Raw genomic sequence first — 57,112 nt, forward strand, 5'->3', positions numbered from 1 at the left:
GGCCTTGCTGGTGGCGTAGTTGGTCTGGCCGAAGTTACCGGCCACGCCGCTCACGGACGACAGGCAGACGATGCGTCCGTCCTGTTTCACCAATCCTTGTTCCAGCAGCTGCGCGTCGACCGCCATCACGGCCGCCAGGTTGATCTGCATGACCAGCTCCCACTGCGGTTGCGTCATGTTGGCCAGCGTCCTGTCGCGCGTGATGCCGGCGTTGTGGACCACGATGTCGATGCCGCCGAAACGCTCGGCCAGGAAGCCGGCCAGCTGGCGGGGCGCCGCTTCCGACGCGATATCCATCGCCAGCGGCACGCCATTGAACGCGGCGCACACGCGCCGTAGTTCTTCTTCTGCCGCCGGGACGTCCAGTGCCACCACGGTGGCGCCTTCCTGCGCCAGCCGTTCGGCCGTGGCCAGTCCGATGCCACGGGCCGCGCCCGTTACCAGCGCCACCTTGCCAGCCAGCGCCTTGCTGAACGGCGCGGACTCCGGTGCCGTCACCTGCGCCGCCACATGCAATACCTGGCCCGTCACATAGGTCGAAGGCACGCCGCAGAAGAAGCGCAGCGGTCCCGCCAGCCGGTCCAGTGCGGCGCGCTCCGCATAAAGCTGGTTGACGGTGATGCCTTTCGGGCCCAGCTCCTTGGCCAGGCTGCGCACAAACCCCTCCATGCCGCGGCTGACGGCCAGCGCGGCCGGCGTGGCGCAATCGGCGGGGCTGGCCGCCACCAGCAGCACCCGGCCGTTGCGTGCAATGCGGCGCATGATGGGGTGGAAGGCGTCGTACAGCGCGCGGTAGTCGGCGGGCGCCGCGCAGCCGGTGGCATCCATCACGACGATGTCGGCGCGCACCGTGCTGTCGGGCGGCAGCTGGTCGGCGTGGCTGGCGCCGGCGTCGGCCAGGGCACGCTGCAGGGCGTCGGCCGCGTAGCCGCCGGGGCTGCGGCACAGCAGCACCTGCTTGCCGTCGAACGGACGCGGTGCGTAGCCGCCGTCGGCCCGCGCCAGCGTGACGGGATCGGGCACGCCCAGCGCCTTGACCAGGCGCGAGGTGAGAGGATTGCGGTGTAACTTGATCAGCATGTCGGCCATACGGTTCCCTGTTCGTTCGGTAGCGCCGCCATGATATCGCCACGGCGATAGACGCCGGGCTCTATTTCTTTTCTTCCCCAATTTGATTTTACGGCGATTCCCTACGGCCATTGTGGTTGATCATTCGTTAAATCTGATTGATAATGCGAGTCATTCTCATTTGCATTAAGGAAGAAATCATGTCGCGCCATGCCTCCGCCGCCGGTCCTGTTGTACTCGCCGTCCAGCCCTGCCTGTCCACCATCGCCCACGCCGCCCGGCTGCTTGCCGGCGCCGCGTGCGCCTCGGTGCTGCTGGCCCCTGTGGCCGCGCGTGCGGACGACGACATGCCGATGCAGCAGGTGACGATCACGGGCACGGCCGAATCGGGCTACGGCGCCAGCCACAGCACCACGGCCACCAAGACCGACACGGCGCTGCGCGACACGCCGCAAGCGATCACGGTAGTGACCAAGGAACTGATCCGCGACCAGGCCATGCAATCGATGGCCGACGTGATCCGCTACGTGCCGGGCGTGGTGACGGCGCAGGGCGAGGGCAACCGCGACACGGCCGTCTTCCGCGGCAACAGTTCGACGGGCGACTTCTTCATCGACGGCATGCGCGACGACGTGCAGTACTACCGCGACTTCTACAATATCGACAGCGTTGAAGCGCTGAAAGGCGCGAACGCCATGATCTTCGGCCGTGGCGGTTCGGGCGGCGTGATCAACCGCGTCAGCAAGCAGCCCGAGTGGAATTACCTGCGCGAAGCCTCGCTCACGCTGGGTTCCTGGGCCAACCGCCGCCTGACGGCCGATGTGGGCCAGGTGGTCAACGACAGCGTGGCCGTGCGCGTCAACGGCCTGTACGAGAAATCGGGCAGCTTCCGCGACGGCGTGAGCGTCGAACGTTCCGGCATCAACCCCACGGTGGGCATCCGGGCCGGCGCCAACACCAGCGTAGTGCTGGGCTACGAGCATTTTGACGACGACCGCACGGCTGACCGCGGCATCCCGTCCTACCAGGGCAAGCCGTTCGACACCGACCCGTCCACCTTCTTTGGCAACGCGAAGCTGAGCCGCGCCAAGGCCAGCGTGGATGCCTTCACGGCCGTGATCGAGCACGACCTGGGCCACGGCGCCACGCTGCGCAACCGCACCCGTTACGCCGACTACGACAAGTTCTACCAGAATGTCTTTCCCGGCGCCGTCAACGCGGCCGGCACCAGCGTGGACATCAAGGGCTACAACAACGCCACCGCGCGCCGCAACCTGTTCAACCAGACCGACCTCACGTTCGACGTGCGCACGGGCGCGCTGCTGCACAAGCTGGCCACCGGCGTGGAGCTGGGCCGCCAGGTGACGGACAACTACCGCAACACCGCCTACTTCCCAACCGTGGGCGCGAACGCCACCTCGATCACCGTGCCCACGTCCGATCCGGTCATGACGGCGCCCGTCACGTTCCGGCAGGCGGCCTCGGATGCCGACAACCACGGCACCTCGACGGTCGTCTCCGTGTACGTCCAGGACCAGTTGCAGTTGTCGCCGCAATGGCAGGCCATCGCCGGGCTGCGCTACGACCGCTTCAAGGTCGACTTCCTGAACCACCGCAACAACACCACCATCAGCGTGACCGACACGCCGGTCTCGCCGCGCGCGGGGCTGGTGTACAAGCCGGTGGAAGCCGTATCGATCTACGGCAGCTACAGCCTGGCCTACCTGCCGCGCGCCGGCGACCAGTTGGCGTCGCTCACGCCGACCAACGCGGCCTTCGATCCGGAGCAGTTCAAGAACCTGGAACTGGGCGTGAAGTGGGACGTGCTGCCCAAGCTGGCCGCCACGCTGGCCATCTACCGGCTGGACCGCAAGAACGTGGTGGTGGCCGATCCCAGCGACCCGACCAAGTCGGTGCTGGCCGACGGCCAGCGCAGCAAGGGTGTGGAGCTGGGCCTGAGCGGCAATGTGGGGAAGAACTGGAGTGTGATGGGCGGCTACGCCTACCAGGATGCCAAGCTGACGGCCGACGTGGCCGCGACCGGGCCTTACGCGGGCGCCGTGCTGGCGCAGGTGCCCAAGCACAGCGCCTCGCTGTGGAACCGCTACGATGTCAGTGACGCGCTGGGCGCCGCGCTGGGCATCATCTACCGCAGCAGCATCTACCCGTCCACGGCCAACAACGTGGTGCTGCCCGGCTTCACCCGCTTCGACGGCGCGCTGTACTACACCGTCAACCGCAAGCTGCAGGTGCAGCTCAACGTCGAGAACCTGTTCGACAAAAAATACTACGCGGCGGCCAACAGCAACGACAACATCTCGCCCGGTTCGCCGCGCGCCATCAAGCTGGGGCTGAACGCGAAGTTCTGAACCGCCTCAGACGAGCAGGTTGAAGTCGGCGCGATAGCTGGTGCCTTGCGCGTCGGAACCGGTCACTTCCAGGTACATGGGCACCTGGCCGATGGCCGCGTGCTCCACCGTGTAGGTGCCGCTGGGCAGGGTGGCGCCGGCGCCGTTGAAGCTCAGGCGGAACTGCTCATGGCCGGCGGCCGATGGCTGCTGTTTCACCGCCACCAGTTGCATGGCCACGCCGCGCTGGCTGGCGTACACGTTGAACGACTGGTTGACCAGGCGCGTGAAGGTGGCCGCGCGCAGGGCAGCGGCCGGCGTCAGGCCGGGCGTGGCCAGGGCGGCCAGCGGGGCGGCATGGCCGGCGCCGCTGGCGCCAAGCAGGCCACCGGTGGCCAGGATGAAGGTACGCCGTTCCATAGTGATGTCCTTTACGAAGTGTGGGTGGTGGCGCGTTGCACGGCGGCTTCGGCCTCGTTCTGCGCCGCCTGCCATTCCATCGCGCGGTGCATGCCGCGCAGGTCGACCGGCATGAAACCGAGCCGCTGGTACAGGTGGATGGCCGGATTGTCCATCGCCACCAGCAGGCGCACCGGCAGCGCCGTCGCCGCGCCTTCATCCTGCAGCTCGCGCAGCAGTGCGGCGCCGATGCCGTGGCAGCGATAGGCGGGCAGCAGGCAGATGTCGATCAGGCGGATTTCTTCCGCGCCGCGCGCCACGTACAGCCGGCCCACCGGGACCTCGTCGGCCAGGATCAGGTTGACGTCGGCCTGCGGATACTGGGCCCGGTACCAGCTTTGCTGCGCTTCGAACTGCATGCGCACGATCAGCTGGCGCGTCGTTTCCGAATCGAGCTGGGCCAGGTCGTCGCGGGTGCTGGCGTACAGCTCCTGCAGGAACGGCAGATCGGCCTCGGTGGGCGGACGCAGGGTGATGGCGTGGTCGAGATCCATGGCGGCTTAGCTGCGCGGAGGGAAGATGCCCTGCAGCGCGATGATGAAGTTCACCATCAGGTAGGGCTGCTGGTTGTTGTGCGGCGCATTGCCGCCGGCGGTGCCGACCACGCCGGGCGCCATCGGTTGCAGTGCGACCGGGTCGTGGTAGGGCGGGGTGGGGCAGGTGGTCCTGGCCAGCATGCCATTGTTGGCCGTGCCGGTGGCGGCCGGCGCGCCCGACGCTTGCGGCGCGTGGCCGTGGGCCGGCAGCTCCGCCGTGCTCAGCGTGTGGCTGGCCTCGCCGCCCATTTCGCCCAGCAGGCGTTCGGTCAGTCCCTGGCCCTGGCCCGCGTGCAGCGGGATGCGCTGTTGCAGGTTGGGCAGGGCGAACGTGCTCCGGCCATCACCGCCGTAGGTGGTGCCAAGCAGCGAAAACAGGGCCGTGTTCTGGGCGATGGGCATCAGCTGGCCATTGCACATGGCCCAGCCCGTGGGCGGGAAATTGCCGGCGAACATGCGAATCTCGGCGACGAATGGATCCATGTCGAACTCCTCAGCTTTGGCTCGGGAAAATACCGAACAGCGAAATGATGAAATGCACGCCCAGGTAGGGCGCCATGTTGTTGTGTGGCTGGTTACCGCCGCTGGCGGTCACGGCGCCCGGGTACATGGGCGCGGGCATGCCCGGCGCGACGTACAGCTTGGGCTTGGCGCCGGGGGACGCGGGCACGTACGGCACGCCGCCGGCCACGTCGATGCCGGTGCCGGTGGCTGGCGGCACGGCGCTGCTGGCGCCCACCAGGTGGTTGTGGGCCGGCACCTGGGCCTGTGTCAGTGTGATGGTCTCGCTGCCGCCCTGCTGGCCCATCACATACGTGTTGCCGGCCAGGCTGCCCTGGTGCACGGGCACGCGGCCGCGCAGGTCGGGCAGCGCGAACGTGGACTGGCCATCGCCGCCATAGGTGGTGCCGATCAGCGCGAACAGCGCGTCATTTTCCGAAATGGGCAGGATGGCGCCGTCGCAAAAAGCCCATCCTTGGGGCGCGAAGTTGCCCGCAAACATGCGGATCTCGCCGATAAAAGGGTCAGCCATGGGGTCTCTCCTGGGATGGGCCGTTCAATTGCGCGACGGGAAGATACCCTGCAGCGCGATGATGAAATTGGTGGTGCCGTACGGTTGCATATTGCTGTGCGGCTGGTTGCCGCCGGCCTGGCTCAGCGTGCTCGGGTGCAGCGCGGCGGTGCCATCGGCCGTGTGGTAGATGTTGAGCGCGCCCGCTTCCACCGAGCCGAGCACGCGGCCGGCCGGGTCGGACGAATGGCTCACGGCCGTGGACGCGAGCATGGCGTGGCTGTGGACGGGCATTTCCTGCTGCGTGACCGTATGCTGGGCCTCGCCGCCCCGTTCGCCGACGTTGAAGCCGTGGACGGGCACGCGGCCGCGCATGTCGGGCAGGGCGAAGGTGACGCGGCCGTCGCCGCCGAAGCTCGTGCCCAGGATGCTGAACAGGGCCTGGTTCTGGTTGATCGGCAGCAGCTGGCCATTGCACAGCGCCCAGCCGCGCGGCGCGAAGCCGAAGCTGGTCATTTTTATTTCGCCGAGAAAGGGTTCCGACATTGCGCGCTCCTCGTGGATGGCGGCGCCGCGCGGCGAAAGCCGGCACGGGCCGTGAATGAATGGGGGAAAGCTAAGCCGCGCGCGGGCGCGGCCGGGCTGGCTTAGAACGGTGGCGGACGGCGGAAGCGGCGCGCGGCCATCAGCACCAGGCCGCCCATCAGCATCAGGGCGGTGCCCGGCTCGGGCACGGCCGACATCACCAGCGACACGTTGTCGAGCTGGTTGTAGTCATAGTGGTTGCTGTCGCCAAACTGCAGCAGCGTGTGGGCGCCCGTGGCCGTCAGGTTGCTGACCGTGTAGTGGGTCCAGTCGCCGCTGGTGTTGGTCTGGTGGAATACCGTGTTGGCGCCGAACGTGACCAGCACTTCGTTGCTCAAGGACTGGCCCTGGCCGCCGTCGGCGCTGTTGATGCGCTGCAGGTCGAATTCAAGCGTGTACTTGGCGCCGGCCACGGTGGCGATGTTCTGGCCCAGGTAGCCCAGGCCGGGGTAGGCGCCATCGGCGAACACCGTATTGGCGGGGTTGGACAGCGGCGAGCCGCTCCAGTCGGCGCTGAAATACTGGGCCGAGGTGTCGCCCGATTGCAGCCACATGCTGGTGTCGGCGTTTTCGAAATCGCCGTTGATGACGAGATTGCTGGCCAGCGCGGCGGGCGCGGCCAGGATGAACGCCAGGCTGGCGAGGGCGGAACGGAAGGTCGGCATAGCGGGCACTTTCTGTCGTGAAAAGGTGCGATGACAGCACCCCGATCGCATGCCGCCGCGCCTGGGCGCGGGCGACGATATGGCCGGGACCGTCTGGAGGCACCGATCATACCGTCATTCTCTTATCATTTAAATATTTCTTGTTGTCAACGTGGTATTTCTAGAACAATTGCAAAATTGCATTTGACAAATTGCATCATTTTTGTGACGGCCGGCACCGCCGGCTCCCGGTTGTGTCCGGGCGGCCGGGGCAGGGCGGGCTTTGATGCTCAGGCCGTCAGCTCGGTCAGCGCGGCCACCAGGCGCGCGCATTCGTCGTCGGTGCCGATGGAGATGCGCAGGAACTGGTCGATGCGCGGCTGGCGGAAGTGGCGCACCAGCACGCCCTGCGCGCGCAGGCCGGCGGCCAGTTGCGCGCCGTCGTGGCCCGGGTGGCGGGCGAACACGAAGTTGGTGGACGAGGGCAGCACCTCGAAGCCGAGCGCGGCCAGTTGTTGGGTCAGGCGTTCGCGGGTGGCCATGATGGCGGCGCGCGTCTGCTCGAACCAGGCCCGGTCTTCCAGCGCGGCCACGGCGCCGGCCTGGGCCACCTGGCCCAGCGGGTAGCAATTGAAGCTGTTCTTGACCCGCTCCAGGCCGGCGATCAGGTCCGGATGGCCGGCCGCGAAGCCGACCCGCAGGCCGGCCAGCGAACGCGATTTGGAGAAGGTCTGGACCACCAGCAGGTTGTCGTAACGGTCGAGCAGGGCGATGGCGCTGTCGGCGCCGAAGTCCACGTAGGCCTCATCGATCACCACCACCTGGTCGCGGTGGGCGGCCAGCAGGCGCTCGATCTGGTCCAGGCCGAGCGCGCGGCCGGTGGGCGCGTTGGGGTTGGCCAGGATGATGGCGCCGCACGGCTGGGCGTAGTCGTCCACATCGATCTCGAACTGCGCGTTCAGCGGCACGGCGCGGTAATCGATGCCGTACAGGCTGCAATAGGTGGGGTAGAAGCTGTAGCTGATGTCCGGGCACAGCAGCGGCAGCGCGTGCTTGAGCAGGGCGTGGAAGGTGTGGGCCAGCACTTCGTCGGAACTGTTGCCGACGAAAATATGCTCGCGCGTCAGACCGTGGTGCCGGGCCAGCGCATCCTTGAGCGCAGTGGCGTTCGGGTCCGGGTACAGGCGCAGCTGGTCGCCCACGGCCGCCTGCATGGCGGCCACGGCCTTGGGCGAGGGGCCGTACGGATTTTCATTGGTGTTGAGCTTGACGAGATTGGGCAGTTTGACCTGCTCGCCAGGCGTGTAGGGGGTGAGGCTGTGGACGACGGGACTCCAGAAACGGCTCATGATGGGTTTGGGTAAGTTGGAAGGCGGATAACAGCAAAATCATACAGTATCGCCGCTGTTCCATCCCGGCATAAAAGTTAGCAAAAAAAGTTGTCTTTTTCGTAAATCATCCATTAAAATATCCTCACGGAAACTTTTTGAGGGCCGCGATGGACTTAATTTACAAACACGAAAAGAAGCTGTTCGGCTGGATGCTGGCCATTTCCCTGCTGATCTGGCTCGGCCTCATCGTCGGCACGGTGGGCGTGGCGCTGGTGTATTTGCTGCTGTTCTTCGTCGCCTACTGTTTCGCGCAGTCGGCCCTGATTTCCTACCTGAAGGGCACGGCCGTCAAGATCACCTGGCAACAGTTCCCGGACCTGAAGGAGCGCATCGACCAGTCCTGCCAGCGGTTGGGCCTGGAGCACGTGCCGGACGCCTACCTGTTGCAGATGGGCGGCGTGTTCAACGCCTTCGCCACCCGCTTCCTGGGCACCAATTTCATCGTGCTGTATTCGGACGTGGTCGACGCGCTCGAAGCCAAGCCCGACGCGATTAACTTCTACATCGGCCATGAACTGGGCCACATCAAGCGCAACCACCTGCGCTGGGCGGCGCTGCTGATGCCGGCCTCCATCATCCCGCTGCTGGGCGCGGCCTATGCGCGGGCGCGCGAATACACGTGCGACCGCCACGGCTTCCATGCCTGCGACGATCTCAAGAGCGCGCAACTGGGCCTGGCCGCGCTGGCGGCCGGCGGCAAGCGCTGGCGCCAGATGAACGTGGCCCATTATTCGGCCCAGGCCGAGGAGTCGTCCGGCTTCTGGATGTCGTTCCATGAGCTGGTCAGCGACTATCCGTGGCTGGTCAAGCGCATGGCCGTGATGCGGGCCCTGGCGCAGGGCACGGAAGTGCGGCAGCCGGGCCGCAGCAAGCTGGCCTATGTGCTGGCGCTGTTCATCCCCCGCATGGGCGTGGGCGGCGCGGGCGCCCTCATTTCCGTGGTGGCCGTGGCCGGCGTGCTGGCGGCGGTGGCCATACCTGCCTACCAGGACTACACCGCCAAAGCGCGGCTGGCGCAGGCCGTCGCCGTGGGGCGCGCCGCCAGCGCCAAGGTGGAGGGTTATTTCTACGCCAATGGCAGCGGCCCCACCACGCTGGAGCAGGCCGGCTTCGCGCTGAACGATCCCGGCCATGCGATCCAGGAGGTGCGCGTCGATCCGGGCAATGGCGTGGTGCGGGTGGTCCTGGCCGATGCCACGTTGCGCGGCAAGGCGATCGCGTTCACACCGCACCTCGATGAGAACAAGAAGGTGGCCTGGCATTGCGGCAGCGAGGATATCGCGCCGCAGCTGTTGCCGCCCGGCTGCCGCGGCGACTGAGCCGCGCCCGGCCAAGGGCGGGCGGCGCCCGAACCGCGCCGCCCCGCCTTCCCCTCACGCGATGTCCACCACCAGCTTGCCCTGCGCCGTGCGCGCGGCCGCCGCGCGGTGGGCGTCGTTGACCGTCGCCAGCGTGTAGTGCGCCGCATCGAGCGCGACCTTGATCTTGCCGGCTTCGATCAGGCTGGCCGCCTTGCGCAGGATGGCGCCATGGTGGGCGCGCCCCTGGCCCGACAGCAGCGGCAGCAGGGTGAACACGCCCGAATAGCTGGCGGCGCGGAACGACAGCGGCGCCAGCGCATGCGTGCCCCAGCCCAGGCAGCTGACCACGTGGCCGTGGTACAGGCGGGCCGCGGCGAACGAGGCGTCCAGCGTGGCGCCGCCCACCGTGTCGTAGATGATGTCGAAGCCCTCGCCGCCGGTCAGGCGCTCCACGTATTGCGCCACCGTCTCGGCGCGGTAGTCGATGGCGATCGCGCCGTAGGCTTCGATGGCCTGACGCTGGTCCGCGCTGCCGGTGGCGAACACCTGCGCGCCAAGCGCGTGCGCGATCTGCACCGCGATATGGCCCACGCCGCCGGCGCCGCCATGCACCAGCACGCGCTGGCCGGCATGGAGCCGGGCGCGGTCCACCAGTCCCTCCCATGCCGTGATGAAGACCAGCGGCAGGGCGGCCGCCTCGCGCATGCTGAGGTTGCGCGGCTTGAGGGCCAGCAGGCTGGCGTCGACGGCCGCGTATTCGGCCAGCGAACCCTGGATGCCGCCCACGCCGCCCGTCATGCCGAACACTTCGTCACCGACCTGGAAGCCGTTGACGTCGGCGCCCACGGCCGCCACCACGCCGGCCAGGTCGATCCCCAGCACGGCCGGCGGCACGGTGCGCGCATGGGCCGCCTGGCCGGCGGCGATCTTGAGGTCGAGCGGATTGACGCCGCTGGCCTTGATGCGCACCAGCACCTGGCCGGGGCCGGCCTGCGGGCGCGCGATGTGTTCCAGGGAGAGCGGCTGGCCGTAGGCGTGGAGCACGGCCGCTTGCATCAGGGGGGAGGTGGACATGACAGGTTTCCTTTCCGGTGGTTGGATCGCGTTTGGCGGATCGATACGGCCAGTGTAGGAAAGCCCGGGCGCCGGAAAAACCGGGCGCGCCGCGTTACTGTATTGCGAAACCGTGGATAATCGTCCCCACGATCTTGCGGAAGGAGCAGGGATGGACAGGCTGGAGGCGCTCAAGGTGTTTTGCGCGGTGGTGGAGACGGGCGCCTTCGCGCGGGCGGCGCAGCGGCTGGGCGTGTCGACGTCGTCCGTCACCAACCAGGTGGCGGCGCTGGAAGCCCATTTCCAGGTGCGGCTGCTGAACCGCACCACGCGCAGCATGTCGCTCACGGACGAGGGACGGCGCTGCTACGAGCAGGCGCTGCGGCTGGTGGGCGACATGGGCGAACTGGAAAGCAGCCTGCGCGAATCGGCACAAACGCCCAGCGGCACGCTGCGCGTGGACCTGCCCGGCATCCTGGCGCGTTTGTACCTGGCGCCGGCGCTGCCGCGCTTCCTGGCCGCGTATCCCGACCTGACGCTCAAGGTGACCGCGTCCGACCGCATGATCGACATGACCGAGGAAGGTGTCGATGTGCTGGTCAGGATAGGCACGCCGCAGGACACCGGGCTGGTGGCGAAGACGGTGGGCCGCACCGCCTACGTGACCTGCGCCTCGTCGGACTTCCTGCAACGCCACGGCACGCCGTCCGCGCCCGATGCACTGGCGGACTACGCCTGCCTCAATTTCCTCTCTCCGAAGTCGCGCCAGGTCCGGCCCTGGCTGTTCCAGCGCGACGGCGCCGTGTTCCCGGCCACGCCGGCAGGGCGGGTGGCGATGGACCATGTGGATACCCTGGTCGAAGCCGCGATGGCGGGCGCCGGCATCGTCCAGCATCTGTCCGTGTCCCTGCGCGAGCCGCTGCGCAGCGGCGCGCTGGTGCCGGTGCTGCAGGCATGGCAGGCGCCGGGGCCGGACATCGTTGTCATTTTCCCGCCACGGCATTTGCGGGCGGCCAAGGTCAACGCCTTCGTGGCGTTCGCGGCGCAGCTGTTCGGCTGACCGGCGCCCTGCTTGCCGGTATTGCCCGTATTGCCGGTATTGCCCGCCTGGCTAGCCGCCGGCGCGCTTGGGCTGGTGGCCGAGTTTCTGCAGCGTGGCCATGACCAGCTCGCAGTGATCGCCCTGGATTTCGATCACGCCATCCTTGACGGTGCCGCCGCTGCCGCAGGCGGTGCGCAACTGCTTGCCCAGCGCGGCAAGGGCGGTGGCGTCCAGCGCCACGCCCTTGACCAGCGTGACGCACTTGCCGCCCCGGCCCTTGGTCTGGCGCGACACGCGCACCACGCCGTCGCCCTGCGGCGCGGCCCTGGCGTTGGCCTTGCAGGTGCAGGCGGCCAATGGTTGCCGGCAGTCGGGGCACATGCGGCCGCCGTCGGTGGAATAGACGAGGCCTCCGGTGGAATGAGCTTTCATGATAAGGGCGTCTGGTGTGGATGGACTCTGCCGGCAGGAAAAAGAGCTTCCGGCTGGGAAAGGCCGATAGTATAGGCGCGCCTCAGGCGTCTGGCGTCTTTTTTTGCTGCATGGCCTGGGCGGCCTGGCGATAGGCGCTGGGCGTGACGCCATTGCGTTCGCGGAAGGCGGTGGCGAAATTGCCGGCGCTGTTGAAGCCAATTAACAACGCTATGTCCTGGACATCCATGTCGGACTCACTCAGCAGTTGCTGGCCGCGGCGCAGGCGCTGTTCGCGGATGTAGGCGAACACGGTCATGCCGGTCTGGGCGCGGAACGCCTGCGACAGCTTTTCACGGTAGGTGCCCACGCTGCGCGCGATCTCGGCCAGTCCCGGCACGTCGGCCAGACTGTCGTCGATCAGGCGCTTGGCGGCGGCCACCAGCACGGCATCGGGATCGGTGGGCGGCGCCGGCGTGGCGGCGGTCGGTTCGGCCGCGATGACGGGCGGATTGTTGCGGCGGGCCAGATTCAGGTGGACCTGGATGCGCGCCGCCAGCTCGCCCGGCGAGAACGGCTTGGACACGTAGTCCACGCCGCCGATCGACAAGCCCATGATGCGCTCCTCGTCGGCGCCGGCGCCGCTGAGGAAGATCACGGGGATGTTGTGGGTGGCCGGGTTGGCCTTGAGTAGGCGGCAGGCCGTGTAGCCATCCATATTGGGCATGCGCACGTCCAGCAGGATCAGGTCGGGCTGGTTGGCCAGGGCCAGCTGGTAACCTTGCAGCCCGTTGAAGGCGACCGAGATCCGATAGGGCTGCTCACTGAGCAAGTCCATCAGCATGCGCTGCTCGAACGCGGAGTCATCCACGACGAGTATGTTGCGCATGGGCGGGGCGCTGGTTGGTTGCATGGGTGGCGGTCAGGGTCCTGTCGGGTGTGTGGCTAGCATGTGACGATGTTGCTTATTATGCCTATCTTTCTAAAAAATTTAATAGTTTTCTCCGCTTGCAAACACGCAGTCGCTTGCAGCAAAAGCATGGTTTTTGTGGAAGGCCAATAATGGAACCGTGGCGCGGCACAGCGCAACGCCCAGTCATTCTCACTTGGACCGAACCTGCTACGGAGTCAATTATGAAACATACTGATTTTGGCCGCATGCCTTGCCCTATCGCCCGCAGCCTGGGCAAGGTGGGCGAGTGGTGGAGCATTCTGATCCTGCGCGACGCGTTCTATGGCATGACGCGCTTCGATGAGTTTGAGAAAAGTTTGAAGATCGCCCCCAACATGCTCACGCGCCGCCTGGCCGGGCTGGTGGAAGGCGGCCTGATGGAGCGGCGCCAGTACAGCGCCCGTCCACCGCGCTATGAGTACGTGCTGACCAAGGCGGGACGCGACTTCAAACCGGTGCTGCTGGCTTTTATCGCCTGGGGCAACGACCATCTGGCGCCGGAAGGGGCCAGCCTGCTGGTGGTGAGCCGCGAGACCGGCAAGCCGGCCGACCAGGTGCTGGTGGACGCCAACAGCGGCCTGGCCATCAACGACGAGGACTACATGTTCGCGCCGGGCCCGGCCGCCTCCGAGATGATGCGCTCGCGCCTGATTGAAGTGGGCAAGCACGCCTGACCCCGTCCTGACCCAAGCCGCTGGGACCGCCCTTAGCCGGGCGGTTCCAGCTGGGCGTACACGGCGTCGGCCAGCCTGGCCAGCGCCGCCTTGTCGAGCGCGCCGGACAGGGCGTAACCGTAGCGCCCGTCTATCCAGTAGAACACCCCCACCTTGCCTTCTTGCGCGAACCGGAACGCGGTCGTGCGGTTGTGGCGTTGCTCGGTCGACACGTACAGGGTCAGGCGCCTGCCGCCGGCATTGTCATACATGAATTGTGCGACCGGGCCACTCTGGCCGGGCAGCAAGCGTCCCCCGATCAATTCATAACCGAGTGCACCCAGTTGCGGCGGATGCAACGGCGCGCCCAGCCGCTTGGACAACCACGTGACCAGATGTTGTTGCTGGTCGGCGCCCACTTCCACCGGATGGCGCTGCTCGGGGCTGTAGACGGCGTGCGCCACGGCCGCGCTGCGGGCCAGCGCCTGCTCGTCGGCCGAGGGGGGCACGTCGGCCGAGGCCAGGCGGGCGGGGCCGCTGGCGCTGGCGGCCGAGGGGATGGCTGGCGCTGGTGAGGGCGAGCGCGATGGCAACGGCGACCGCGACGCGTGCTGCGCGCTGGCCAGTTCCTGCGCCGCCGGCGCGGCGCCCGGCGCCACGTCGTGCAGCCACCAGCCGGCCGCGCCACCGGCCAGCGTCAGGGCCAATGTGGCGACATGGCGCCAGGGGCCGTTGGCGGCCACCATGGCGCGCGCGGCGTGCCATAGTTTGCCGTGCGGGAGGGCCGTCAGGGCGGCCGGCACGGCTTCGTCCAGCACCGGGTTGTAGCGCGCGCGCAGGGCTGCGTTTTGCTGGCGGTAGGCCTGCAGCCGGGCTGCCTCGTCCGGATGCAGGGCCAGGTAGGCGTCCACGGCCGCGCGGCGCGCGGCGGGCAGGCAACCATCGACCCACGCTTGCAGTTCGGCTTCGACCACCGGTGCGCTCATTTGATCACTTTCAGGGGGGCGGGCACGGGCTGGCCCAGCATTATCAGGCGCAGCCGTTCACGTCCGCGCGACAGGCGCGACATCACCGTGCCCAGCGGGATGCCCAGCGTGGCCGCCGTTTCCTCGTAACTCAGTTCCTCGACCGCCACCAGCAGCAGTACGGCCCGCTGCTCGGGCGGCAGTTGTTGCAGGGCGGCGTCCATGTCGCGCACGGCCAGCCGGTCCGACGGCTGGGCCGGGTCGGCCGGCTGCGGCACGTCCTCGTCCAGCGGCACGGTGGGCAGGCCGGGCTGGCGCAGGTGGTCCACATGCAGGTTGTGCATGATGGAGAACAGCCAGGCCCGCATGTCGCTGCCACGGCGCCACGTGGCGAGCCGGTCCCAGCCGCGCGCCACCGTGTCCTGCACCAGGTCGTCGGCCTCGGCGCGCTCGCCCAGCAGCGCGCGCGCATAGCGGCGCAGGCGCGGGATGCAGGCTACCAGGCGGGCGCCGTCGTCGTGCATGCGCGGTCAGTCCTTGACCACGTGCCAGATGGTCTTGAAATTGTCGCCGTTGCGCTGGCCCGGTGCATCCTTGCCAAACACGTACAGCGGCTTACCCTTGTAGGCCAGTTGCTTGCTGCCATCATCGCGGGTGACGACGGAGTAGGGCGCGCTGACGCTGGCCGGGGCCGACACGGCCGGCCACAGCTCGGCGCACGGGCCGTTGCAGGCGCTCTTGCCGCTGTCGGCCACATCTTTGTCGAAGGTGTAGACGGTCATGCCTTTGGCGGTGACGAGTACGCCGTCCTTTTTCATCGGCAGGTCGTCGGCCAGGGCGGCGCCCGACAGCAGCAGGGCGGCCACGGCGGCCAGGGTGGAGCGGGTGATGGTGTGCATGATGGCTTCCTTATTGTTGGTGAAGTGTGAGCGGACTTGCACTGACGTATACGAAGCGGCCCTGGCCTTTATTCCGGCCCATGGCAAATATTATTGTAGCCGCCCCGTGGCGCCTTGCCGCTTCCGTTTGCGCGGGCCGCTCCGGCTGCGGCTACAATGTCCGGCTATGCTCGCCATCCTGTCCGTCACCTTTCCCTTTTTCGCGCTGGTGCTGTGCGGCTACCTCGCTGCCCGGCGCACCTTGCTGCCGCTGGCCGCCATCCCCGGCCTGAATGCTTTCGTCCTGTATTTCGCGTTGCCGTGCCTGCTGTTCCGCTTCGGCGCTGGCACGCCCATCGGCCGCCTGCTCGATGGCGGCGTGGCCGGGGTCTACCTGCTGGGCGCGCTGCTGATGGTGGGGCTGACCGTGGCCGTCACGCTGAGCCATCGCATCAACTGGAACGACGCCGCTTTCGGCGCGCTGGTGGCGGCCTTCCCCAACAACGGCTTCATGGGCGTGCCGCTGCTGCTGGCGCTGCTGGGGCCGGCCTCGTCGGGACCGGTAATCGTCACCATCGCCATCGACATGGTGATCACCAGTTCGTTGTGCATCGCGCTGTCGCGCGTGGGCAGCGGCCATGGGCGCGACGCGCTGCGCAACGCCTTGCAGGGCATGCTGCGCAACCCGCTGCCGTGGGCCATCGCGCTGGGGGCGCTGGCGTCGGCCGCCGGGCTGGCCCTGCCCGGACCACTGATGCGCACCGTGGGCCTGCTGGCCGACGCCGCCTCGCCCGTGGCCCTGTTCACCATGGGCGCCGTGCTGGCCCGCTCCCAGATGGGCAGCGCCGCCGTCACCCATTGGCGCGATTACGTGCCGGTCGCGTTCAAGAAGCTGCTGCTGCATCCGCTGCTGATGCTGGGCCTGGGCCTGGGCGCGCGGGCGCTGGGCGTGCCGCTGGAACGGCAGGCGCTGGCCGTGATCGTGCTGGTGGCCTGCCTGCCCAGTGCCAGCAACGTGGCCATCCTGGCCGAGCGCTTCGGGGCCGACACGGGCCGCATCGCGCGCATCATTCTGGTGTCCACGGCGTTGTCGTTCTTGTCATTCTCGGGGGCCGTGGCGCTCGCGCAGCACTGGTTGAAATAATTCTTAGAGTAAATCTTCGTTTCTTTTTGACATGAGAATTGCCTTGCGAATCAATAGCTTGTGGCATGGCCGCCATACGGGGTGTGGCAAGGCGGCGGCATGGTCATCAAACTGTGGAATAATGCTGACGGACGCATACATGCGTTAAAGCAATAACGTCGCGCCACCGGGACCCGGGGCGGGGCATAACAGGTTGAGGGACGGAATTGGTGGACATGTTTGCGCTCGATCATGAGTTGGCGCAATGGGAAGCGGACTTGTCCGGCGCCCAGGGGACGGTGCGGCTGGACTTGTTGTCGCAGCTGGCCTGGCACATGCGCCAGCGCGACCCCGTGCGGGCCGCCGCCTGGTCGGCCGAAGTGGCCGTTGGCCTTGGCCAGTTGCCGGAGGCGCGGCGCGCGCCACTGGCCGCCCGCCTGCAACTGATCGACGCGGAAACCACGTGGCTGCGGGGCCAGCTGGACGGCGCCGAGCGGCTGGCGCGCGCCGCGCTGGCCGCGCTGGAACAGGCGGCCGACCACGCGGGCCAGGCCGACGCGCTGTGGCTACTGGCCTGGATCGCCACCGACCGTGGCGGCTCCGACCAGGCCCGCGCCTGCCTGGAGCAGGCCGCCGCCGCGGCCCGCGCCGGCGCCGACGCCGTGCGCCTGGACGTGATCGAAGCGGCCACCGCTATAACGGCCGTGTTCGCGGACTGGCAAAGCACCAGCGCCCGCTGGGCCGGCCGCTTCGACGTGGCGCTGGACGGCAAGCCGGTGGCCGCCGCCGGCTGGATCAGCGACTACTTCGGCACCTGCGCCTACCAGGCCTGCGATTTCGGGCGCGCCATCGGCCACCTGATGCGGGCCTACGAAGCCACGCTGGCCACCGGCCAGCTACGGCGCGCCATCATCGTCGCCACCAACATCGGCAACGCCTTCACCAGCCTGAACGCGCACGAGGCGGCGCTGGAATGGATGCAGCGCGGCCTGGACCTGGCGCGGCCCACGGGCTGGCCCATGAGCGTGGGCCTGTGCCTGATGCAGACCGGCGAAACGCTGCGCCACCTGGGCCAGCGCGAGGCGGCCCAGCATCTGCTGCGCGAAGCCTTGCACACGCTGGCGCCGCTGTCCGGTTCGCGCGCCTATGCCGTGGCGCTTGAATACCAGGGCGACCTGGCGCTGGACCTGGGCAATTACCCGGCCGCGCTGGAGAGCTTCAGCCGGCTGGCCGAGCGCGGCGACGCGCTGTGCCAGTCCGACTTCCAGAGCAGCGCCCGGCGCGGCCAGGCGCACGCCCTGTCGCAACTGGGCCGGCCGGCCGACGCCGTGGCCGCCGCCAACGCCGCGCTGGCGCTGGCGCGCGAACATGGCGACGCGGCCAACCAGATCGCCGCGCTCGACGTGCTGGCCCGCATCCACGCGCAGCACACGCTGCCCGACCCGCAGCCGATGAACGCGGCCAACGCCATGCTGCATTACCTGCAACTGGCGCTGGGCATCGCCGCCACCATCGACGGCTACATCGTGCCCGGCACCTTGCTGGACGCGGCCGCGCGCGAGTACGCGGCCACCGGCGACCATGCGCGCGCCTACGAGATCGCGCTGCAGGCCAACGCTGCGCGCGAGCGCATCCACAACCAGCAGGCGACCAACCGCGCCATCGCGATGCAGGTGCAGTACCAGACCGAGCGCGCCCAGACCGAGGGCGAGCACCACCGCCAGCTGGCGGCGGCCGAGGCGCAACGGGCCGAGGTGCTGCAACAGACCAGCGCCACGCTGGAACACCTGAGCGCCATCGGCCAGGAGATCACGGCCCACCTGGACGCGGCGGCCGTGTTCGGGGCACTGGACCGCCATGTGCACGCCCTGCTCGACGCCACCCATTTTTCCGTGTTCCTGCTGGAGCCGGACGGCGAGACGCTGAACTGCGTGTTCGGCGTGGAAGCGGGCCAGCCGCTGCCGGTCATGCGCGTGCCGCTGTCCGAACCCAACGCCAATTCCGCGCGCTGCGTGCGCGAGCGGCGTGAGATCCTGATCGAGATCGACGATGCCGGCGCCACCCCCAATCTGATCCCCGGCACGCTGCCGACACTGAGCCTGCTGTTCGCGCCGCTGCGTGTGGGCGAGCGGGTGCTGGGCGTGATGACGGTGCAGTCGCTGCAAGCGCGCGCCTATGGCGAGCGGGAACGGCTGATCTTCCGCACCCTGTGCGCGTATGGCGCCATTGCGCTCGACAACGCGGCCGCCTACCGCCAGGTGGCGGCCACGCTCAAGACCCTGAGCGCGACCCAGGAACAGCTGCTGGAAAAGAACCTGGAACTGGAGCGGGCCTACAAGGCGCTGGAGGACGTGAGCCTGACGGACCAGCTGACGGGCCTGCGCAACCGCCGCTTCTTCCTGCAGAACGTGGACGCCGACGTGGCCATGAGCTTGCGCGGCTACGACCAGCCGGCGCACCGCGCGCCCACCGAATGCGAGCTGCTGGCGCCCAAGGACCTGGTGTTCTTCATGGTTGACCTGGACCACTTCAAGGAAGTGAACGACCAGTACGGCCACGCGGCAGGCGACTCGGTGCTGGTGCAGATGCAGGAACGGCTGCGCGAAGTGTTCCGCGAGTCGGACTACCTGGTGCGCTGGGGCGGCGAGGAATTCCTTGTGCTGGCGCGCGCCACCCACCGTGACGAGGCGCGCGTGGTGGCCGAGCGCATGCGCCGCGCCGTGGCTGAACGCGACTTCGAGCTGCCGGACGGCACCCGGCTGGCGCGCACCTGCTCGATCGGCTTCGCCTGCTATCCCTTCCTGCCGTCGCAACCGCGGCTGCTGCCGTGGCCACAGGTGGTGGAGCTGGCTGACCAGGGCCTGTACATCGCCAAGCGCTCCGGGCGCAACGCGTGGGCCGCGCTGTACAGCACCGAAGGGGCGCGCCCGGACGGCCTGTTCCCGCGCCTGATGCACAACCTGGACCAGGCCGTGGCCGAAGGCGAAGTGCGCCTGCTGAGCAGCCTGGCCGGCCCGCTGGTGCTGGGCGGCGAACGGCGCCGCGTGGGCTTGTCGAGCGACCTCGAAGGCTGAACGGGCGTCCGGCGTCCGGTTTCTCATACCGAACCATGGCTGCCCGTCCAATTATTCGGACGCGGGTCGCGGCAGTTTCGTCCCCGGCGGGAAATTTCTTCGTAAAATCAATCGCTTGTCCGTGTTCGCCGGACCCGCCAGCGTTGGCACGCCGATTGCAATCTTCCTGTGTTTGACGTCACAACTACAACGGGAGATGGACTATGCGAAGCAATAAAGTATTGGTGGCGGCTGCGCTGCTGGGCGTGATGGCCGGTGCGGTGGCGGGCGAGGCGGGCGGACCGCTCAAGCTGGCCAAGCCGGGCACGATCACGATCGGTTACCGGGACGCGTCACAGCCGTTTTCGTTCGCGGATGCGCAGCACAAGCCGGCCGGCTACACCATCGACCTGTGCGGCGCCGTGGTCGAGGCCATCCGGAAGGAATTGGGCCAGCCGGAGTTGAAGGTGAGCTACGTCCCCGTGTCGTCCAGCGACCGGATCGCGAAGGTGAAGGACGGCGCCGTCGACCTGGAGTGCGGCTCGACCTCGATCACGCCTCAGCGCGCGACCGAGGTGGCGTTTTCCACGCCCATCTTCTTCTCCGACACCAAGGTCATGGTGCGCGCCGATTCCGGCATCCAGTCCGTCGCCGACCTGAAAGACAAGCGCGTGATCGTCAACCAGGGCGCGTCCGGCGCGCCGGTGCTGGCCAAGGCGGACCTGGAGAAGGGCCTGCACATCCAGTTCGTCAAGTCGCACGACAACGTGGAATCGTTCGGCGCGCTGCAGCAAAAGAAGGTCGACGCCTTCGTCCATGACGACGTGCAGTTGGCGCAGCTGGCGGCCACCGCGAGCAATCCGAAAGGCTTTGTGCTGCTGAAGGAATCGCTGGCCAGCGACCCGATCGCCATCATGCTGCGCAAGGATAACAAGCCGCTGCAACAGCTGGTGGACGCCACGCTGGCCAAGCTGAGCGCCTCGGGCGAATTCAGCAAGATCTACAGCAAGTGGTTCCTCACGCCCACGTTCAAATTCCCCATGAGCGAGAACCTGAAGCACGAGCTGAAGAACCCCGGCAAGTAACGCTGGCCGGTGTGGCGGCGCACGTAGTCTGCAATGTTGACAAAACAATGATAGATTGTGTGCCGCCACGGCCGATCTGATCTTTTTGCGCGGCCGGGCTTTTCCAGGGAGCGCGCATGAAGACGAAAACGGTCGCCGTGATCGGCGCTGGCGTGGCCGGTCTGGCCGCCGGCATCCACCTGGCCCAACGCGGCCTTGATGTCACCCTCTACGAGCGCGCCGGGCGCGCCGGTGGCTGCTGCACCACCACCGAATCCGATGGCTACGTGTTCAACGACGGCGCCATGTACCTGGCCATCCCCGCCATCCTCGACGCGGGCTTCGCGCGGCTGGGCATGGACCGCGCCGCGCTGCTGCCGCTGCGCCGGATCGAACGCATGCAGACTTCCACCTTCGACGACGGCAGCGCCATCCGCTTCGGCGTTGGCGGCGCGCTGGACGCGCAAGGCGCAGGCCTGGATGGCCGGGCCGACGCGCTACGGGCCGAGCTGGCGCAACTGGTGGCCCGCTGGCGTGAACTCTACGATGTACTGACGGGCGACATCATCGTGCGGCCATTGTCCGTGCCGCGCCTGCTGGCGGCCACCTGGCGCCATCTGCCCAAACTGGCCGGCACGGTGGGCAAGGAGCTGGCGCGGCACATCGCCGATCCCAAACTGCGCGCCGCGCTGGCCAACGTCACCCTGTACACGGGGCTGGCGCCGGCGCGCACGCCGGCATTCCAGATGGTGGGCACGATGGCCATGCTGCTCGACGAGTTTTACTTGCCGGTGGCCGGCATGGGCGCCATCCCGGCGGCGCTGGAGCAGCGTCTGCTGGCGCTGGGCGGCAAGCTGGTCTGCAACGCGCACGTGCAGTCCATCGATGTGGCGCATGGCCGCGCCGCCGCGCTGACCGTGGCGGGCAGGGGCACCGTGCCCTACGACGCCATCGTCTCCACCGTGAGCGGCATGCACACCTTCGCCTCGCTGCTGAAGGCGAGCGACGTTCCCGCCGCCATGCGCAGGAAGACGCAGCGCGCGCCGTTGTCGCAGCGGGCCGTGTCGGTGCAGTTCGGGCTGCGCAACCGCATCGACGGCGTCAGCCACTTCAACTACCGCACCCCGCTGATGGAGCAGCAGCACCGCTTCCTCGATGCCGGCGACATGGCGTGCCTGGCCTACACCGTGCCCACCGTCACGGCGCCTGAACTGGCGCGCGGCGGCGGCAGCATCATCGAAGTGTATCCATCCATCGACCAGTCGCTGGCGCCCGATGCGTGGACCGATGCGCGCACCGGGGAGGTGGCGCAGGCCGCACAGCAAGCCCTGGCGGCGCTGCATCCGCTGGACGTGGCCGTGCGCCGCGTGCGCTCACCGCGCTACTTCCGCGACCAGATGTTCCTGTACGAGGGCGCGGTCTACGGCTTGTCGCCGGCCGCCGACAGCCGCGCCCAGTACCCGCACGCCACGCCCATTCCCGGCCTGTACCAGGCGGGCCAGACTTCGTATCCGGGCTTCGGGGTGAGCACGTCGCTGCTGTCGGGGATATTCGCCGCCGAGCAGTTGCTGGCGCGCGCGTGAGCCATGACGCGGCGCCGGTACGGCTGGGTCCAATTAATTTATACTGTCCGCCTTCCGCGCCTGAAGCGCTAGAACTTGCTGCCATGACCGTTACCCGCTGCCGCTGGGCCAACCCGGCCAATCCCCGTTACCTCGATTACCATGACCACGAATGGGGCGTGCCTTGCCACGACGAGCTGCGCCTGTTCGAGATGCTGAATCTGGAAGGGGCGCAGGCGGGGCTGAGCTGGGAGACCATCCTCAACAAGCGCGACACCTACCGCGCCGCGTTCGACAACTGGGACGCGGAAAAGATCGCCGCCTACGACGACGCCAAGGTGGCGCAGTTGCTGGCCGATCCCGGCATCGTGCGCAACCGCCTGAAGGTGGCGGCCGCCATCAGCAACGCGCGCGCCTACCTGCGCCTGCGCGCGGAGGGCGGCTCGCTCGACCGTCTGCTGTGGGACTATGTGGATGGCCAGCCTCTCGTCAACGCCGAACAGCCGCGTCCCAGCAAGACGGCCTTGTCCGACCGCATCTCCAAAGACCTCGCCAAGCGCGGCTTCAAGTTCGTTGGTTCCACCATCATCTACGCCTACATGCAGGGCATCGGCATGGTGGACGACCACGACCCGGCCTGCTTCCGCCACGCGGCGCATCGGTCATGAGCGCGCGTCTGGTCGTCCTCGCGACGGATTTCGGCGACGGCAGCCACTTCATGCGGACGTGGGCCGCCAGCGTGGGCGAACTGCATTACCTCGCCATCGCCCCCCGTCCGCCGCAGGCATCGGACATCAGCGATCCGCAGTTGCGCGCCCTGTGGCCGCTGCCGCTGCCGGGCGTGCACCGCATCCTGCTCGATGGCGGCCGCGTCACGCTGGACCTGATGGTGGGCACGGTGCCGGCCATGCTGCCGCAGATCGCGGCGCGGGTGCACGTATTCCACCTGCCCGCCGCTGTTGGCGAGCAGCCGCCCGAGCGCACGCTGGCCCGCGCGCTGGCCGCCCTGGCCACGCCAGGCGCCACGCTGCACGCGCAGGCGCCCGATGAAGCGCTGGTATGGGCGCTGGCGGCCGCCGGTTTCGCCTGCAAGGTCGCGCCGCAGACGCGGGACCATGCCGCGCCCGACGCCGTGCCCGACGCCGTTCCTGATATCGACGCGCAGTTCGCCAGCCGCCGTGCGCATCCGCCGGCGCCGCCGGCACCGGTGCGGCGCGCCGTCGTCATCGGCGCCGGCGTGGCCGGTTCCGCCGCCTGCCACCGCCTGTGCGCGCGCGGCTGGGACGTGACCCTGATCGAGCGCCACGATGGCCCGGCCCAGGAAGCCTCGGGCAACCATGCCGGCATCTTCATGCCGCTGCTGTCGAAGGACGACAACATCCCCACCCGCCTGACCCGCACCGCCTACCTGTTCGCGCTGCGCGAATGGCAGCGCATGGGGGGCGTGGGCCAGGTGTTCCGGGGCGCCAGTTGCGGCGTGCTGCAACTGGCGCGCGACGCCGGCCATGCGCGCGTGCAGCGCGAGGTGGTGGAGGGCGGCGACTATCCGCCGGAATTCGTGCGCTGGCTTGATGCGCCGGCCGCCAGCGCTTTGCTCGGTTCGGCGACGCCGCACGGCGGCTGGCTGTTCGGGCAGGGCGGCTGGGCGCGTCCGTCGTCGCTGTGCCAGGCCATGCTGGACGCCTGCGGCGAACGCCTGCATCGCGTGTTCCATGCCGAGGCGCTCACGCTGGCCAGGGTCGACGGCGAATGGCAGGTGCGCGCGGCCGATGGCGCGCTGCTGGCGCAGGCACCGACACTGATCCTGGCCAATGGCACGGGCGCCACCCGGCTGGCGCAGGCGGCCGAGCTGCCGCTGTCGGCCTTGCGCGGCCAGGTCACGCATCTGGACCCCGCGCGCGTGCCGCCGCAGTCGCTGGTGGTGTGCCGCGAAGCGTATGTGACGCCGCCGTCCGACGGCGTGGTATGCGCCGGCGCCACCTACGGCACCGACGACGATCGCGCGCTGCGCGAGGCGTGCCAGCAGGAGAATCTCGCGCGGCTGGCCGAGATCCTCGACGGCGTGCAAGTGGACGATGCGCCGCTGGCGGGCCGGGTCGGTTTCCGCTGCGCCGCGCCGGACCGGCTGCCGCTGGCCGGGGCGCTGCCCGACTATCCATCGGCCGGCCGTCTGGAGCAGTTGCGCGATGTGCCGCGCCATCCGGGCCTCTACTGCCTGCTCGGCTACGCGTCGCGCGGCATCATCTGGGCGCCGCTGATGGCCGAGGTGCTGGTGTCGCAGCTGGAGGGCACGCCGCTGCCGCTGGAAGCCACGCTGGCCGAGGCGATCGACCCGGGCCGCTTCCTGCTCAAGCAGCGGCGCCGCAGCCAGTAGCGCGTCCGGCGTCCAGGCTGGCGTTGCATTCGCGCCAACTAATCTATTGCTGTAACTCAATTCCGGGCCTTTCGCACTTGTCGGCGGGATATAATTCAACTCCAACAATGCGGGCACCAGGGGCGCCGCGTAGCCCCTTCCGGAGAGCTGAATGATGGATGACCAAGCGGGTGCGCCCGAGCTGTTTTTGTTCCTGGCTTCGACCGTGCACGACATGAAAAATTCGATCGGTGTGCTCAGCGGCACGCTGGAGCAGTTGCTGTCGGCCGCGCCGCCGCCCGCCGCCGCCACGCCTGCGGACGCCGATCCCGCCGCGACGGAAGAACCAACACCCTACAGCCAGATGGCGCACATGCTGTACCAGACCCGCCGCCTGAACGACAACCTGATCCAGCTGCTGGCCCTGTACAAGGAAGTGGGCAAGCCCGGCTATCCGTTCGACCCGGCGCCGCAGCAGATCGGTGAACTGGTCGAACAAGTGGCGTCGCAGGCGCGTATCCTGCTCAAGTCGCGCGGCATCACGCTGGAACTCGACTACGCGCCTGAACTGATCTGGAGCTTCGATGAAGACCTGGTGATCGGCGTGCTGGTGCACGCCATCAACAACGCCATCCGCTACACGCGCGACCGCGTGCGCCTGGCCATCCGCGTCGATGGCGACGAGCTGGAACTGCGGGTCGAGGACAACGGCGACGGCTTCCCGCCCGCCATGCTGGCAGCGGGCGCCGCGCCCATGGAGCAAAGCCGCGTCAACTTCCTCACCAACAGCAGCGGCCTGGGGCTGTACTTCTCGCGCGAAGTGGCGCGCATGCACAAGCACCGCCAGCGCAGCGGCAGCATCGCGCTGTCCAACGGCGGCGCGCTGGGCGGCGGCTGTTTCGTCCTGCGCCTGCCCTAGGAACCCCACGTACCATGACCAGCACCGCCCTCCATCCCGCCGCCATCGACGCCGTCGACTGGGCCGAAAAACGCTATCTGCTGGTGGACGATTTCGTCGGCATCCGCCAGCTGCTGCGCGAATCGCTGCGCAACCTGGGCGCCAAGCATATCGACCAGGCGGCCAGCGGCGGCGAGGCCATGGTGTTGCTGGCCAAGACCCGCTACGACGTGGTGCTGTGCGACTACAACCTCGGTGACGGCAAGAACGGCCAGCAGGTGCTGGAGGAGGCCCGCATCAAGCACCTGATGCTACCCAGCAGCGTGTGGCTGATGGTGTCGGCCGAAAAGAGCGTGGAGTCCGTGATGGGCGCGGCCGAACACCAGCCGGACGCCTACATCATCAAGCCGATCACGGAAGGCGTGTTGCTGACCCGCCTGAACCGCGTCTGGCACAAGAAGCAGATCTTTCGCGAGATCGACCAGGCCTTCGCCGACAAGGATTTTCTTCGCGCCGCGCGGCTGTGCGACGAGCAGATCGCCCACAACAAGCTGCACGAGATCGACCTGCTGCGCATGAAGGCCACGCTGCTGCTCAAGGCCGGCGAGCCGGAACAGGCGCGCGCCGTGTACGAGAAGGTGCTGGAAGGACGCGAATACAACTGGGCCCGCACCGGCCTGGGTAAGATCCGCATGAACAACGGCGAGCTGGAAGCGGCGCGCCAGATGTTCCAGGGTGTGATCGCGGAAAACCGTTTTTACATCGACGCGTTCGACCAGCTGGCGCAAGCCTACCAGCGCATGGGCAAGACGGAGGAGGCCTGCGACGTGCTGGAGAAGGCGGCCAAGCTGTCGCCCAATTCCGTGCCGCGCCAGCGCAGCCTGGGCATGGCCGCGCTCAAGCTGGGCAATATCCCGCTGGCCGAGCGCGCGTTCCGCAAGTGCATCGAGATCGGCGAGTATTCCATCCTCAAGACGGTGGACGCGTATTTCGGCCTGGCCCGCGTGTACGGCCAGAAGAACGACACCAAGGAGGCGCTGCGCTTATTGAACTCGGCGCTGCAGCAGTTCTCGGGCGACCATGTGAACCTGCGGGCCAAGATCACGGAAGGCCTGGTCTACCACGAGAGCGGCGATTACCGGCGCGCCCGCAAGTCCGGCGACGAGCTGGAACAGATGCTGGTGGAGGAAAAGCTGCGCCCCGACGTCCCCACCTGCATGGAGATGGCGACTTTGCTGTTCGCCGTCGGCGTGAAGGAGGCGCCGGTGGACCTGCTGTGCTACGTGGCCCGCAACAACGACGACAACGAACCGCTGCTCGACGATATCCAGAAAGTGTTCGACAAGGCGCGCATGGGCGAGGAGGGCGAGGCCCTCATCAAGTCCTCGCGCAAGGAAGCGGCCGACATGATGAACAAGGGCGTGCTGCTGTGGAAGACGGGCAAGCTGGACGAGGCCGTCGAGTGGATGCGCGAGGCGCGCCTGGCGCTGCCCAACAACATGCGCATCCTGTTCAATTCGGCCCAGATCATCATCTCCCACCTGCAGCAGAAGGGCTATTCGCATGAGTTGTCGGAGGAAGCCATCGGGGTGCTGATGCATGTCGATAAGATCGCGCCCGGCCAGCAGCGTTTCGCCCAGTTGATGGAGCAACTGGCCCTGCTGGCGCCGGCCCCCGTGGCGGCGCTGGACGCGGTGGCCGAGGCGCTGGAGCAGACTTCCTCCGAGTGATGGATGGACGCAACGGTGGCCACGCGTGCGCGCTTGTTTCCCACCGGTCAAATGATTACACTGAAAATCCGGCGCGGTCCGTAGCCTTTGCGGCCGGTCTGCGCCCTATGAAAAGCACCAGCCAAGAGAAGGGCACACCCATGCGCGATATCGCCAAAGAAGTTTACGACAAAATGAAAATCGGCGGCACGGCCTGGATCCGGCCCGTGACCGCCAAGGGCGACACATTGGACAGCTTCCAGGGGGCGCTCGACAGCGCCAAACAACTGGCCGAAGAAGGCTTGATCAATATCGAGAAAGTGCAGCGCCAGGCGGATGGCCTGATCGAAGCCATCCGCATCCTGCGCCTGTCCTGATAGCGGCCGCGCGCCGCCCGCGCGGCGCCGCTGAGCGCCGCCTTATTCCGCCGAAGATGGTTTGACGGCCGGCTTGGCCTTGGCCGCGCGCGGCTTGGCGGCCGCTTTGACCGGGGCCTTGGCCGCAGTGGACTTGTCGGCTTCTGCTGCCTTGGGCTTGGCGGCGGCGGTGGCTGCCGTGGCGGCATTGGCCGCCGATTTCGCCACCGAGGTGGCGGCCGCCGTGGCCGCAGCAGCCATCTTGCCGGCCGCACTGGTCATCGATTCCGGTCCCAGCGTGCTGGAGACGGCCTGTTTGAACTGATCCTGCAGCAGATTCCACCAGACGGCCGGATTGGCCATTTGCGCAGCCGCGTCGGCGTTCGGGCTGGCGGCCGGCTTGGCGGCGCCGCTGCTGGCTGCAGTCGTATTGGCCGATCCTGTGCTGGCTGCCGGCGCGGCTGGCGCGGCCGCCGCTGGCGCCGGCGGGGTTTCCTTCACGGGCGCCTTGGCCGGCGCGGCGGCCTGGGCTTGCTGGAAGAACACGGATGCGTAGGGCACCGTGTCGAGCAGCGACTTGGCGTCGCCGCCGCCCTGGTTGACGGCAGCCGCCATGCTGGCGCCCACCGATTTGAGCGTGGCGATGGTCCCGCGCTGCACTTCCAGCGCCTGGATACTGCCGCGCAGCATGCTCATGTTCAGGTTCAGCCACGTTTCCACGGCCTTCAGGTCATTGATTTTCTTGTCCAGTTCATCCACGGACAGGGTGGGCGCCGTCAGCCCCGGCACGCTCATACTGCCCCACAGGTTCTTGACGAAATCGAGGGTGTCCGTCATGACTGCAGCACCTGGGATGTTGGGCATTTGAGGGTTAGACATGGCTGGTTTCTCCTGTGAGTGAGCGTTTAGCGTAGCAGATATCGCAGGGGCGTTCAAAAGGTTTTGACAACATTCGCGTGCGCGATTGATGCGCCGGCGCATGGCGGCGCCGGTGCTGTCAGCGGAGCAGGGGGCAGACACGTTAAACTAGCGCCATGACGATCGCCACCTTCCTCCGCCCACGCCGCCGCTGGTTGCTGCTGGGCGCCGCCACCGTGGCACTGCATTACCTGACGATAGACTGGGTCGGCACCCAGCTGGGCCAGCGCGAAGCGCGCCGCCGGCCGCCGCCGTCGCTGGTCACGGCCCAATTGCACCTGGCCCTGCCGCAGCACCATGAGGCGGCGCCGCTGCCGGAGCTGCAACCGATGAGCGCCCCCCCGCCCAAGCCGGCGCGCAAACCTGCGCGCAAGCCAGCGCCGCCACCGCCGCCACCGGAACCGGCGCCAGAACCCGCGCCCGAACCGGCGCCGCCCGTGGCCGACAGCGGCGCGGCCGACAACAGCGCCGCCTCCGCTGCGCAAGCACAACCCGGTGCCGATAACGGGCCGGCGGCCGCCCAGCCGCAGGCGGGCGCCGACCAGCCCACGCCGGGCGCGGCCCCGGCGCCCACGGCCCAGACCAGCGACGCGCCGCCGGCCCCGCCCGTGCAGGCGCCGGGCCAGGGCATGCGCCGCTACAAGGTCAACCTGCCGCCATCGGCCGATTTCCTGCTCGACGTGCGCCGGGTGGACGCCAACGGCACCAAATGGACGGGCGAGGCGGCCATGAAGTGGCATACTGACGGCGGCAGCTACACCTTGTCGGTGGAAGCCGGCATCAGCATGCTGATCACCCGCCTCAACCTGCTGGTGCTGACCAGCACCGGCACCATCGACGATTTCGGCATCGCCCCCGTCACGGCGACGGAGAAGCGCAGCGGCCGTTCGCAGACGGCCACCCACTTCAACCGCGACGAAGGCACGATCACGTTTTCCGCGTCCGAACGCAGCTACCCGCTGCTGGTGGGCGCGCAGGACAAGGCCACGGTGCCGTTCCAGCTGGGCGCCATCGGCCGGGCCGATCCCAACCAGTTTGGCACCGACATCGACATCCTGGTGGGCGAGGACAAGGAAGCGAACATCTTCCGTTTCCAGCTGGTGGGCGAGGAGGAGCTGGAGACGGGGCTGGGCAAGCTGCAGACCTGGCACCTGACCCGCCCGCCCAAGCCGGGCACCTATTCATCGCGGCTGGACGTGTGGCTGGCGCCATCGCAGTACTGGTATCCGGTTCAGATCCGCAATACGGAAGCGAGCGGCGCGCTGACCACGCAGACCGTCTCCAGAATAACCATGACAAATTCGGGAAAATGACCATGACAACTATGAACACCACGGCCGCGCTGCTGCTGGCGGCCGCCGTGCTGGCGGCGCCGATGCCGGTGCTGGCGGCCCAGCGCGGCCAGCCGGCCGGCGCCGCCACCGCCACTGGCGCCACTGCCAATGCGGCTGCCGCCGCCACAGCCAGCGAGCACCCCAGCGTGCGCCGCGCCTACAACCTGCCGCCGTCGGCCCAGCTGCGCTACACGATCTCGGCCCGCCAGCGCAGCCTGCCCATCTCGGGCGACGCCGTGGTGGCGTGGCAAACGGGCGAGGGCAAGTACAGCATCAGCACGGAAAGCCACGCCGTCATCTTCGGCAAGATCCTGGAGAATCGCAGCGAAGGGCTGGTGGACGGCTACGGCCTGGCGCCCGTCACGTTCTACCAGAAGCGCTTCCGCAAGGACCCCAGCACCACCACCTTCAAGCGCGACAGCAAGACCATCGTGTTCACCGAGGGCGACGACAGCTACCCGCTCAAGGGCGGTGAGCAGGACCGCACCAGCGCCCCGTGGCAGTTGCTGGCCCAGGCCAGGGCCAACCCGGAGCGCTTCAAGCCGGGCACGGAGTGGGCCTATTTCGTGGCCGGCTCGCACGACGCCGAGCCGTGGGTGTTCAAGGTGGTCGACCACGAGACCGTGCACACGGGCCAGGGCGACGTCAACGCGCTGCACCTGGTCAAGGCGCCGCCGCCGGACGCCCAGGGCCAGCAGGTGGACCTGTGGCTGGCGCCGTCGCTGGAGTGGTATCCGGTGCGCATCCGCTTCGCCGACGCGGACGGCGACTTCGTCGACCAGACGCTGGACAAGATCAGCAGGAAATAGCCGCCGTGCCTGATATACTGACGCCCCCGCGATGAAGATGACGGGCCCGCGAGGGCCGATTCTGTTGTCATCTTAATCATCATCGAGAATGGCACAGAATGATAGAAATTTTGGCAAATGCAGCTGCGGCTGCGGAAGCACCGCTCACCGGCACCGAGCACCAGGACACGCTGCAAGCCCATTTCCAGCCCAACGTATCGGCTGACGAGATCGAGCAGGTCTACCACCTGAAGCGCGCGCAACCGCTGCTGCAGGTGTTCACGGCCCTGTTCCACGGCGGCTTCGACGGCGTGCTGGTGCGCCTGCTGGTGCTGCGCGAACTGGCGTCCGACACGGCCACGTCGGCGTTCTCGCGCGCCGACATCAACACCCGGCTGGCCTATCTGCTGCCCGAGAGCCTGGAAACGGTGCTGATGCGCCTGCGCTCGAACCAGCTTTTGGCCTGGGACGCGCAGCAAGCCGTGTACCGCGTCACGCCCATGGCCCGCAACGTGCTGTCGGCCATCGACGGCCTGCTGGCGCTGGGCCAGAACGAGGACGAGGCCGAGATGGGCTTCCTGCTGTCGCAGGTGGCCGGCGCCCAGGCCGTGGGCGGCGTCACCGTCGAACAGCTGCAGCACCTGCTGGGCCGCCTGGTCGAGCTGACCGAGGAATTCGCCGACGCCATCGCCTCCGGTTCCGAATTCCGCCTGCGCGCCTCGCAGGCCAAGTGGCACATGGCCTGCGACTGGGTAGAGAAGGGCTCCGAGATCCTGCGCGCCATCACGGCCGACGAGAACGCGGACAGCGCCACCCACAAGGCAGCCCAGGCCATCGGCCGGGCCCAGAGCGCGCTGCTCAACATGCAGGGCATGTTCTCGCGCGCCCTGAACCAGATCGAACGCCAGCGCGTGCACCTGGGCCAGTCCGGCCTGTCGACCACCGACATCAAGCGCTGGCTGTTGCAACATGAAGACCTGGCCTCGCTGGCCGACGGCGCCATTGACCAGCCGGTCGTGCCGCTGTTTATCACGCCGGCCGAAATGATCGACGTGGCCGAGACCGAGCTGCTGTCGGACCGCGTGTCCGGCGTGGCGCCGGGCGGCCTGCCGGCCGGCCAGGATGCACCCACCACCATCAACGACACACCCGCAATGCAAAAAGAACTGGACGACTGGCTTGCGCGCCTGTCCGACTTCGCCGCGCTGGGCAATTTCCCCAGCATCGCGGAGGAGGCCCCGAAATCGATCCCAATCCAGGATTCGCTGCTGCCGGCCACCTTCGCCGTGGCGTCCTACCGCGCCTCGCTGCTGCCGCTCTTGGGCGACGCCTCCGAGGCCAGCCTGCAGGGCGCCACGGCCGAACTGGCCCGCCTGCCCGTGACCTTCACCCCGTCCGACGAGATGATCGAACTGCCCGACCTGCACGTGGCGGCCATGTCGCTGGCCACGCTTTCCCTCTCCCTCGATCCGCAAGGCGACAAGACTGATGAATGACGACGCACAAATCCTGATCGCGCGCCTGCTGACGCACCAGACCCTGCGCCGCGACGACAAGCTGGTCAAGCGCGTGCTGTCGGACGAGCAGTTCCGCGCCGAAGTGGACGCGCGCCTGCTGGCCACCGGCCTCAAACTGCTCGACAACGTGTACGCCGACCACGTCACGCTGGCCCTGACGCGCGCTATCGAGCCGAAGATCTTCGGCGCGCGCGACGTCTGGCAGAACAATAATTTCGGCCTGTCGCGCGACGGCGTGGCCCTGCTGGTGGTGCTGTGGGCGCAGATCATCCTGCCCAAGCGCGAACGCCAGGAAACCCACCAGCACGCCGAGGACGACCAGAACGACATGTTCGGCGTGGAGAAGCCCTTGCCGCGCGCCGAGGACACTTCGATCGGTATCGCCTACAAGGCGCTGCTGGCCGACTTCGGCGACAAGCTGGGCAAGAAGACCCGCCTGGACATGAACCTCGGCATCCTGGCCAAGCTGGGCTTCATCGAACGGCGCGGCGACGTGATCGTGGAAGGCCCGTTGCTGGACCTGTTGATGGACACCGACCTGCTCAAGGAACGCATCATCAACGGCGCGCTGGCCGACGTGTTCAAGCGCGCCCCGGCGCAGATCATTCCCGTGCCGCGCGCCACGCCGCCGCTGGCCGCGGACGACGAGCCGACCGCCGGCGCGCCGGTGGCCGTGGCCAACGATGCCGATGCTGACGACGATGATGCTGAGCCGCTGCCGTTCGAGGTGCCCGCCTACGAAGGCCCGGCCGTCGTCGCGCCGGCGCCGCTGCCGGCCGGCGCGGCCATCGAGATGCACGCCGTGGAGGACGAGGCCGACGATGCCAACGGCGCTGACCCCACCCCGTCCGACGACACTCCAGCCAGGGATTAATCCATGTTTCACATCAAATCACTCGAACTGGTGCACTGGGACTACTGGCAGCGCATCAAGAACATCCCGCTCGACGCCAAGATCATCACCATCGCCGGCCAGAACGGCTCCGGCAAGACCACGCTGCTCGACGCGCTGCGCACCCTGTTCGGCCTCGATTGCTCGATGGGCCGCACCTACAAGCACTATGCGCGCCACTCGGGCCAGCAGACTGCCTGGCTGCGCGCCGTGGTCGACAACCAGGCCGTGGGCCGCCAGTTGTCGAACCGCCCGTTCCGCAGCTCCGGCTTCTTCAGCGACGACGAGGTGACGCTGTTCTGCCAGATCCAGAAGAACGGCGGCGACTGGAAGCGCCAGTACCTGATGCGCCCCGGGAACGTGCAGATCGAGGAGATCACGGAAGCGAACGACTGGCTGGGCGTGGAGAACTACCGTAAGCGCCTGGCCAACGCCGGCCTGTCGCCGGCCATGGCCAAGGTGCTGGCGCTGGAGCAGGGCGAGACGGACAAGCTGTGCGAATACGCGCCGCGCCAGCTGCTGGACCTGGTGTTCCAGGTGTTCGGCGACAAGGAGGTGCTGGATGCCTACGACGAAGCCAAGCGCCACCAGCGCGACACGGAACAGGAACTGAAGCGCTTCGAGTCGGAACTGGAAGCGTCGAAGACCAACCTGGAAGGCTTGCGCCTGCGCGTGGCCAACTACCACCAGTGGGAAGACCTGAACAAGGAACGCCGCAACCTGCAGGAAGAAGTGCTGCCCACGCTGGAATACCACGAGGCGCGCGAGAAGCACGCCAACGTGAGCCGCCAGTTGCGCGACGCGCGCAAGCCGCTGGCACAGGCCGACCAGCAGTTGACGGACAAGCGCAACGCGCTGGCCGCGCAAGCGAAGGCGCTGACGGAAGCGCAGCAGCATGAAACGGTGCTGGAGCAGGAATCGACGGCGCTGCAAAGCCGCCTGGGCCAGATCAACGGCAAACTGAAACCGCTCGACAGCCTGCTGGAACAGAAGGCCCGCCTGCAAAAGCTGGCCGCCGATTCCGGCAACGACATCGCGGAAGTGGCGCAGCAGCTAGAGGAAAAGGAAGCGGAACTGGCGCGCCAGAAGCAAGCGCGCGAGGCGCTGTCGGCCCGCATCGCCGGCGAACTGGCCACCATCGCCGCCTTGCAGGGCAAGACGGCCATGCCGGAACCGGAAGCCGTGCGCGGCATGCGCCGTGCGTTGAACGACGCCGGCATCGGCCACGCCATGCTGTCCGACATCGTGGAAGTGACGGACGCGCGCTGGCAAGGCGCCGTCGAGGGTGTGCTGGGCGGTTATGCCTCCGTGGTGCTGCTCGACAAAGCCAAGGACGCGCCGGCCGCCTACCGGCTGGCCGAGAAGGAGCGCTATCGCCACTTCATCGTGCCGGAGCTGGTCACGGCGCCCGGCGTCAAGGACGACAGCCTGCTGTCGGTGGTGAAGTTCTCGGCGCCGGTGCCGGCCTGGCTGGTGGACCAGCTGTCGCGCATCGCCCGCGTGGACACGGTGGACGAAGGTTTCAAGCTGGGCAAGGACGAGGAATGGATCACGCCCGAGGCCTATCACCGCGAACGCCGCGGCGGCCGCTCGCTGTTCGTGGAGGCGTCGCGCTACCGCTTCGGCTCGGCCGGCCGCACCCAGCGTATGGAAGCGATCCAGCGATCGCTGCCGGGGCTCGAGGCGCAGGAGGACGCGCTGACGCTGGCCATCAGCAAGCTGGCCTCGGAAGTGGGCGCGCTCAAGGCCCGCATCGCGGGCGTGGACGCGGCCAAGGAACTGGCCGCGCGCCAGGCCGAGTTCGACGAGGCGGCCCGCAACGCCGTGCCGCTGCGTGAGGAGCGGCTGGAAGTGGGCACGCGCCTGGGCGAGCTGCAGGCGCTGATCAAGGACGCCACCGTGCAGCGCACCCGCACCGACACCGTATGGCAGAACGCGCGCTTCGCCCTGTCCGAGGCGGAAGCCGGTCTGCGCCTGAATAACAAGCGCCAGCTCGAACAGCGCGGCGACCATGCGCGCGCGCTGCTGGCGCTGCGGCGCGCGTGGCGCCACCTGCCCAAGAGCTGGCGCCGTCCCGCGCGCCGCGCGCGGCTGGTGGCAGAGCACCAGAACTCGCACCAGGTCGCGCTGCGCATCCATAGCCTGGAGGCTAGCCTGGCCCGCAACGACTGGGAGCTGGACGCCACCGTGATCGACCAGTACCAGCGCCTGAACGAGCAGCTGCACGGCCGCCAGACGGAGACCGAGGAGCGCCGCTACCAGAACAACCGCGCCATCGAGGCCACGGCCAACGCGCGCGGCGCCTACATCGAGCGGTTGCGCTACACGATCAAAACCTACAGCAAAAACATCAAGGAGCTGGGTGAGCTGGCCGGCATCGAGGTGCACGCCGATCCGGTGCGGCTGGAGAACGACGACACGCAGTTGGCCCAGGCCGGCCTGCACGTGCGCTTCAAGTTCGACGGGAAGGGTCCGATCGGCATGAACGACGGCGAAGCGTCGGGCGGCCAGCAGGTGATGAAATCCCTGGTGCTGCTGATTGGTTTGTTGAAGTCCGAGGATGGCTCGGGCGGTTTCGTGTTCATCGACGAACCGTTCGCCCACCTGGACATCCGCAACATCCAGCTGGTGGGCGAGTTCCTCAAGAACACCGAGGCGCAGTATTTGATGACGACCCCGCTCACGCACAACACGGACGTCTACGATCCTTCGGAACTGACGCTCATCACGAGCAAAAAGAAGAAGGATACGTTGTGGGCCCAGCCCATCTTCGTGCTGCAGCGCCGCCCCAGCGAGGCCACCAAGGCGGCTTGATCCATCCCCTGTCGGAACCCAAAAAAACGGCCCCCAATCTTCGCATGGCGAAAATTGGGGGCCGTTTTTTTCCGACGTTGTTTAGCGCACCAGGTCGTCGTCGCTGCGCTCACCCAGCAATTGATCGAGCTGTTCGCCCAGGCGTTGCGCCAGTTCGCTGCCCTTGGCTTTCAATACCGCTTCCAGATACGGGCGCCGCAGGTCGCGGAAGTCTTCCACGCAGGCCGCTTTTTCCACCTTCAGCTGCAAGGTGAAGCCGCGCAGGCCAATCGTGCTCTTGATGGTCTTGTTGTAGAAATCGTACAGCGCCTGGAATTGCTCGGCCTTGGTGCGCGCGGGGGCAGCGGGAGCAGCGGGAGCCGGGGCCGGTGGCGGCATGGCTGGCGCTGATGCTGGCATCGGTGGCGCGGCTGCCAGCGCCGGTGCTGGCGCGGCGGCGGCCATGGTCGCTGGGGCGGCCATCATCTCTGCCTCCTCCACCAGCGGTGCGTCGATGGTGCTGTAACTGGTCGACAGCACGATGAATTGCTGCGCCAGCAGTTCCTGCATGGCGTCGGCCGTCAGGCCCAGGCCGGCCACATTGCGCAGCAGCTCATCCTCGGGCCGGTGGCCGTCGACCATCACCAGCAGCGTGCGCAGGCGCGGCGCCAACTGGTAGCGCCGGGTGGCGATCTCCTCGCGCCCTTTGGCGGTCTTGTCGTAAATGGACGTCTTCATCGACTGGCGTTAATTTGCATGGATTTCTTTTCAGAAAATAAAGTTGCCTCACGGATATATGAAGCATACCACCAAATGTCCGCTTTTCAGTACCAATGATAGTCCCGCCAGCGCCAAGTTGGCGCAAAACGGGCCCCGATCGCGGCGCCGGTTTGCGCTTTACAGCAGGCGGTCCAGCGGGCCGCGCGGCACGGGCTGCTGGCCGCGCTGCCAGCGCGCCAGCAACAAATGGTAGCTGCCGAAGAAGCCGGCCAGCAGGCAGAACGGCAGCACCGTCAGCGGGTTGCGGTGGAATTCCTCGGGTGGCAGCGGGGTGCCGTTGTGCATCTGCAGGTACAGTTCGAAGCCGCGGTACAGCAGGCGCGCGATGAACAGCATGGACACCAGCACGCCCAGGCGCAGGTTGGGGGTGTAGAAAAAGCCTTCGGGCGTGTTCTCCAGCCGGCTCAAACGCATGTTGCGGAAACCCAGCGCGATACCGCCGGCCAGGCCCAGCGCCAGCGCGCCCAGCGCCAGCGGGCTGTCGAGCACCTTGGCGGCCAGCCCGCCCACCAGCGCCGCCAGCAGCAGCACCACGGCGTAGTGGCGCCACAGGATGGACTGGCTGCGGCCCATGGCCGCCTTGAGGCGGGAGTAGATGCGCCACACCAGCAGGGGCACCAGCAGCAGCAGGATGATCGTCGTAATTTCCATTTCGGTATTCCAGGGACAAGCGCGGCCAGGCGCCGCGCCCCGCGATTGTAAGCCAGAACGGCGCCACATTGACTTTCGGTGGAGCTATCAGCAATATGGGGCGACCGCCGCACAGACAGGGACCGCCACCCACATGAGTACACTGATTCCTCCCTTGCCGCCCGGCATCGGCCTGATGGCCGCCTCGCCCAACAGCGGGCCGCAGGATGGCCGCTACCAGTTGCCCGCGCCCGCGCTGCAAGCCATCGTGGACGCGCCGCGCGCGCCGGGCCTGAGCCTGAGCCCGCACCGCGACCTGGTCGCCATGGTGCAGACGCCGCCGCTGCCCGGTATCGAGGAAGTGTCGCAGCCCGAACTCAAGCTGGCCGGGTTGCGCATCAACCCGCGCACCTGTGCCGCCAGCCGCTACGCCTACGGCGCCGACCTGACCCTGCTCGATATCGCCAGCGGCAAGGAAAGCCGCATCCGTGGCTTGCCGCGCGCGCTGCGCGTGTCGGACCTGAGCTGGGCGCCGGACCAGCGCCACCTGGCCTTCAGCCATGTGGCCTACAAGGGCGAACGCGGCGAAGTGCAGCTGTGGCTGATCGACATCGCCGCCCGCCGCGCGCGCCGGCTGGTGAGCCAGCCCCTGTCGGCCGTGTTGAGCCGGGGTTTCTCGTGGCTGCCCGACAGCAGCGGCCTGCTGCTGCAACTGCGGCCGGCCGGCATGGGCAAGCCGCCCGTCATCGATCCCGTGCCGTCCGGCCCCGTGCAGCTCGACAGCGATGCCGAAGGCGCCGTGCGTCAGCTGCGCACCTACCAGGACCTGCTGCGCAGCGAGGACGATGCGCGCCTGTTCGAACACTACGTCACCGTGCAACTGGCCCACACGGATTTGCAGGGTACATTGCGGCTGCTGGGCGAACCGGACCTGTATTCGCGCGTGTCGGTGGCGCCGGGCGGCCAGTACCTGCTCACCCACTGCATCATGCGGCCGTACTCCTACCTGGTGCCGGTGTCCGGTTTCGGCGAGCGGATCGAAGTGCGCGACATGAACGCCAAATTGCTGCATCCGGTGGCCATGCTGCCACTGGAGGAGGGCCTGCCGCCGGGGCACGACGCGGTGTCGGCCGGGGTGCGCCACGTGTCCTGGCGCGCCGACGCGCCGGCCTCGCTGGTGTGGGCCGAGGCCCAGGATGGCGGCGACCCCGCGCGCCACGTCGAGCACCGCGACGTGCTGTACCTGCACGCGGCCCCGTTCCATGGCGCGCCGCAGGTGCTGGCGCGGCTGGCCATGCGCTACGGCGGCATCGCCTGGGGCCGTGGCGACGTGGCCCTGCTCAACGAGCGCTGGCACAAGACCCGCGCCGTGCGCCAGTGGATGATCGCGCCCGACCATCCCACGCTGGCGCCGGAACTGATCTACGAAGGTTCCTACGAGGACCGCTACAGCAGCCCCGGCGCGCCCGTCACGCGGGCCGACGCCAGCGGCTTCCCGCGCCTCGTGATCGGGCCCGATACGACGATACTGCTGGACGGCGCCGGCGCCACGCCGGAAGGCGACCGGCCCTTCATCGACCGCCTCAGTCTCACCACGCGCAGGAAGGAGCGGCTGTTCCAGAGCGCCGCCCCGTATTACGAGAACGTGGCGGCCGTGCTGAACGAGGAGGGCACGCTGCTGCTGACGACGCGCGAATCGCCCACCGAGCGCCCCAACTACTACGTGCGCGACCTGCGCCTGCCGCCCGAGGCGCAACTGCGCGCGCTGACCAGCTTCCCCCATCCCACGCCCGAACTGAAGGACGTGCAGAAGGAGCAGATCCGTTACCGCCGCAACGACGGCGTGGAGCTGACGGCCACCTTGATGCTGCCGCCCGGTTACGACGCGGCGCGCGACGGCCCGCTGCCGATGCTGATGTGGGCCTACCCGCACGAATTCAAATCGGCCAGCGCGGCCAGCCAGACCACGGGTTCACCGTACCACTTCAACGCCGTCAGCTACTGGGGCCCGACCGCCTTCCTGGCCGTCGGCTACGCGGTGCTGGACAATCCGTCTTTCCCCATCATCGGCAGCGGCGACGCGGAACCGAACGACAGCTACCTGGCCCAGCTGGTGGCCGACGCCGAGGCGGCCGTGGACGAGGTGGTGCGGCGCGGTGTGGCCGACCGGCGCCGTATCGCCGTCGGCGGCCATTCCTACGGCGCCTTCATGACGGGCAACCTGCTGGCGCATACGCGGCTGTTCCGGGCCGGCATCGCCCGCAGCGGCGCCTACAACCGCACGCTCACGCCGTTCGGCTTCCAGTCCGAGGAGCGGCCGTTCTGGCAGGCGGCCCATGTGTACCAGGCCATGTCGCCGTTCAACCACGCGGACAAGATCAAGGACGCCATGCTGCTGATCCATGGTGAGCAGGATAGCAATCCCGGCACCTTCCCCATGCAGAGCGAGCGCATGTTCCAGGCCATCAAGGGCCTGGGCGGCACGGCGCGGCTGGTGATGCTGCCCAACGAGGCGCACGCCTACCGGGCGCGCGAATCGATCCTGCACATGCTGTACGAGACGCACCGCTGGCTGGACAAGTACGTCAAGCACGCCGAGTGAGGCGCGGGAGCGCGGAGCGCGGGGAGCAGTCAGCGTTGGCTGGCAGCAGCCGGCGCCGGCCTGGATGGGCCGGCAGCGGCAGCCGGATCAAATGATGTGCAGATTGGGCGGAGCGCAGGCTGCGGCGGCGTAAAATGGAAGCACATCGCCAGCCACCCTGGAGGGAAATCATGCACAGTGCCGCCATCCACGCCCACCGCGCGCCAGACCCGGCCCCGGTCGACGACCCCGTGCCGGAGCCGCCACCGCACCAGCCCCACCCGGTGCCGCAGGACGATCCGGTGCCCGACCACAATCCGGCCGCACTGCCGGCATGCGCGGGCGCCGCGATGCCGCGTTGCCAAATGGTATGACCTGACCCCGGTTTGTTTAGTCGAAAGCCCAGGTGTAGAGCACGTCCAGCGCGTTGTTGGTGCCGGTCTGGAATTGCAGCGTGATGCGCGGGTTGAGCTTGTAGCGCAGCTTGACCAGGCTGGTGGCGGAACTGGCGCCCTGCTCGAAGCTCAGGTAGGCGCGCGACGAGAGCCGCTTGCCGACCGTGACCACCGTCGTTTCCAGTCCCTTGGCCTGGCTCACGCCCAGCTCGTCCACGCCCAGCGTGTTGGCCAGCCGGCCCTGGCCGCCGCCGAACAGGGCGCCGGCCGCGGTGCTGAGCAGCGCCATGTCGTTGCCGGCCGTGCTGTCGATGCCGTGGCCGAGCACCAGCCAGGCCAGTTTGTCGCTGTCGGAGACGGCCGGCGTGGACACCAGCTTGGCCACCGGCGCCAGCGCCGTGCCGCGTACTTCCACCCCCGCTTCCACATTGTTCTCGTTGAGCGCTTCGCCTTCCGGACGCTTGCGCACGGCCAGGATGTTCAGGCCCGGATTGTCGTAGGCGCCCGTGAAGTTGATCACGCCTTTTTCGATCGCCAGCTTCTGGCCGTAGGCCGCGTAGGTGCCGCTGGCGACGCGGATGCTGCCCGTCACGCGCGGCGGCCGGCGGTCGGCCACGCGGATGCGCACGGCGCCGGCTAGTTGCGCGTCCAGCCCCTTGCCCTTGAGCGTGAAGGCGTCGCCCAGGTCGGCCTCCACATCCACGTTGAGCGGCAGCGATTTGCTGTCCTTGGGGGGCGCCGCGCCGCGCCCGAGGATCACCACGTCGCTGCTCATGGTCGGAGTGTCCTGGCTGGCCAGTTCGATGTTGGCGCGGTCGGCGCGGAACTTGCCGTCGAGCTGGAAGCGTTTGCTGTCGCGCACCAGCGTGCTCTGGCCGCTGATGACGAGCGTGCGGTCGGGCCGCGCCAGCACTTCGAGCTGGTCGGCCGTCAGCTTGAGCTGCATGCTCGCTTCCGCGTTGGCGAAGCGGATCGCGCCTTCGGCCTGGGCGTGGCCTTCGGCGCCGTCGAACGTCAGCTTTTGCAGCAGTAGCTGGTCGCCCGTCAGGCGCGCCTGCAACTGGCCGTTGCGCAGGCGGATGCCTTGCTCGGCCCAGTTCAGCACCAGCTTGTCGCCGCTGATGTCGCCGTTCAGCTGCGGCGCGCCCCAGGTGCCGGCGCCGGACATGGCCAGCCTGAGCGTGCCGTCCAGTTCCAGTCCCGGTTGGCCCGCCAGTGGCGCCAGCCAGGCCAGCGATCCCATGTTGGCGGTGCCGTTCACACTCAGCGCGCTGGCATCGGCCAGCTTGCCGTCGACCAGCTGGGCGCTGGCGTCGAGTCGGGCCTGGCCGGCGCGGCTGCCGTCGAGCGCCAGTTGCAGGCGCAGCGCGCCGTTGGCCGCGTCCACCCGCGCGTCCAGTTGTTTGAGGCCCAGCGGCAGCGGCACGTCGGCGCCAGTCACGGTCAGGTCGCCCTGTTCGCGGTACAGGTGCAGCATGCCGTCCACGGCGGGTGCGCCGCCGGGCGGCGCGGCCTGCACGGCCAGCGACCAAGCCGCGCCCATCGTCATGTCGCTGCGGATGTTGTCGCGCCAGGCGTCGGACAACTGGGCCAGGTAGTTGACGGGCACGCCGGCCGCCTGGCCCTTGCTGCGCCACTGTGGGCCGTTCTTCTCCAGGTTGTCGATGTGGATGGAACCGGCCGGCAGCGCCACCGTTGTCGCGCCGAGCACGATCTGCTCGGGATGTAGCAGGCCAGCCACGCCGCTGCCGGCCGGGGCGGCCAGCCGCAACGGCGCTGGGGCTTCCAGCGTGAGCGCGTAGCGGCCCCTGTTTTGCAGCGTGTCGATGGCGCCGGTCCAGGCGTCGCCGCGCCAGCCGCCCTTGAGGCGCACGGCCGCGTCGAAGTCGCGGTTGCCGCCACTCAGTTGCAGCACGTGGGCCGCGCGCGTGCCGCTGGCCTGCAGGCGGGCGCGGTCCAGCGTCAACGCGGGCGAGTCGTAGCCGGTGATGGCGATGTCGGCCACCACGGGATCGTCGCCGCTATCGGTCGCGCGCGCGCCGGCCAGTGCGCGCACGCCGGCCAGCATGCGCGTGACAGGGTTCTCCGTCTTGCCGGCTACGTTGGCGCGCGCCGTGCCCGCGCCAGTACCCGCGCCCGCGCCAGAGCCAGAGCCAATGCCTGTGCGCGCCACTGTGCCCGAAACTGCGCCGGCACCGGCACCGCCACTGGCACCGGATCCGGCGCCTTCGCCAGCGTCCGGGGGCGCGCCCAGGCTGGCGCTGCCCCGCAGCGATTTGATTTGCTGCTGGCCGGGCGCGCGCAGGTTGGCGCCATCCACGGTCAGCGTCAGCGACGGCCGTTCGGCGCTGCCCGCCAGCGTGCCCGCCGCGTGCAGTGTGCCGCCGAATGGGGGGCCGGCGCTGGCGAGTTGGGGCGCGTCGATCTTCCAGTCCAACCGGTCGCGCGCGCCGCCGAACGCGCCTTGCGCCTGCAGGCTGTTGGGGCCCAGTTGCAGGTTGATGTCGGCGTTGCCGATGTGGCGCAGGTCGGCGGCCAATTTGGCGTAACCGGACAGCGCGCTGCCCGACAGCGTCGATGGTTGCAGCTTGGCGTTGAGGGCGGCGCGCCAGTCGGCACCCAGCGCCGCGTCGCCGTTGAATTCGGCGTTGACGACGCCGGTCGGATAGGCGCCGAATGCGGCCGGGTTGATGCGCTGGGCGCTGCCCGATGCTTTCATTTCGAGCTGGCGCGCCGTGCCGGCCGCGCCGGCCAGCCACACCTCGCCGCTGGCGTGCAGCACGCTGTCGGGCGTGGGATGGCGGGCGGCCGCCAGGCCCAGGCCACGCAGTGTCGCGTCGAAGCTGGTGCGCGGCGCGGCCAGCGTGCCGCGCGCCGTGCCGTTCGCGGCCAGGGCGCCCAGCAGCTTGCCGCCGGCCGTGTTCAGGTCGCGCGCGTCGATCTTCCAGTCCAGCTGCTGGTCCGGCGTGCCCAGGCCGCCGTGCATTTCGGCCGTGTTCTGGCCCAGTGCGAGCCGCGCTTCGACGCCGCTGATGCGCTGGGTGTCGGCCGTCAGTTTGCCGGCGCCGGACAGGGGCTGGCCCAGCAGCTTGCCCGGCTTGAGCGTAAAGTCGGCCGCCATTTGCCATGCGGGCGACAGGTGGCCGCTGGCGTTGAGGTCGGCGTTGAGGTCGGCCACCGGATAGTTGCCGAAGGCGGATGGGTCGAAGTGCTCGGCGCTGACGGCGGCCTTGAACGCTTGCGCGTCGCGCAGGCTGGCCTGGCCGCTGGCGCTCACGCTGCCTTTGCGCAGTTGCAGGCGGGCCTGCCGCAGTTGCAGCAGGTCGTTGGCCAGCGTGGCCTGCAGGTCCAGCCGCAGGCCGTCCTGGCCCAGCGCGGCGCGCAGCGTCTGCTGCTTGCTGTCGCTGTCCACGGTCACGTCACCGCCGATCTGGGTGGCGTGCAGGCTGCCGACCACGTGCTGCAGGTTGAGGTGCTCGGCGCGCAGCGCGAGTCTGGCCTGGTCCACGCCGGCCTGGGGACCGCCGCGCGCCGCCTTGATCGTGGCCGCGCCCGTGAAGCGGCCGGCCGCGCCCAGGTCGATGGCGATGGCGTCGATGGTGGCCGCCGTCAGCGTGCCGCCCAGCTTCGCCGTGGCCCCTTGCAGCGGCAGCCGTTGCTGGTCCAGCGGGCCGGGCTGGCCTTCATTGCGCAGCGACAGTTGGCCCGACAGCGCCTGCTTGCCGTCGACGCGGGCCGCCAGCTGCACGGCCAGCCGCGCGCGCGGCCAGGCGGCGCGGTAGCCGGAGGGGTCGACGCCGCTGGCCTTCAATTCCAGCGCATGCAGGATCACGGGATCGAACGGCGCCAGTGCCAGCGTGGCCGTGCCGCTGGCCGTGCCGGCCGCGCCGTCGGCGTCCAGCCGCAGCAGCGACAGGTCGCCGTGCGCCTGCAGGCGCAGCTGGGCGGGGTGGGGCGGCGCGCCTTCAGTCTGTGTCAGGCTGGCCTTGGCGTTGACGGCGAACGGGCGCTGGGCGCCCACGGCCAGTTGCGCCTGCAGGCGGCCGATGTCGGTCAGGGCGTCGCCGTTCTCCAGTTGCCAGCCGGTGCCGTCGCCGGTGAGGCGGAAGCGGATCTGGCGCAGCTGCGTGCGGCTGCCATGGTCGAGCAGGGTGAACTGGCCCAGGCGCGCGTCGGCGATGTGCAGCCGGAACGGTGCGGCCAGCGAGGCGGGCAGCACGGGCGGCGTGGACGGGCCGGTGCTGGTGACGGTCAACGCGTTTGCCTGCAGCGCGCTGATGGCCACGCCCTCGGAGAAGAACTGCAGCGGCGACCAGGTGATGTCGATGCCGTCCACCGTGATCACGGTGCCGGGGCTGCGGTGCACCAGCCGCGCGATGTGCATGCGGTGGTACAGCGAGCCGCTCACGCCCTGCACTTCGATCTGGCCACCACTGGCGGCGGCGATGCGGCGCATCAGCTGCTGCAAGGTGCTTTCGCGGCCCAGCAGCCAGACGGCGCCGCCCAGCACCACGGCCACCGCGCCCGCACCGATCAGGGTGCGGCGCAGCCAGCGGCGCCGGCGCGGCGGCGTCGGCGGGGAGGGCGGCGTGCCGCCGGTGGTGGCGGGCGTGTGGTCGGCGTCGGACATCAGAACGTGAATCCCAGTGAGAAGTGCAGCCGGTATTTTCGCACCGCGTGGCCATACGCGAGATCGACGTTGATGGGGCCGACCGGGCTTTTCCACCGTCCGCCCACGCCGTAGCCGGATTTCGGATGGAAATCCTTGAGCGTGTCGACCGCGTTGCCGGCGTCGTAGAACACGGCGGCGCCCCATGTCGGCTTGAACCAGTGCTGGAGTTCGACGCTGCCCGTGCCCAGGTAGCGCCCGCCCGTGATGGCCGTGCCTTCCTGGATGCCGAGCTGCTGGTAGGCGTAGCCGCGCACGGACTGGTCGCCGCCGGCGCGGAACAGGTAGACGGCAGGCACGCCCTGTTTTTCGCGCGAAGCCAGCGCGCCGCCCTCGGCCCGTACGATCACGTTGTTGTGCGGGCCCAGCGGGTGGTACAGCACGGCGCGCGCGTAGCCGCGCACGAAGGCCTGGTCGGTGAGGATGGGCAGCAGCGCGCCGCCCAGCTGGGCGTTGATCACGTAACCCTTGGTGGGGAACAGCAGGCTGTCCAGGTGGCGCCAGGTGGAGCCGTAGGTCAGCGGCAGGCTCTTGCTGCTGCCCGTCTCGACGTTGGCGATGGTCTTGGTCTCGCTGAGGAACTCCAGCGTCAGGCTGCGTTCGAGCAGCGGCGTGCCCCAGGCCCGCTTGCCCGAGATGGCGGCCACGCTGGTGATCTCGCCCGAGATGTCGCTGCGTTCGAACGAGGCGCCGACGCTGTCGCGGTAGCCTTGCGCCGTGACCGGGTAGTAGAAGTCGCTGTGCGCGCTCTGCTTCTTCGTTTCCAGCGTCAGCGCGCTTTTCATGCGCAGGCCGAAGATGGACAGGTCGTCATACGTGAGCGAGGCCCGGTTGCCGGTGTTGGTGCTGTAACCGAGACCGGCGCTGGCGTTCTTGCGCTTGTTCTCCGTCACCCGCACCAGCAGCGGCAGCGCCGGCATGGACGCAGCCGACTCGGCCGCCGCCTCCGCCTGCGTCGTACCTGGCGCCGGCGCCGTTGCCGCCGCCGTAGACTGTCCATGGAGCTTGGCCTGGGCCGCCTCGCCCGCTTCGAGCTGCTCGCCGATCACGGCGCTCATGTCGGCGCTCACTTCCACGGTGGCGAAGTAGCCGGTGTCCTGCAGGCGGCCCTGGAACGCCTGCAGCGCCGCTTCGCTGTAGTCGTCGCCGGGCTTGATCTGGTTCAGGTTCGCGATGATGGAGGGCGGGTAGCGCTTCAGGCCCTCGATGCGCAGTTCGCCGAAATGCAGTTCCGGGCCGCTGTCGAGCACCACGCGCAGCAGCGCCAGGTGGGTGTCGGGATCGACGGTGGCCTGGCTGTCGGTCAGCTGGGCGCGCGGGTAGCGGGTCTGCACCACCTGGCGCAGCAGGGCGCGCTTGGCCTGTTCCCAGTCGGCCTGGCGGAAGATGGCGCCGTGCGGCAGGCCCCAGCTGGCCAGCAGCGCGTCGCGGTCGTAGCGGCGGTCGGCCGGCTGGCCCGGCGGCGGCTCGAAGCCTTGCAGCGTCAGTTCCACGTCGCCCACGCGCACCGGCTCGCCCGGCTGCACGCTGATCAGCACCAGCGGTTCCTGCCCGGCCTCGTCCAGCCGCACGCTCACTTCGGGCGAGTAGTAGCCGCCCGTGGCCACCAGCGTGCGGATCTGGGCCGGCGCCACGCGCACCATGCGCTGCAATTGCTCGCGGTCGATGCGCGCGTTGCCGCGGAATCGTTCGAGGTCCAGGTTCTGTTCCAGCAGCGCGTCGAGCGGGCGCGGCGCGTCGATGCGCACGCGGTAGCGCAGCCCATCGGCCATGGCCGGGACGCAGGCCGCCAGGGCCACCCCCAGCAGCGATACTTTTACGGCCAGTTGTGCCAAAATTCGTGATCCTGCCTCGGTGCGGGCGGGTGGTGCCGGAAACATGGGACTCCATCGGGATGTGCGCTATGCGCATGTTACCGGATTGCCTAAACCGATGGCGTACTTATAATGTTGCGTTCGACCACCGCAACACCGACAGAAAGACCGCAATGCTACCTACCGATACCGCCCTGGTGCTCTTTAGCGGCGGGCAAGACTCCACCACTTGCCTGGCCTGGGCCCTGCACCATTACGCCCGGGTGGAAACCATCGGCTTCGACTATGGCCAGCGCCATGCCGTCGAGCTGACCGTGCGCCCGACCGTGCTGGCCAAGCTGCGCGCCCACAATCCCGCCTGGGACGCCAAGCTGGGCGAGGACCACATGATCGACCTGTCGCTGATCTCGGCCATCTCGCAAACGGCGATGACGCACGACATCGCCATCGAAACCCAGGCCAACGGCCTGCCCAACACCTTCGTCCCCGGCCGCAACCTGCTGTTCATGACGGTGGCCGCCACGGTGGCCTACCGGCGCGGCCTGAGCGTGCTGGTGGGCGGCATGTGCGAGACCGATTTCTCCGGCTATCCCGACTGCCGCGACGACACCATGAAGGCGCTGCAAGTGGCGCTGAACCTGGGCATGGACAGCCGCTTCAAGCTGGAAACCCCGCTCATGTGGCGCGACAAGCGCCAGACCTGGGAGCTGGCGCACGAACTGGGCGGGTCGGCGCTGGTGGACCTGATCCGCGACGAAACCCACACCTGCTACCTGGGCGAGCGCGGCGCGCTGCACGACTGGGGCTATGGCTGCGGCACCTGCCCGGCCTGCGCCCTGCGCGCCCGTGGCTACCGCCAGTACGCCGGCACCGAGGCGCCGGCCGCCTGACGCGCTTCCGTTGTTGCTAGCACGCATTAAGTGCGTTGCATGGTGGCACTCTCTCACGTACTATCGCTGCAGGGGCGGCCGTGGCCGTCCCGTGCCGGCGCGCTACTGGCGCTCCCAACCTGAGGCGATGATCGCAGATGACCTCCCCCGCTTCCCGACCTCCCGTCGTCCGGTTGCTGCAGGCCTTGCTGCGTCCGGCCGTGCTGGCCGGCGTGATCCTGGCCAGCGGGCTGGTGCTGACGGCCGGCCTGTGGCGCGACGCCCGCGCCGACGCCGAACGCGATGCCCAGACCGAGTTCGATTTCCGTGTGCGCGAGCTGGTCAACAGCATCGGCCAGCGCATGGACGCCTACCTGCAAGTGCTGTACGGCGTGCAAGGGCTGTTCGCCAGTTCCGATTATGTGGACCGCACCGAGTTCCACCGCTACCTGGAAGGGCAGGGCTTGAGCATGCACCTGCCCGGCATCCACGGCGTGGGCTACATGCGGCTGGTGGCCGGGACCCAGCGCGCGGCCCATGTGGCGGCCATGCGCAGCGAAGGTTTTCCCGACTACGCCTTGTTCCCGCCCGGCGAACGCGAGCAGTACGCGCCCGTCGTGTACCTGGAGCCGTTCAGCGGCAACAACCTGCTGGCCTTCGGTTTCGATTCCTGGTCCGAGCCCGTGCGGCGCGCCACGCTGGTGCAGGCGCGCGACTCGGGCGAGCCGGCCATGAGCGGCCGCATCCGCCTGTTGCAGGACGGCGCCGGCGGCGGCCAGTCCGGCTTCCTGATCATGTTGCCCGATTACCACAGCCACCTGCCGCACGCCACGCCGGCCCAGCGCCGCGCCGCCATCCGTGGCTGGGTCTACGCGCCGTTCCGTATGGTCGAAGTGATGGCGGGGCTGGACCGGGGCCGTGGCCTGGGGCTGGACGTGGAGATCTACGATGGCGACGGCCACGACCCGGACGCCCTGATGTACGACAGCGCGGCCGGCCATGGGCCCTGGACCCGCCACACGGTGCAGAGCATGCGGCTGGCCGGGCACCGCTGGACCCTGCGCATCGGCGCCGCGCCGGCCGCGTCGGCCAGCATCGGCAAGGCGCAACTGATCGGCGGTGGCGGCCTGGCGCTGTCGGTGTTGCTGGCCGGGCTGGCGTGGCTGCTGGCGCGCAGCCGGGCCCAGGCCAATATGGCGCTGGCCCAGGCGCACCGGCTGGCCAGCGAGCTGCGCGAAGGGGAGGCCTCGCTCAAGCAGTTGGCCGAACGGGCCCAGCGCAGCCAGGTCATGTTGCGCAGCATCCTCGACTCGACCGTGGACGGCATCCTCGTCGACAGCCTGGACGGCACCGTGTTCGATTCCAACCGCCGCTTCCGCGAGCTGTGGAATCTGCCCGAACAGCTCGACTGGCAGGCCGACGGCGCCGTGCTGCTGGCCCACATGGCGTCGCAGCTGGTGGGCGACACCCCGCTGCGCCACGTGGGCACGCCGGCCGGCGGGCCGGTGGTGGAGCGGCGCGGCCCGCACAGCACGCTGCTGCGCACCAAGGACGGGCGCGTGATCGAACAGGTCACGCGCAGCCTGACGCTGGGCAGCGAGGCGGCGCGGCTGTGGTCGTTCCGCGACGTCACCGACGCCACCCGCAACGCCCAGCGCGAGCAGACCCGGCGCCAGGTGCTCGAATTGCTGGCCACCGGCGCGCCGCTGCAAACCATCCTCGAAAGCGTGGTGCTGAGCGTGGAGGCCGACCATCCGGGCATGTTGTGCAGCGTCCTGCTGCTGGACGACGCGGGCGAGCACTTGCTGGTGGGCGCCGCGCCCAGTCTGCCGGCCTTCTTCAACGCGGCCGTGCACGGCATGTCCATCCACAGCACGGAGGGCAGTTGCTGCCGCGCGGCCCAGACCGGCCAGCGCGTGATCGTCGAGGATATCGGCCATGACCCGGCCTGGGCCGGCAACGCGGCGCTGGCCGCGCGCGCCGGGCTCGCTTCGTGCTGGTCCGATCCCATCCTGGGCGCCAATGGCAAGGTGCTGGGCACGTTCGCCATCTACCACCGCCAGCCGCACCGGCCCAGCCTGGCCAACATCGCGCTGATCGAGCAAGCGTCGCGGCTGGCCGGCATCGCCATCGAGCAGGCGCGCGCCGCGCAGGCGTTGCGCGCGGGTGAGGCGCGTTTCCGCAGCCTGTATGACAACGCGCCGGTGGCCTTGTGGGAGCAGGACTGGTCGGGCGTGCGGGCCGCGCTGTCGGAGCTGGCCCTGCAAGGGGCGGAGGAGCCGGGGCGCTACCTGCAAGCCCATCCGGGCGAGCTGCGCCGGCTGGCCGGGCTGGTGCGCATCCTCGACGCCAATGGCGCCGCGCTGGCCCAGGTGGGAGCGGCGCCGGGCGGCAAGGATCTGGCCGCGCTGAGCCTGGCGCAATTGTTCGACGCCGACGCCATGCCGGCCTTCGCGCGGGCCGTGGCGGCGCTGGCCGGCGGCCAGCAACTGTTCGCCTGCGAGGGCAGCTTCCAGCGCCTGGACGGCAAGTCGCGCCTGAACGAGCTGACCTTGCTGGTGATGCCGGGCCACACGCTGAGCCTGGACTTCATCATCGTCTCGACGGTCGACATCACGGAGCGGCGCCGCATGAATGACGAACTGCTGGTGCTGGCCACGACCGACTTCCTGACGGGCTTGCCGAACCGGCGTGAATTCATGCGCCAGCTCGACGCCGAGCAAGCCCGTTTGCAGCGCGACGTGGGCGGCTGCGCGGCCGTGCTGATGCTGGACCTGGACTTGTTCAAGCACGTCAACGATGAATACGGCCACGCCACCGGTGACGCCGTGTTGCGCCACCTGGCCGGCCTGATGCGCGACAGCCAGCGCAAGATCGACATGCTGGGGCGGGTGGGCGGCGAGGAATTCGCCATCCTTCTCCCGGGCGCCGACCTGGACGCGGCCGGCGCCTTCGCCGAGCGCCTGCGCCAGCGCATCGCCGACACGCCGTTGCAGGTGCACGGCCAGCCCCTGCCGGTGACGGTCAGCGTGGGCATCGCCGCCCTCAGCGCGGCCGACAGCAGTGCGGACCAGGCCCTGATCCGGGCCGACCAGGCCCTGTACCGCGCCAAGCGCGGCGGCCGCAACCGGGTGGAACGGATGCCGCCGGCCGGCTGAGGCCGGGGCCGCTGGCTGCCGGCTTGGCGGCCTGAGCGCGTGGCCGTTCCTGCATTGGCTTATCTGGTCATTTGGGCTGATGGCTGCACGGGCCGGTGGCCGTGCGGCCGCGCGGCCCTGCCGCGTCACCGGTTCAGACGGCGTGTTCCAGCGATGGCGCCTGGCGCTGCTTGCGCTGGCGCGCCGAGTACCACCAGAATATGCCGACCGGGATCAACAGCGGCAGCAACAGCGGCGAGATGGCCGCCACCAGCAGCAAGGTCAGCAGGGCGAAGCCCACCACCATCAGCACGCCCAGGCTGGCGAACAGCAGGCTGACGAACACGGCCACGCAGGTGAGGGCGACGGCGGCCACCACCATGCCGGCGCCGCCGAACAGCACAGCCAGCAGGGCGCCCAGCGGACCGTCGATCTCGTCGCCATCCACGTTCACGTGCATGTCGCCGGTGGCGAGCGCGTACCAGACGGCCGCCGCCAGCAGGGCGAATACGGTGAGGGGGATCAGTTTTTTGGCAGACAGGTTCATGGCGGTCCTCTTGTTGTGATGTTGTTGGCCTGCGGGGCGCAACGCGCGTCAGGCATGGTTGCACTGTAGGGCGGCGCGGCACGGCGCGCCACGCGATTGCGACGGAGCGCCGCTTTGGCGGGATGGACGGCAGGCTGGCGGCGCTCAACGGTAGCCGGCGGTGCTTGATCCCGGACAAGGCGGCGCCAAAGGACCGCGTCCAGGCGGCCTTTTCCCTTGAACTAAAGACATGCCTGCCTATACTGAAAGTCTGATCAGTCATACGGAGGGCGACATGGCATGGCTAGAGATTAGCGAGGGTCAATCGATATCCTCGATTTGCAACCGGGCACAGCGCCAGCGTAGCGCACAACAATGCTCGAACGGGCCCAAGGGGCCGCCTTCGGCGCCGCCCACGATACCGCCCATCATCATCAATCCCTTCGTCTACCAGATGCCGGAGCCGGCCATCGATCCGCGCGTGACGCCATTGCGCCCGCCGATCACGCCGCCGCCCCGGCCCGCGCTGTCGTGCGCGGGCAGGCGCCGCTGAGCCGCTCACCCAGCCATCCACAGGTAGCGTGACAGGATCAGGCCGTCCGGCCTGGTCCTGAATGCGTGCGCGCGCTGCGCAGGGAGCGGCGGACCGGGCCGATTTCGTCTATCATGACGGCCCCGTACTTTCACACGAGCCGCCCGCCATGCCGACCGACGCCCCAGACTTTCACGAATCCGATGACGCCCTCGTCCAGGAGGACCGCCTGTGGCAAGGCAATGGCTGGACCGCCCGCGTGATCAAGAACGAGGAGGACGAGGGCTGGGCCGTGGCCATGATCAAGGATGGCGAGCCGGAACCGGCGCTGGTGGGCCCGTGGACCATGGGGCGCGACAAGAAGAACCCCAAGCCGCTGGACGTGAACGCCTTCAATACCCTGGTCAAGACGGCCAACGAGGTGTTGCGCCGCCACGAGCAGCAATTGCACGCGCAGTTGCACAAGAGCGTGTCCGTCAGCACGGACGCCGGCCAGCTCAAGGTCAACCTCGACATCGTGCCCGACGAGGACGATCCCTACGCCACCCTGAGCGCGTGGGACGGCTATGGCGAGCAACTGGCCAGCGTGCGCGTGGCGCCCACCTTCAAGCTGACCGTGGCCAGCGCCGAGGCCTGGGTCGCCAACGACTACCGCCGGCCGTAACGCACGGCCGCCGCGCTGCTGCCCGCCGGGGCCGCAAAGAGTACTGGCCCTATCGTCGGGCGACCTGCTAGTATTTCCTGTGTGCATCTGCAAACATAGGAAAAACCGATGGAAAGTCGTCTTACCCGCCTGGAAGCCGTGCAAACCATGCTGCTCGAAATCGGGCGGCTGTCGAGCCGTTGTACCAATGTCACGGAATTCCTGGAGGGGGTGCACACGGCGGTGGGCCGGATCATGTACGCCGCCAACTTCTTCGTCGCGTTGACCGACCAGGGCGGCGACGACAACCACATGGTGCGCTTCGTCTATTTCGTCGACGAGGCGGACGCCGCGCCCGACCCCGACACCTGGTTCAAGCTGGCCTCGCCCGAACAATCGCCCACCGCGTGGGTGATCCTGCACCGGGTGCCGCTGGTGATGACGGCCGAGCAAGCCATCTCCAAATCGTTCGCCGGCAGCACCTGGGGCGTGGGCACCACGGCCGAGCACTGGATGGGCTGCCCGCTGCTAGACCAGAACCACGTGCCGCTGGGCGCCATCGTGATTCAGAGCTACGACAAGGAACACACCTTCAGCGCGGAAGACCAGGCGCTGTTCGAACTGATCGCCGGCAGCATATCGAGCGCGCTGCAAGGCTTGCAGAGCGTGGACCGGCTGGAACAGGCGGTGCGCGAACGCACGGCCCTGCTGGCGCACGAGGTGGCCGAGCGGCGTCGCGCCGAGAGCATCCAGCACGCGCTGTACCAGCTGGCCGACCTGTCGGCCAACACCGTCGACGGCGCCACGCTGAACCGCCGCCTGCACGAGATCATCGGCGAGCTGGTGCCGGCCCGTAACTTCCTGATGGCGCTCTACCATCCCGACCGGCACGAGTTGACCATCCCGTATTTCGTCGACGAGAAGGACGCCCAGGCGCCCGTCAAGCGTTTCGCCTACGGGCAGGGCATGAGTTCCTACGTGCTGCAAAAACGCCAGGCCGTGCTGCTGGACGGTCCCGGCTACGCGGCCCTGGTGGCCAGCGGCGAGCTGAAAGAACCGATGGGTAGCGTGGAGATCGCCAGCTGGATGGGCGCGCCCATGCTGCTGGGTGAGAAGATCTATGGCGTGATCATCGTCCAGAGCTACGACCCGGACGTCATCTACACCCAGGCCGACCTCGATATCCTCGCCTTCATGGCCAACCACGTGGCCGTGGCCATCGCCCGCATGCAGGCTGACCGCGCCATCCGCAAGGCCAAGGAAGCGCTGGAGGAACAGAACGCGGCCCTCAATTCGGCCCTGACGGCCCTGAAGGAAGCCCAGTCGGAACTGGTGCGCCAGGAGAAGCTGGCGTCGCTGGGCCGGCTGGTGGCCGGGGTGGCGCACGAGATCAACACCCCGCTGGGCATCTGCGTGACGGCCACCAGCCACCTGGTGCAGGAACTCAAGCTCACGCGCGAGGACCTGGCGGCCGGCACGCTCGACGAGGACGGCTTGAACAGCTTCTTCGACATCGTCGACCAGTCGCTGCGTATCATGACCACCAACACCCAGCGCGCGGCGGCGCTGGTGCGCAGCTTCAAGCAGGTGGCCGTGGACCAGTCGTCCGACGAGATCCGCGCCTTCAACCTGCGCAAATACCTCGATGAAGTGCTGCTGTCGCTGCAGCCCAAGCTCAAGGGCAAGCAGGTCGCCGTCGAGATCGATTGCGCGCCCGACATCCACATGGAAAGCTTCCCCGGCGCCGTGTCGCAGATCGTCACCAACATGGTGGTCAACTCGCTGGTGCACGGCTATGGCGAGGGGCAGGAGGGCAAGATCCGCATCACGGGCAAGCTGGACGGCGATTATGTGCTGTTCGATTACAGCGACGATGGCATCGGCATGGACAACACCACGCTGGCCCAGCTGTTCGACCCGTTCTTCACCACCAAGCGCGGCTCCGGCGGCAGCGGCCTGGGCGCGCACATCCTGTACAACCTCGTGACGGGGCCGCTGGGCGGCACGGTCAAGGTGGTTAGCGCACCGGGCATGGGCTTGCACTACAAGCTGCGCTTCCCGCGCACCCGCCGCAAGCAGGGGCCGGCGGAACTGGCGGAGGCGGAACCGGCCTGATCGCCGGCCAGCGGCGCCCAGCCCCGGCTGACATGGGCGCGCGCATATAGCGGGGCCATGATGGCTGGCCGCGATGGTGTTGTTTATTTGATTGTGTTCACAATTGCAAGCTTCACGTTTTACGCGAAATGTGTAGCAAGTATATTAAGATTGTGAAACGCCTCTGATACGCGCTTGCGTATATGGAGCGACCACAATAAAGGAGACACCATGACCCCACGCGCTAGCGCGCAGCGTGCCGCGCCATGACGGGAGCCATTCCCTTCGTGGCGGCCGTGCTGTTGCCGACCGCCGAACTTGTCGATCCCGCCGACTTTGGCGACCGCGCCGACGCCCCCGTCGCCCCCGCCGCGCTGAAGCCGGAGCCGCTGCTGCTGGCCGCGCTGGCCGGCGTGCTGCGCAGCGCCCGCGATGGCGAACTGCCGCTGTTCGTGCGCACGCTGGGCATGGCCCAGTCGTCGTTGCTACGGATGGCCGGTTGCTGTTTTCCCGCGCTCGATTATCACGAACCCATCCCGGAGCGCAAATACGCGGCGCTGCTGGCCTGCACGCCGCCCGAGTTCCACCGCCTGCATGCATTGCTGATGGCGCAGCGCGGCGCGGACGCCGACCCCACGCACGCGGACTGGCTGGCGCGCGCGCTGGCGGCCGCTTGCCTTGGGCAGCGGTTCCTGTGGCAAGACCTGGGATTGTCGGGACGCGAGGAACTGGAGACGCTGTTGCGGCGCTACTTTGGGCCGCTGACGGTGCGCAACGGCGGGCGCGGCCAGTGGAAGCACTTCCTGATGCACGAACTGGGCGCGGCGCCGGCCGCCCGGCTGGGCGCCGGCTTCGTGTGAGACGGGCGTGGTGGCCGCCGGGGATGCGCGGCCGTCGACGTGAGGCGGCGCGCTAGTCCGGGAAGCGCTCGTTGATGGCCAGCGCCTTGTCGATGTTCTTGCACAGCAGTTCGACATAGACCGGGTCCAGGTGCTGGCCGGCCACTTCGCGCAAGTGGGCCACCACCTGTTCCACCGGCCACGCTTCCTTGTAGCAGCGCTTGTGCATGAGTGCATCGAACACGTCGGCCACGGCCACGATGCGCGCGTACAGGTGGATGTCCTCGCCCTTCAAGCCTTGCGGGTAGCCGCTGCCGTCGTATTTCTCGTGGTGCTGGTGGGCGATCACGGCGGCCGCCTTGAGGATGGGGCGCTGCGAACCGTCCAGGATGGACAGGCCCACGGCCGGATGCTGCTTCATGATCTCCCATTCGGCCGCGTCGAGCTTGCCCGGCTTGAGCAGCACGGCGTCCGGGGTGGCGATCTTGCCGATGTCGTGCATGGGCGCGGCGTGGCGCAGCACGGCCGTCTCATCCTCCGACATGCCGGCCGCCGTGGCCAGCAGGTGAACGATCTCGGACATGCGGCGCACATGGTTGCCCGCCTCGTTCGAGCGCGATTCGACCACGTCGCCGAGGCGCAGGATCAGTTCGGCCTGGGTGTCCGTGATTTCCTGCGTGAGCAGGATGTTGTCGAAGGCGATCGCCACGCCCGAGCAGAACACTTCGAGCAGCTTGGCGTCGATCTCGGAGATTTCCTCCACGCCCTTGAGCACCAGCAGCGAGGCCTTGCCGCTGGCGTTGGGGAAGTAGCCGACGTAGATGTCGCCCTGGATGCGCGAGATCTTGTTGCTCTCGGCGTCGTCGAGCTGGGCCAGCAGTTCCGGGCTCAGGATGGCGCCGTCGTCGTCGCCGATCTGGGCCAGGATTTCATATTCATGTTCGCCGCCGATCGCGGTGGCGCCGCGCAGGCGCAGCAGCATGCTGTTCTCCAGCCGCAGCAGGGCCACCACTTGCTGCAGCAAGCCGTTGGCGAAATCCTTCAAATTGCGCTGCTGGAAGATGTGGGCCGAGGCCGCGATCACCCGTTCCAGCCCCTCGCGGTAGCTTTGCGAGGCGCGCCGCGCCTCCTCGACCTTCATGATGTCGCGGTAGGCACGCAGGGCGGCGAAGGTGGTGGTGAACAGCTTGGTGCGGTCGAGCTCGGTCTTTTCCTTGTAGTCGTTGATGTCGTAGTTGACGATCACCCGTTCCTCGGGCGCCTGGCCGGGCTGGCCGGTGCGCAGTACGATGCGGGTGAACTGGTTGTCGAGGTCCTCGCGCATCCAGCGCGCCACTTCCAGGCCCGAATCCTCGCGTTCCATCACCACGTCCAGGAACACCAGCGCGATATCGCTCTCGCGCGCCAGCACCTGCTTGGCCTCGGCGCCGCTGTAGGCATGCACGAAGGTCAGGCCGCGGCCTTCGAGGCGGAAGCGGGACAGGGTCAGCTTGGTGATGTCATGAATATCGGGCTCGTCGTCCACCAACAGGATTTTCCATGGCGGTAACTTGGGCGACGCAGTAGACAGGAAAGACATAAGAACGAGTTCCGCAAAAGGGCACAACTGACACAATACTAAAGGCGCAGCCTATAGGGCATTTCACTCCAGGCAAAACTTCGCGGTGTGCATTTTTCAGGCACACTTTTTCGATTGTAGTCCCAAGCCGTCATCATTAACAACAAGCAATAATGTTTCCTGCTGCTCAAACAACATCGGCGTACTATGCTGACCAGACATTACTTCATTTTTAGCAATATTGCTATCGTCACGCAAAGAAAATCTATGGTCACCCTCTTTTTTGCAAGCTGATTTTTTGTATGCTGTAAGAAGGCTCGCTTAAATCTATCCGGCGTCTAATTGGAGATGTACTCCGCGCCACGATGAGAGTCGCGCCTGTCGGTC

45 protein-coding genes and 1 pseudogene (1 of these 46 running past the window's edge) are annotated in these 57,112 nt (G+C 68.2%); 25 read left to right on the top strand and 21 right to left on the bottom strand.

The genetic code is table 11. The annotated features are described in order from the left end of the window. Nucleotides 1-1,089 carry the 5' portion of a 3-oxoacyl-ACP reductase gene (locus tag H3H37_RS10340; RefSeq protein ID WP_182162038.1) on the bottom strand. It extends 270 nt beyond the left edge of the window, so 1,089 of the gene's 1,359 nt are visible here — the first part of the coding sequence; it begins with the start codon at nt 1,087-1,089; its stop codon lies beyond the left edge, outside the window. A gap of 179 nt (nt 1,090-1,268) precedes the next feature. Here H3H37_RS10340 and H3H37_RS10345 point away from each other — a divergent pair, with 179 nt between their 5' ends. Continuing rightward, on the top strand, nt 1,269-3,437 hold the full coding sequence (locus H3H37_RS10345) for a TonB-dependent receptor (protein WP_220456397.1): 2,169 nt from the start codon (nt 1,269-1,271) through the stop codon (nt 3,435-3,437). A 6-nt stretch (nt 3,438-3,443) separates the two neighbouring features. Here H3H37_RS10345 and H3H37_RS10350 read toward each other — a convergent pair whose 3' ends face one another. The 7 genes from H3H37_RS10350 to hisC form a co-directional block, all read right to left on the bottom strand. Beyond that, complete coding sequence (locus tag H3H37_RS10350) at nt 3,444-3,836, bottom strand: DUF6916 family protein (RefSeq protein WP_182162041.1); 393 nt, start codon at nt 3,834-3,836, stop codon at nt 3,444-3,446. A gap of 11 nt (nt 3,837-3,847) precedes the next feature. Further along, nucleotides 3,848-4,369 carry a GNAT family N-acetyltransferase gene (locus tag H3H37_RS10355; RefSeq protein ID WP_182162043.1) on the bottom strand — a complete coding sequence of 174 codons (522 nt, stop codon included), beginning with the start codon at nt 4,367-4,369 and terminating at the stop codon, nt 3,848-3,850. A 6-nt stretch (nt 4,370-4,375) separates the two neighbouring features. Continuing rightward, nucleotides 4,376-4,894 (bottom strand): phage tail protein, encoded by a 519-nt coding sequence (locus tag H3H37_RS10360; RefSeq protein WP_182162045.1) that lies wholly within the window; start codon nt 4,892-4,894, stop codon nt 4,376-4,378. 10 nt (nt 4,895-4,904) lie between these two features. Next, nucleotides 4,905-5,444 carry a phage tail protein gene (locus tag H3H37_RS10365; protein WP_182162047.1) on the bottom strand — a complete coding sequence of 180 codons (540 nt, stop codon included), beginning with the start codon at nt 5,442-5,444 and terminating at the stop codon, nt 4,905-4,907. A gap of 24 nt (nt 5,445-5,468) precedes the next feature. Beyond that, on the bottom strand, nt 5,469-5,969 hold the full coding sequence (locus H3H37_RS10370) for a phage tail protein (RefSeq protein WP_182162049.1): 501 nt from the start codon (nt 5,967-5,969) through the stop codon (nt 5,469-5,471). A 101-nt stretch (nt 5,970-6,070) separates the two neighbouring features. Beyond that, entirely contained in the window at nt 6,071-6,673 is a 603-nt protein-coding gene (locus tag H3H37_RS10375; RefSeq protein ID WP_182162050.1) for a PEP-CTERM sorting domain-containing protein, read from the bottom strand. Between the two features lie 269 nt (nt 6,674-6,942). Next, entirely contained in the window at nt 6,943-8,001 is a 1,059-nt protein-coding gene (gene hisC / locus H3H37_RS10380; protein WP_182162052.1) for a histidinol-phosphate transaminase, read from the bottom strand. 149 nt (nt 8,002-8,150) lie between these two features. On the opposite strand from hisC, the gene H3H37_RS10385 reads away from it, so the two are divergent. Then, nucleotides 8,151-9,362 (top strand): M48 family metallopeptidase, encoded by a 1,212-nt coding sequence (locus tag H3H37_RS10385; protein ID WP_182162054.1) that lies wholly within the window; start codon nt 8,151-8,153, stop codon nt 9,360-9,362. Between the two features lie 54 nt (nt 9,363-9,416). On the opposite strand, the gene H3H37_RS10390 is transcribed toward H3H37_RS10385, so the two are convergent. Next, entirely contained in the window at nt 9,417-10,418 is a 1,002-nt protein-coding gene (locus H3H37_RS10390) for a zinc-dependent alcohol dehydrogenase family protein (RefSeq protein WP_182162056.1), read from the bottom strand. Nucleotides 10,419-10,569: 151 nt separating this feature from the next. Here H3H37_RS10390 and H3H37_RS10395 point away from each other — a divergent pair, with 151 nt between their 5' ends. After that, entirely contained in the window at nt 10,570-11,457 is an 888-nt protein-coding gene (locus tag H3H37_RS10395; protein WP_182162058.1) for a LysR family transcriptional regulator, read from the top strand. Nucleotides 11,458-11,508: 51 nt separating this feature from the next. On the opposite strand, the gene H3H37_RS10400 is transcribed toward H3H37_RS10395, so the two are convergent. Then, entirely contained in the window at nt 11,509-11,871 is a 363-nt protein-coding gene (locus H3H37_RS10400) for a translation initiation factor Sui1 (protein ID WP_182162060.1), read from the bottom strand. An 82-nt stretch (nt 11,872-11,953) separates the two neighbouring features. After that, complete coding sequence (locus H3H37_RS10405; RefSeq protein ID WP_229218762.1) at nt 11,954-12,739, bottom strand: response regulator transcription factor; 786 nt, start codon at nt 12,737-12,739, stop codon at nt 11,954-11,956. Between the two features lie 245 nt (nt 12,740-12,984). Between H3H37_RS10405 and H3H37_RS10410 the strand changes: the two genes are divergently transcribed. Next, entirely contained in the window at nt 12,985-13,476 is a 492-nt protein-coding gene (locus H3H37_RS10410; protein ID WP_182162064.1) for a winged helix-turn-helix transcriptional regulator, read from the top strand. Between the two features lie 32 nt (nt 13,477-13,508). Here H3H37_RS10410 and H3H37_RS10415 read toward each other — a convergent pair whose 3' ends face one another. The 3 genes from H3H37_RS10415 to H3H37_RS10425 are packed head-to-tail and all read right to left on the bottom strand — an operon-like array spanning nt 13,509 to nt 15,319. Beyond that, nucleotides 13,509-14,441 carry an anti-sigma factor family protein gene (locus tag H3H37_RS10415; protein ID WP_182162066.1) on the bottom strand — a complete coding sequence of 311 codons (933 nt, stop codon included), beginning with the start codon at nt 14,439-14,441 and terminating at the stop codon, nt 13,509-13,511. Further along, complete coding sequence (locus H3H37_RS10420; RefSeq protein ID WP_182162068.1) at nt 14,438-14,944, bottom strand: RNA polymerase sigma factor; 507 nt, start codon at nt 14,942-14,944, stop codon at nt 14,438-14,440. Before H3H37_RS10420 ends, H3H37_RS10415 begins: the two co-directional genes overlap by 4 nt. A gap of 6 nt (nt 14,945-14,950) precedes the next feature. Beyond that, the gene (locus H3H37_RS10425) at nt 14,951-15,319 is read right to left on the bottom strand and encodes a COG4315 family predicted lipoprotein (RefSeq protein WP_182162070.1); all 369 of its coding nucleotides are present in this window, start codon (nt 15,317-15,319) and stop codon (nt 14,951-14,953) included. A gap of 166 nt (nt 15,320-15,485) precedes the next feature. Between H3H37_RS10425 and H3H37_RS10430 the strand changes: the two genes are divergently transcribed. From H3H37_RS10430 to H3H37_RS25790, 9 genes are all read left to right on the top strand, one after another. Further along, on the top strand, nt 15,486-16,442 hold the full coding sequence (locus tag H3H37_RS10430) for an AEC family transporter (RefSeq protein ID WP_182162072.1): 957 nt from the start codon (nt 15,486-15,488) through the stop codon (nt 16,440-16,442). 215 nt (nt 16,443-16,657) lie between these two features. Beyond that, entirely contained in the window at nt 16,658-19,495 is a 2,838-nt protein-coding gene (locus H3H37_RS10435; RefSeq protein WP_182162074.1) for a GGDEF domain-containing protein, read from the top strand. A 203-nt stretch (nt 19,496-19,698) separates the two neighbouring features. After that, entirely contained in the window at nt 19,699-20,559 is an 861-nt protein-coding gene (locus H3H37_RS10440; RefSeq protein ID WP_182162076.1) for an amino acid ABC transporter substrate-binding protein, read from the top strand. A 116-nt stretch (nt 20,560-20,675) separates the two neighbouring features. Further along, on the top strand, nt 20,676-22,121 hold the full coding sequence (locus H3H37_RS10445; RefSeq protein ID WP_182162078.1) for a phytoene desaturase family protein: 1,446 nt from the start codon (nt 20,676-20,678) through the stop codon (nt 22,119-22,121). Nucleotides 22,122-22,204: 83 nt separating this feature from the next. Further along, nucleotides 22,205-22,768 (top strand): DNA-3-methyladenine glycosylase I, encoded by a 564-nt coding sequence (locus H3H37_RS10450; protein WP_182162080.1) that lies wholly within the window; start codon nt 22,205-22,207, stop codon nt 22,766-22,768. Beyond that, on the top strand, nt 22,765-24,474 hold the full coding sequence (gene mnmC1 / locus H3H37_RS10455) for an FAD-dependent 5-carboxymethylaminomethyl-2-thiouridine(34) oxidoreductase MnmC1 (RefSeq protein ID WP_182162082.1): 1,710 nt from the start codon (nt 22,765-22,767) through the stop codon (nt 24,472-24,474). The genes H3H37_RS10450 and mnmC1 overlap by 4 nt, the downstream gene beginning before the upstream one ends. 154 nt (nt 24,475-24,628) lie before the next feature. Next, a complete protein-coding gene (locus H3H37_RS10460; RefSeq protein WP_182162167.1) occupies nt 24,629-25,372 on the top strand; it encodes a sensor histidine kinase in 744 nt (247 codons plus the stop codon). Between the two features lie 14 nt (nt 25,373-25,386). After that, entirely contained in the window at nt 25,387-27,081 is a 1,695-nt protein-coding gene (locus H3H37_RS10465; RefSeq protein ID WP_182162084.1) for a response regulator, read from the top strand. After that, entirely contained in the window at nt 27,081-27,437 is a 357-nt protein-coding gene (locus H3H37_RS25790) for a hypothetical protein (RefSeq protein ID WP_229218763.1), read from the top strand. Before H3H37_RS10465 ends, H3H37_RS25790 begins: the two co-directional genes overlap by 1 nt. 42 nt (nt 27,438-27,479) lie before the next feature. Here the strand turns inward: H3H37_RS25790 and H3H37_RS10475 are convergent, their stop codons facing one another. Then, on the bottom strand, nt 27,480-28,295 hold the full coding sequence (locus H3H37_RS10475; RefSeq protein WP_182162086.1) for a PhaM family polyhydroxyalkanoate granule multifunctional regulatory protein: 816 nt from the start codon (nt 28,293-28,295) through the stop codon (nt 27,480-27,482). A gap of 155 nt (nt 28,296-28,450) precedes the next feature. Between H3H37_RS10475 and H3H37_RS10480 the strand changes: the two genes are divergently transcribed. The 5 genes and pseudogenes from H3H37_RS10480 to H3H37_RS10500 all read left to right on the top strand — a co-directional run bounded on the left by H3H37_RS10480 (nt 28,451) and on the right by H3H37_RS10500 (nt 35,679). Then, nucleotides 28,451-29,647, top strand: a complete 1,197-nt coding sequence (locus H3H37_RS10480) for a DUF3108 domain-containing protein (RefSeq protein ID WP_182162088.1) — start codon at nt 28,451-28,453, stop codon at nt 29,645-29,647. Nucleotides 29,648-29,649: 2 nt separating this feature from the next. Continuing rightward, nucleotides 29,650-30,477 (top strand): DUF3108 domain-containing protein, encoded by an 828-nt coding sequence (locus H3H37_RS10485; RefSeq protein ID WP_229218764.1) that lies wholly within the window; start codon nt 29,650-29,652, stop codon nt 30,475-30,477. Between the two features lie 98 nt (nt 30,478-30,575). Next, nucleotides 30,576-31,952: a hypothetical protein gene (locus H3H37_RS10490; protein WP_229218765.1), complete on the top strand. Its 1,377-nt coding sequence runs from the start codon at nt 30,576-30,578 to the stop codon at nt 31,950-31,952. Further along, nucleotides 31,945-32,631, top strand: a pseudogene (locus H3H37_RS10495) (hypothetical protein); the annotation flags it as partial. The gene H3H37_RS10490 and the pseudogene H3H37_RS10495, both read left to right, overlap by 8 nt. Nucleotides 32,632-32,850: 219 nt before the next feature. Continuing rightward, on the top strand, nt 32,851-35,679 hold the full coding sequence (locus tag H3H37_RS10500) for an ATP-binding protein (protein WP_182162092.1): 2,829 nt from the start codon (nt 32,851-32,853) through the stop codon (nt 35,677-35,679). Between the two features lie 81 nt (nt 35,680-35,760). Here H3H37_RS10500 and H3H37_RS10505 read toward each other — a convergent pair whose 3' ends face one another. Together H3H37_RS10505 and H3H37_RS10510 are read right to left on the bottom strand one after the other, a co-directional pair. Continuing rightward, on the bottom strand, nt 35,761-36,396 hold the full coding sequence (locus tag H3H37_RS10505) for a hypothetical protein (protein ID WP_182162094.1): 636 nt from the start codon (nt 36,394-36,396) through the stop codon (nt 35,761-35,763). Nucleotides 36,397-36,555: 159 nt separating this feature from the next. Further along, entirely contained in the window at nt 36,556-37,089 is a 534-nt protein-coding gene (locus H3H37_RS10510; RefSeq protein WP_182162096.1) for a CcdC protein domain-containing protein, read from the bottom strand. A gap of 133 nt (nt 37,090-37,222) precedes the next feature. Here H3H37_RS10510 and H3H37_RS10515 point away from each other — a divergent pair, with 133 nt between their 5' ends. Both H3H37_RS10515 and H3H37_RS10520 read left to right on the top strand, forming a co-directional pair. After that, the gene (locus tag H3H37_RS10515; RefSeq protein ID WP_182162098.1) at nt 37,223-39,670 is read left to right on the top strand and encodes a prolyl oligopeptidase family serine peptidase; all 2,448 of its coding nucleotides are present in this window, start codon (nt 37,223-37,225) and stop codon (nt 39,668-39,670) included. A 170-nt stretch (nt 39,671-39,840) separates the two neighbouring features. Beyond that, the gene (locus H3H37_RS10520) at nt 39,841-40,023 is read left to right on the top strand and encodes a hypothetical protein (protein ID WP_182162100.1); all 183 of its coding nucleotides are present in this window, start codon (nt 39,841-39,843) and stop codon (nt 40,021-40,023) included. A gap of 16 nt (nt 40,024-40,039) precedes the next feature. Here the strand turns inward: H3H37_RS10520 and H3H37_RS10525 are convergent, their stop codons facing one another. Both H3H37_RS10525 and H3H37_RS10530 read right to left on the bottom strand, forming a co-directional pair. Beyond that, a complete protein-coding gene (locus H3H37_RS10525) occupies nt 40,040-44,674 on the bottom strand; it encodes a translocation/assembly module TamB domain-containing protein (RefSeq protein ID WP_182162102.1) in 4,635 nt (1,544 codons plus the stop codon). Next, entirely contained in the window at nt 44,674-46,485 is a 1,812-nt protein-coding gene (locus H3H37_RS10530) for an autotransporter assembly complex protein TamA (protein WP_229218770.1), read from the bottom strand. Before H3H37_RS10530 ends, H3H37_RS10525 begins: the two co-directional genes overlap by 1 nt. Nucleotides 46,486-46,700: 215 nt before the next feature. On the opposite strand from H3H37_RS10530, the gene queC reads away from it, so the two are divergent. Together queC and H3H37_RS10540 are read left to right on the top strand one after the other, a co-directional pair. Then, nucleotides 46,701-47,417, top strand: a complete 717-nt coding sequence (gene queC / locus H3H37_RS10535; RefSeq protein ID WP_182162106.1) for a 7-cyano-7-deazaguanine synthase QueC — start codon at nt 46,701-46,703, stop codon at nt 47,415-47,417. A 137-nt stretch (nt 47,418-47,554) separates the two neighbouring features. Next, nucleotides 47,555-50,554: a CHASE domain-containing protein gene (locus H3H37_RS10540; RefSeq protein ID WP_182162108.1), complete on the top strand. Its 3,000-nt coding sequence runs from the start codon at nt 47,555-47,557 to the stop codon at nt 50,552-50,554. Nucleotides 50,555-50,687: 133 nt separating this feature from the next. Here H3H37_RS10540 and H3H37_RS10545 read toward each other — a convergent pair whose 3' ends face one another. Next, nucleotides 50,688-51,080, bottom strand: a complete 393-nt coding sequence (locus tag H3H37_RS10545; protein ID WP_182162110.1) for a hypothetical protein — start codon at nt 51,078-51,080, stop codon at nt 50,688-50,690. 680 nt (nt 51,081-51,760) lie between these two features. Between H3H37_RS10545 and H3H37_RS10550 the strand changes: the two genes are divergently transcribed. The 3 genes from H3H37_RS10550 to H3H37_RS10560 all read left to right on the top strand — a co-directional run bounded on the left by H3H37_RS10550 (nt 51,761) and on the right by H3H37_RS10560 (nt 55,188). Then, the gene (locus tag H3H37_RS10550) at nt 51,761-52,255 is read left to right on the top strand and encodes a hypothetical protein (RefSeq protein ID WP_182162112.1); all 495 of its coding nucleotides are present in this window, start codon (nt 51,761-51,763) and stop codon (nt 52,253-52,255) included. Between the two features lie 108 nt (nt 52,256-52,363). After that, nucleotides 52,364-54,349, top strand: coding sequence for a GAF domain-containing sensor histidine kinase (locus H3H37_RS10555; protein ID WP_182162114.1), 1,986 nt, complete (start codon nt 52,364-52,366; stop codon nt 54,347-54,349). Nucleotides 54,350-54,594: 245 nt separating this feature from the next. Next, the gene (locus H3H37_RS10560; RefSeq protein ID WP_182162116.1) at nt 54,595-55,188 is read left to right on the top strand and encodes a nitrogen fixation protein NifQ; all 594 of its coding nucleotides are present in this window, start codon (nt 54,595-54,597) and stop codon (nt 55,186-55,188) included. A 52-nt stretch (nt 55,189-55,240) separates the two neighbouring features. Here H3H37_RS10560 and H3H37_RS10565 read toward each other — a convergent pair whose 3' ends face one another. Next, nucleotides 55,241-56,746, bottom strand: coding sequence for an HD domain-containing phosphohydrolase (locus H3H37_RS10565; protein ID WP_182162118.1), 1,506 nt, complete (start codon nt 56,744-56,746; stop codon nt 55,241-55,243). Between the last annotated feature and the right edge of the window lie 366 nt (nt 56,747-57,112).

This window comes from Rugamonas brunnea (assembly GCF_014042345.1).
GTDB lineage: Bacteria > Pseudomonadota > Gammaproteobacteria > Burkholderiales > Burkholderiaceae_D > Rugamonas > Rugamonas brunnea.

What these genes read in the sequence shown, in the direction of transcription:
- H3H37_RS10505 (WP_182162094.1), bottom strand. Translation starts at nt 36,396, where the DNA reads ATGAAGACGTCCATTTACGACAAGACCGCCAAAGGGCGCGAGGAGATC.
- H3H37_RS10385 (WP_182162054.1), top strand. Translation starts at nt 8,151, where the DNA reads ATGGACTTAATTTACAAACACGAAAAGAAGCTGTTCGGCTGGATGCTG.
- H3H37_RS10415 (WP_182162066.1), bottom strand. Translation starts at nt 14,441, where the DNA reads ATGAGCGCACCGGTGGTCGAAGCCGAACTGCAAGCGTGGGTCGATGGT.
- H3H37_RS10440 (WP_182162076.1), top strand. Translation starts at nt 19,699, where the DNA reads ATGCGAAGCAATAAAGTATTGGTGGCGGCTGCGCTGCTGGGCGTGATG.
- H3H37_RS10510 (WP_182162096.1), bottom strand. Translation starts at nt 37,089, where the DNA reads ATGGAAATTACGACGATCATCCTGCTGCTGCTGGTGCCCCTGCTGGTG.
- H3H37_RS10480 (WP_182162088.1), top strand. Translation starts at nt 28,451, where the DNA reads ATGACGATCGCCACCTTCCTCCGCCCACGCCGCCGCTGGTTGCTGCTG.
- H3H37_RS10435 (WP_182162074.1), top strand. Translation starts at nt 16,658, where the DNA reads ATGTTTGCGCTCGATCATGAGTTGGCGCAATGGGAAGCGGACTTGTCC.
- mnmC1 (WP_182162082.1), top strand. Translation starts at nt 22,765, where the DNA reads ATGAGCGCGCGTCTGGTCGTCCTCGCGACGGATTTCGGCGACGGCAGC.
- H3H37_RS10445 (WP_182162078.1), top strand. Translation starts at nt 20,676, where the DNA reads ATGAAGACGAAAACGGTCGCCGTGATCGGCGCTGGCGTGGCCGGTCTG.
- H3H37_RS10515 (WP_182162098.1), top strand. Translation starts at nt 37,223, where the DNA reads ATGAGTACACTGATTCCTCCCTTGCCGCCCGGCATCGGCCTGATGGCC.
- H3H37_RS10565 (WP_182162118.1), bottom strand. Translation starts at nt 56,746, where the DNA reads ATGTCTTTCCTGTCTACTGCGTCGCCCAAGTTACCGCCATGGAAAATC.
- H3H37_RS10390 (WP_182162056.1), bottom strand. Translation starts at nt 10,418, where the DNA reads ATGTCCACCTCCCCCCTGATGCAAGCGGCCGTGCTCCACGCCTACGGC.
- H3H37_RS10360 (WP_182162045.1), bottom strand. Translation starts at nt 4,894, where the DNA reads ATGGATCCATTCGTCGCCGAGATTCGCATGTTCGCCGGCAATTTCCCG.
- H3H37_RS10410 (WP_182162064.1), top strand. Translation starts at nt 12,985, where the DNA reads ATGAAACATACTGATTTTGGCCGCATGCCTTGCCCTATCGCCCGCAGC.
- H3H37_RS10475 (WP_182162086.1), bottom strand. Translation starts at nt 28,295, where the DNA reads ATGTCTAACCCTCAAATGCCCAACATCCCAGGTGCTGCAGTCATGACG.
- H3H37_RS10425 (WP_182162070.1), bottom strand. Translation starts at nt 15,319, where the DNA reads ATGCACACCATCACCCGCTCCACCCTGGCCGCCGTGGCCGCCCTGCTG.
- H3H37_RS10485 (WP_229218764.1), top strand. Translation starts at nt 29,650, where the DNA reads ATGACAACTATGAACACCACGGCCGCGCTGCTGCTGGCGGCCGCCGTG.
- H3H37_RS10345 (WP_220456397.1), top strand. Translation starts at nt 1,269, where the DNA reads ATGTCGCGCCATGCCTCCGCCGCCGGTCCTGTTGTACTCGCCGTCCAG.
- H3H37_RS10500 (WP_182162092.1), top strand. Translation starts at nt 32,851, where the DNA reads ATGTTTCACATCAAATCACTCGAACTGGTGCACTGGGACTACTGGCAG.
- H3H37_RS10405 (WP_229218762.1), bottom strand. Translation starts at nt 12,739, where the DNA reads ATGCGCAACATACTCGTCGTGGATGACTCCGCGTTCGAGCAGCGCATG.
- H3H37_RS10490 (WP_229218765.1), top strand. Translation starts at nt 30,576, where the DNA reads ATGATAGAAATTTTGGCAAATGCAGCTGCGGCTGCGGAAGCACCGCTC.
- H3H37_RS10520 (WP_182162100.1), top strand. Translation starts at nt 39,841, where the DNA reads ATGCACAGTGCCGCCATCCACGCCCACCGCGCGCCAGACCCGGCCCCG.
- H3H37_RS10370 (WP_182162049.1), bottom strand. Translation starts at nt 5,969, where the DNA reads ATGTCGGAACCCTTTCTCGGCGAAATAAAAATGACCAGCTTCGGCTTC.
- H3H37_RS10540 (WP_182162108.1), top strand. Translation starts at nt 47,555, where the DNA reads ATGACCTCCCCCGCTTCCCGACCTCCCGTCGTCCGGTTGCTGCAGGCC.
- H3H37_RS10375 (WP_182162050.1), bottom strand. Translation starts at nt 6,673, where the DNA reads ATGCCGACCTTCCGTTCCGCCCTCGCCAGCCTGGCGTTCATCCTGGCC.
- H3H37_RS10555 (WP_182162114.1), top strand. Translation starts at nt 52,364, where the DNA reads ATGGAAAGTCGTCTTACCCGCCTGGAAGCCGTGCAAACCATGCTGCTC.
- H3H37_RS10365 (WP_182162047.1), bottom strand. Translation starts at nt 5,444, where the DNA reads ATGGCTGACCCTTTTATCGGCGAGATCCGCATGTTTGCGGGCAACTTC.
- hisC (WP_182162052.1), bottom strand. Translation starts at nt 8,001, where the DNA reads ATGAGCCGTTTCTGGAGTCCCGTCGTCCACAGCCTCACCCCCTACACG.
- H3H37_RS10545 (WP_182162110.1), bottom strand. Translation starts at nt 51,080, where the DNA reads ATGAACCTGTCTGCCAAAAAACTGATCCCCCTCACCGTATTCGCCCTG.
- H3H37_RS10355 (WP_182162043.1), bottom strand. Translation starts at nt 4,369, where the DNA reads ATGGATCTCGACCACGCCATCACCCTGCGTCCGCCCACCGAGGCCGAT.
- H3H37_RS10350 (WP_182162041.1), bottom strand. Translation starts at nt 3,836, where the DNA reads ATGGAACGGCGTACCTTCATCCTGGCCACCGGTGGCCTGCTTGGCGCC.
- H3H37_RS10460 (WP_182162167.1), top strand. Translation starts at nt 24,629, where the DNA reads ATGGATGACCAAGCGGGTGCGCCCGAGCTGTTTTTGTTCCTGGCTTCG.
- H3H37_RS10530 (WP_229218770.1), bottom strand. Translation starts at nt 46,485, where the DNA reads ATGGCCGATGGGCTGCGCTACCGCGTGCGCATCGACGCGCCGCGCCCG.
- H3H37_RS10450 (WP_182162080.1), top strand. Translation starts at nt 22,205, where the DNA reads ATGACCGTTACCCGCTGCCGCTGGGCCAACCCGGCCAATCCCCGTTAC.
- H3H37_RS10395 (WP_182162058.1), top strand. Translation starts at nt 10,570, where the DNA reads ATGGACAGGCTGGAGGCGCTCAAGGTGTTTTGCGCGGTGGTGGAGACG.
- H3H37_RS10560 (WP_182162116.1), top strand. Translation starts at nt 54,595, where the DNA reads ATGACGGGAGCCATTCCCTTCGTGGCGGCCGTGCTGTTGCCGACCGCC.
- H3H37_RS10420 (WP_182162068.1), bottom strand. Translation starts at nt 14,944, where the DNA reads ATGCACGACGACGGCGCCCGCCTGGTAGCCTGCATCCCGCGCCTGCGC.
- H3H37_RS10550 (WP_182162112.1), top strand. Translation starts at nt 51,761, where the DNA reads ATGCCGACCGACGCCCCAGACTTTCACGAATCCGATGACGCCCTCGTC.
- H3H37_RS10465 (WP_182162084.1), top strand. Translation starts at nt 25,387, where the DNA reads ATGACCAGCACCGCCCTCCATCCCGCCGCCATCGACGCCGTCGACTGG.
- H3H37_RS10400 (WP_182162060.1), bottom strand. Translation starts at nt 11,871, where the DNA reads ATGAAAGCTCATTCCACCGGAGGCCTCGTCTATTCCACCGACGGCGGC.
- queC (WP_182162106.1), top strand. Translation starts at nt 46,701, where the DNA reads ATGCTACCTACCGATACCGCCCTGGTGCTCTTTAGCGGCGGGCAAGAC.
- H3H37_RS10525 (WP_182162102.1), bottom strand. Translation starts at nt 44,674, where the DNA reads ATGTCCGACGCCGACCACACGCCCGCCACCACCGGCGGCACGCCGCCC.
- H3H37_RS10430 (WP_182162072.1), top strand. Translation starts at nt 15,486, where the DNA reads ATGCTCGCCATCCTGTCCGTCACCTTTCCCTTTTTCGCGCTGGTGCTG.
- H3H37_RS25790 (WP_229218763.1), top strand. Translation starts at nt 27,081, where the DNA reads ATGGATGGACGCAACGGTGGCCACGCGTGCGCGCTTGTTTCCCACCGG.